Origin of the sequence: Streptomyces sp. NPDC002057 (assembly GCF_040296665.1) — a bacterium.
In the GTDB taxonomy this organism is placed as follows: domain Bacteria; phylum Actinomycetota; class Actinomycetes; order Streptomycetales; family Streptomycetaceae; genus Streptomyces.
In genome coordinates this window covers 1-57,671 of the sequence record NZ_JBEOXR010000054.1, presented here as the reverse complement: position 1 = coordinate 57,671, position 57,671 = coordinate 1, and the positions used below count along the sequence as shown (strand labels likewise).

Here is a 57,671-nt window from a genome sequence, read left to right as displayed (position 1 = left end):
CGGGTGGGGCGCCCCGGGACCGAGGTCGGCGGCCCGACGGGACCACGGCCGAGGCCGCCTCCGCCGGTCGGCGGCCCGACGGGACCACGGACGAGGCCGCCTCTTCCGGTCGGCGGCCCGACGGGACCGGGGACGAGCCGCCTCCGCCGGTCGGCGGGCCGATGGCACCGGGGACGAGCCGTCCCCCGCCGGTCAGTGGGCGACGGCCGCCCTGGCCGCCGTGCGGAGCGCGTCCAGCACGGCGGCGATCTCCGGGGAGGTCTGGCTGCCCTCGCGTACGGCCGCGAAGACCGTGCGCGAGGGAGCCCGCTCGCTGAACGCGCGGATCGTCACCTCGGGCCGCGGGACCGGCTTGGCCAGTCGGGGCACCAGCGCGACCCCGAGGCCGAGCCGCACCGCCGCGAGCGTGGCGTCCCAGTCGCCGATGGCGTGGGAGGCCTGCGGGGTGAAACCGGCCGCCGTACACGCGGCGACGCCGATGTCATGACAGAGGCCCGTGGTGGCGAAGATCCAGGTCTCGTCGGCGAGGTCGCCGAGGAGCAGCCGCTCGCTGCCGAGGAGCCGGTGCCCGGCCGGCAGGGCGATGTCGAAGGGGTCGTCGCAGAGGACGACCCGGTGGAAACGGCCGTCGGAGCGGCCGTCCTCGCCCCCCGTGCCCGGGGCGCGCGTGGTGTCCGCGGAGATGACGACGTCCGTCTCGCCGCGCTGGAGCAGGGAGAAGCTCTCCGGCGGGTCGACCTCGGCGAGGGAGGTCCGCAGCAGCGGCCGCGTCTCCCGCAGCCGCGCCACGGCGGGCAGGATCAGCGCGGAGAGGGTCGTGGAGAAGCCGGCGACGGCCACCTCGCCGCGCTCGCCGCTCTGGTGGGCGGCGAGCTCCGCGCGCATCTGCTCGACCTGGGTGAAGACGGCGTCGGCGTGCCGGAGCACGATCCGCGCCGCCCCCGTGAGCCGCAGCCGGCGCCCGGAGGGTTCGGTGAGCGGGACGCCCAACTCCCGCCCCAGGGCGCTGATCTGCTGCGAGACGGCCTGCGGGGTGAGGTGGAGCGCCTGGGCGGCCGCGCTGACGGTGCCGCGTTCGCTGAGTTCCCTCAGCACCCGCAGTTTCCGCAGGTCCAGATCGGACACGTCCCGCACCCCCTCCCGCTGCCGCCGCTCGGTCATCGTACGCAGCCGGCGTCCACGTCGATGACCTCCTTGACCAGTGTCTCCAGGACGTCGAGGTCCCGCGCGGTGCGGCCGGGTTCGCGCCGGTCGCCCGGGTAGGTGGGGTCGAGGACGACGGCGTGGGCGCCCAGGTCCTGGAGGAGTCCGAGGTCGTCGGCGATCTGGGCCTGCGTGCCCTCGCCGAGGAGCCGGCCGGGACCGAGCGGCCGGGGGGTGACGCGGAGTTTGATCCGGGGGCAGACCTCGGGCACGGGCCGCTCGTGTTCCTCGGCGACCTGGCGGAGCGTGGGCAGTCCGACGCCGAGGAGCCAGTCGCCGGAGACGGAGGTGGGGTGCCAGGCGTCGCCGAGGCGGACGGCCCGGCGGAGCGCTCCGTAGCTGTGTCCGCCGACCCACACGGGCGGTCCGGGCCGCTGCACGGGGAGCGGCCCGGTGTGCACCTCGCGGAAGGAGACGTGGGCGCCGTCGAAGGAGGCGACCTCGTTCGCCCAGCAGGCCTTGATGGCGGCGAGGTACTCGTCGCTGATGGCGCCGCGCTTGCGGTACGGCACGTCGAGGACGGCGAACTCCCGGGCGGCCCAGCCGGCGGCCGCGCCGAAGACGAACCGGCCGTTGCTGAACCGGTCGATGTTGGCGGCGACGCGCGCGGTGTGCACGGGATGCCGGTACGGGAGGATCGTCACCGTCGTGCCGAGCCCCACGGTCCTGGTGACGCCGGCGAGCCAGGCGAGGGTCGCGAAGGGGTCGTAGAACGGGGCGGGGAAGAGGTGCTGCACGTCCGGGGTGAGCGCCACGTGGTCGGAGACCATCGCGTAGTCGTAGCCCATCGACTCGACCCGCAGCGCCCAGTCGGCGAGGGCGTCGGGGGTGGCCTCGGGCCCGTAGTTGGGCAGATTGACGCCGAACTTCATGGGGCGTTCCTTTCCAGGGCCTCGGCCGCGGTCGCGTCCGCGGCTCCGGTCCCGTGGGCGTGGTCCGTGGTGGCGCGGCCGGCCCGGGCGTCGCTCCGGGCGAGCGCGCGCACCGCGGTGAGGTGGAAGAGGACTCCCGCGAGCGCGACCCCTGCGGCGGGGAGCGGGAGCCAGCGGGCGTCGAGCCCGTGGGCGAGGGCGAGGCCGCCGAGCGCGGAGCCGACGGCGCCGCCGAGGTAGGTGGCGGAGCTGTTGAGCCCGACGGCGGCCGCTCCCCCCTCGCCGCCCCGCGCGAGCAGCCGGTGCTGCTGCGGGACGACGAAGGCCCAGCCGACCGCGCCCCAGACGACGAGGGGCAGCAGGACGAGGCCGGGCACGGAGCCGGTCCAGGGCAGCAGGGCCAGGGCGCCGCCGAGGGTGCCGAGGAGGGCGACGGCGAGGAGGGCGGGCCTTCCGGTGCGGTCGACGAGGGTGCCGGCGAGGAGGCTGCCGCAGACGCCGCCGATGCCCCAGACCCAGAGGTACGGCACGGCGCTGCCGACGTCGGCGACCCGGTGGAGGACCGGTTCGAGGTAGGTGTAGAGGCCGAGGCTGGCGACGGTCTGGGTGAAGGTGACGGTGACGACGACGGCGACCCTGGGCTTGGCGAGGGCGCCGAGCCGGGCGCGCAGGGAGGGCGCGGCGGCCCCTCGGACGTCGGGGAGCCCGGTGGCGACGCCGGCGAGGGCGAGCACACCGAGTCCGGTGATCAGCCAGAGGGCCGTGCGCCAGCCGGAGTGGGCGGCGACGAGCAGCCCGAGCGGCACGCCGAGGACGGTGCCCGCGCTCATTCCGCCGAGGACCAGGCCGAGGGCGCGTCCGCGCCGCTCGGGTGGCACGAGGGCGACGGCGGCGGTGGCCGCGGCCGGGACGAAGAGCCCCGCTCCCGCGCCGGCGAGGGCCCGGGTGCCGAGGAGCCCGGCGTACGAACCGGTCAGTGCCGTACCGGTGTTGGCGAGGACGAAGACGACGAGGGCGGTCACCAGGACGGTGCGGGTGCCCCAGCGGGCCAGGACGGCCGAGAACAGCGGCGCGGCCACGGCGTAACAGAGGGTGAAGGCCGTGACGGACTGGCCCGCGAGGGAGACGGAGACGTCCAGGTCGGCCCCGATGCCGGGGAGCAGTCCCGCCATCGCGTAGGCGTCGGTCCCGATGGCGAAGGAGCCGAGTGCGAGCAGGGCCACCGCGCGAGTGCCGCCCATCACACCCCCTTGTTTCTCGTGTGCGTACGTCGTGCCGAACAGCCCTGCGGACGCTACTGACCGTGCGTGGCGCTCGCAGCACACAACGCCGAAGAGGGTTCGGAGTTCCGCAGCCTCGCGCCCCCGCTCCTCTGGAATCGGCCGGTCACGGGCCTACGGTGGACCGATCGAGGAACCCCAGGAGGGAGTCCACCGTGCTCGACCTGTCCGTCATCAACGCGATGTTCCCGCCAGATCTCCCGGAACCGGCCGACTGGGAGCGGCGGTTCGGGCCGCGCGCCCTGCCGGAGGGTGCCGAGGTGACGCGCTTCGCCCCGAGCCCCACCGGACATCTGCACATCGGCGGCCTGTACACGGCCGCCGTGGCGCGTGCCCTGGCCCACCAGTCGGGCGGCGTGCACGTGCTGCGCGTCGAGGACACCGACCGCTCCCGCCAAGTGGCGGGCGCGGCCGAGGAGTTCTCCCGGCTGCTCGGCGCCTTCGGGCTCGCCCCCGACGAGGGCGGGGTCGCCGGGGACGGCGACTGGGGCCCATACCTGCAGTCGGAGCGCCGGGACGTCTATCTCAGCCATGTCCGGGAGCTGCTGCGGCGGGACCGGGCGTACCCCTGCTTCTGTGGCAAGGAGCGGCTGGCCCGGAGCGCCGAGGAGCAGCGCGCGGGCCGCTCCCCGATCGGCTACTACGGCCGGTGGGCGCCCTGCCGGACGCTGGCCCCGGAGGAGGCGGCGCGGCGGCTCGCGGCGGGCGAGCCGTACGTGGTGCGCTTCCGCTGCCCGTACGAGTTCCCCGGCCGGGTCCGGTTCACGGACCGGATCCGCGCCTCGGTCACCATGCAGGACAACGGCAACGACATCGTGCTGCTCAAGTCCTCGCAGGAGGAACTCCCGCTGCCGACCTACCACTTAGCGCATGTCGTGGACGACCACCTGATGCGGGTGTCGCTCGTGGTGCGCGGCGAGGAGTGGCTCTCCTCGACCCCGGTCCACCTGCAGCTGCACACGGCGCTCGGCTTCGAGCCGCCGTCGTACGCGCACCTCGCGCCGCTGATGAAGGCCGAGGGGCCCTCGCGCCGCAAGCTCAGCAAGCGCAAGGACCCCGAGGCGTCGGTGGACTACTACCTGGCCGCCGGGTATCCGCCGGCCGCCGTCCAGCACTATCTGCGCGGTCTCGCCAACATCCGGCTCATGGACGTCCCCACCGCCGAGGCGCTCGCCGCCCCCGTCCGGCTCGACGGCATGCGTCCCTCGGGGCCCCTGCTCGATCTGCCCAAACTCCATTCCTTGAGCCGGGAGTTCATCGCCTCGCTCACGCCCGACGAGCTGTACGGGCAGCTGCTCGCCTGGGCGGAGGACCACGACCCGGAGCTCGCTTCCGTCCTCGCCCGCCACCGGGGCCTCGCCCTGGCCGCCGTGGCCGCGGGCCGGCCGGAGGGCGCGCCCGCCCGGAAGGACCTGGACCGCTGGTCCTGCTTCCGCGACCGCTACGGCTTCTTCTTCGCGGAGCTCTTCGTGTCGCCGGCCGCCGACGACGACCGGTACGGCGGTCTCGACCCGGAGTCCGTCCGCCGGATCGCCGCCGGGTTCGCGGGCGAGGCGCTCGGGGCCGCCACGCCCGAGGAGTGGTACGCGGCGCTCCGCGCCCTCGCCGAGCGGCACGGCCACGCCCCGGACACGGCCGCCTGGCGCCGGAACCCGGAGGGCTGGGCGGGACCGCCGAGCAGGGTCGCGAACGTGGTGCGGGTGGCGCTCACCGGTGCCACCCGCAGCCCCGACCTGTTCGCGGTGGCGCGCGCCCTGGGCGCGGACGAGGTGCTGCGCCGCCTCACCGCCGTGGCGGGGTGAGACGGCGCGGCACCGGAGGGGCGAGGGGCGTCCGGCACCCGGTACCCGCCCCCGGCACCCGCGAGGGCGCCCGGGTCAGTCCAGCGGCAGGCTCCGGTCCGCGGACCGGACGCCCGGGGCCGTCGGCGCCGGGATCTTGAGCAGGCCCTTGTCGCTGGAGCTCGCGGGCGCGTCCGCGCCGACGGGCGTCGTGGTCATGGGCCGGGCGGCGGCGCACCGCTGCTTCTCGGCCTCGGACATGGGCCCGGTCCGCTGGAGCAGCCGGTCGGGCACCGCCCGGGAGGGCCCGTCGACGACGGCGTGCAGCCGGTAGTCGTCCTTCTTGCTGACGAACCAGCCCTCGACCCGCTCGCGGCTCGGCTGCATCTCGACCCAGCTCACCTCGCCGGGCTGGATCCTCTCCACGACGGTCCGCTGGTCGCTGCTGAACCACTGCCAGGGCCGCTGCCAGCCCTTCTCGTAGGCGAGGGCGAACTGGGTGGCCATGGGCCGCTCCTTGACCCGCTTCTCGTCCTCCTCGCGTACGCCGGACGTGGGCAGCCTGGCGACCTCGTTGAGCGGCAGGTTCGCGTCGGCGTAGGTCTGGGAGACGCTGTCGTGCCCGCGCTCGGCGTACGAGAGCAGCCGGGAGTGCTCCAGGGCGTTGCGGGTGCAGTTGACGAAGGCCTCGCCGACGACCCGCGCCCGGTCGTAGTAGCGGAAGGAGGCGCGGGTGTCGGGCCGGAAGGTACAGGCGTTCTCGCCGTTGCAGGCGGCGGCCGCGTTGTGGAGGGTGCTCTCGCGTTCGTTGCCCTTGTACGCCTCCGAGGTGCCGAGCGCCGTCTTGTTCACGGTCTTGTCGACCTCGGTCGGCACCTCGACCGCGCGGACGCGGGCGATCATCGGCGAACACGTCACATGGGTACGGGAGTCGGTGACCCGGGAGGTGAAGACGAGCAGCGGCTCGTTCTCACCGGCGGTGAAGACGTAGCCGCGGGCGGTCCAGCGTCCGGGCCCGGGGGTGCCCTTCGTACGGCCGGGGTCCCCGGCGGTGGTGACCTCGCGGACGGCGCCGCCGGAGCCGGCGACGGTGTACGGCTGACCGTCGACGACCTGTTCGCCGGTGCACTCCTTGGAGACGGCGGGGCTGTCCTCGTAGCTCACGGTGACCCTGGCTCCGGCCCGGACCCCGCGCAGCCGCTGCTGGAGGGTGTTGCCGTCCTTCTGGAGGGCGACGCCGTGGGAGCTGTCGGAGCGGCCCGAAGCGGTGGGCGAGTAGCGCTGGTTGAGGCCGGTCCAGAAGTCGATGCCGACGGTGGTGGGGCCGTCGCCCCGCATGACGGGGTCGGCGAAGTCGCCGTTGAGGACGGGGACGGGCTGGGCGACCGCGGCCGCGGAGGCGGAGGCGGGGGCGGCGGCGGGGAGGACGGAAAGCAGCAGTCCGGCGGAGCCGAGGACGGCGAGCGCGGCCAGGGAGCGGTTCATGACGGGGTCTCCTCCGGGTTCAGGAACCGTCGGCGGGCAGGACGACTTCGCGCTTGGGTTCGGCGCCCGGCGGCACCGCGCGCACGGCCGGCACCTCCCGCACGGCGACGCTCCGCAGGCCGCCGGGGGGACTGTTGTCGGCGTCGGGGGCGGTGTCGGTGGCGGGGCGCTTACGGCCGCAGAGCCGGTCGGGGACGGCGTACGTCTGGGCGACGAAGGTGCTGGTGTTGACCATGGAGGGGCTGTCCACGCTCACGTTGAGGATCTTCTGCCCGGTGTCCGTGACGAGGTCGCCGACCACGCGCCGCATCGCGGCGCTCGCGCCGAAGACGAGCATGTCGTAGGGCTTCACGGTGGTCTTGTAGACGGTCGCCTCGGTGTTCTCGATCGTCCAGGACTTGGAGTACGTGGCCTTGAAGGCGGCCTCGAAGGCGAGTTTGGCGCTCAGCGAACCGGCCACCTTCGCGCCGCCCGCGACATTGGTCTTGGTGCCGATCTCGGAGGTGGGCCCGTCCTTCAGGTTGGGCATCTTGTGGTTGCTGTTGATCTCGTTGCTGAGGTTGGTGGTGACCTCGCCGGAGGCGGTGACCGTGCCCTCGGCGGTGATCTTCCCGGAGATCTCGCCACCGATGTTGTCGGTGCTGCCGGTCCTCAGGGTGACGCTCCGGTCGACTCCCATGTCGCTGGTGGTGCAGTTGACGACCGCGTTGCCGAGGGACTTGACGGCGGTGGTGTACTCGCGGCCGTTCCTGGGGTCGATCGTGAACGAACAGGCGGTGCGCTTGGTACCGCAGTACTCCAGGACGTCCGCGACCCTCGCGGCGCGGCCGTCCGCGGTGACGGCACGGGCGACCGGGACCTCGCCGGGACCCTCCTCGACGGCGACGGCGGGCGGGGCGAGCAGCGCGAGGGGCGCGGTGAGCCCGAGGGCGAGGGTGAGGGTGAGCGGGCGGGCCAGGGGCGGGACGGCGCGGGGACGGCGCGGAGGCATGACGAGGGATCCCTTCGGGACGGGAGGGAGAAGCGGGGACGGGGTGGTTCAGGAGGACCGGGGGCAGGTCGGGAGACCCCGAGGCCAGGCCGGGGCGGCCGAAGACCGGTGAGGGGCCGGGGGCGGGGAGGACCGGGTCAGGAGCCGAGCAGCGAGCAGAGCTGGGAGGCCGGGAAGGGGGACTGTCCCGGGTCGGTCGACCCCTGCGGAAGGGAGGCGGGGAAGGCTGTGCAGGTGGACTCGACGGCCTGGGCGGCGTTGTCGGCGGGCTCCGGCGCGTACGTGGAGAGGGTGGTGCCCATCTCCTTGAAGCCGCCCTCCTCACGGCCTCCCTTGCCGGCCAGCTTCTCCATGCAGGAGCTGGAGCCGGGCGGGCACTCCGCCAGCTTCTCGCCCGCCGCCTCGATGTCCTTGCCGGCCTTGCCGGCCGCCTCCTGGGTCTTCTTCTGGTCCGCCTCGATCTTCTTGGCCGCCTCGGCGTTGCCCTCCTTGTCCTGACAGGCCTGGTCGTCCGGCTGGCACTCGGCGCCGTACGCGGCGGGAGCGAGGGGCAGGGCGAGGAGGGCGGCGAGGACGGCGGCGCTCAGCATCCGCCGCGAGGACAGCTTCAGTACGGGCATGGGCATGGGAACTCCCTTGGGACAGGGGTGAGTTGACGTGCTCGGCTGGGGACGCCAGGGGCGGACAGGGGACTGTCCTCAAGATCACCGAGCGCGGTCCGACGCTAACCGCCGGGGCCCCGGCGCCCCGGCAGGACACACGGTGCGGCGCCCACCCCGGAGGCCGCTCACCACTTCGGCGGAGCGCACTCGGCGCCCCCGGTCCCGGCCGGGGCCGGGGCAGCCCGGGGCGGGCCGCACGGTCCTCCCGTACACCCGTGGGCATGGAATCCGGGCCGGGCGGGAGAGGGCGGGCGGCCGGTCCGGGCGGGGTCCCTCACTCCCCCGGCCGCCGCCGTTCGGCGGCCCTCGGTGCGGGCCGCCCGCCGGCTCCCCGGGAGTCCGCGGCGGAGGTGAGTGCGCCCCCGGAACGCCACCCCGAACGGACGTCCGACAAACGGGTGTTTCAGCGATTCCGGCTCGCCCCGGTGATCGTTCTCGGACAGTCTGCTGGTGTGCCCGGCGGCCCGTCCCGGCCGCCGCACCCGGCCGTGGACGCCCCATGCCCACGGGCCCGGCACACCGTGTTCGCATGACCCGCGACCGGCCCGAGCGCCCCTCCGCACCCCCGCGGACGGCACCGGCCGGCCGCCGCGCTCCCCCATGTCCCCGTCGAAGGTCGTCCCCCCGTCGAAGGAGAACAGAGCCATGTCCCGTTCACGACCCGTCCCCCCGCGCCCGAGACCGCGCGTCCGGCCGTTCGCCGCCGCCGTCCTCACGGCAGCCGCGCTCACCGCCCTGCCGGCCCTCGCCCCCGCCGCACAGGCCAACGAGGGCAACCCGACCGTGCTCAGCTGGGGCGCGGGCCGCACCGGCCAGCTCGGCAACGGCACCCTAGGCGACAGCCTCAGCCCCTCCTCGGTCACCAGCCTCTTCCGCGGCGACGTCGACCAGATGTCGGCCGGCGGCACCTCGTCGGCCGACTCCTTCGCCCTCGCCCGTACCGACAGGACGGTCAAGTCCTGGGGCCACAACGCCTCCGGACAGCTCGGCAACGGCGGCAACACCAACCAGACCGTGCCCACCACCGTCCCCCGCCTGAACAACATCAAGGACATCGCGGCCGGCGGACAGCACGCACTCGCCCTCGACACCGGCGGCCAGGTCTACTCCTGGGGCGACAACGCCTACGGCCAGCTCGGCAACAACCGCACCGGCGACAGCCGTACCGTCCCCGACCGCGTCCAGGGCATGCCCAAGGTCAAGCAGATCTCGGCCGGCTGCGACTTCAGCCTCGCGCTCCTGGAGAACGGCAAGGTGTACGCCTGGGGCCGCGGCATCCACGGCCAGCTCGGCAACGGCGGCCGGGCCACCAGCTCCGTCCCCCGGCAGGTCACCGGCCTGGAGAACATCGTCGAGATCGACGCCGGCTGCCACCACGCCCTCGCCCTGACCTCGGACGACACCGTCAGGTCCTGGGGCTACAACCTCTACGGGCAGCTCGGCAACTCCAGCACCAAGTCCTCCACCGTGCCGGTCGACGTCGACTGGGTGGAGGGCGTCTCCGACATCGAGGCGGGTGCCCACCACAACTACGTCAAGACCAGCGACAGCCACGTCTGGGGCTGGGGCAACAACCAGTACGGCCAGCTCCTGGAATCCGACGAGGCCTTCGACTCCAACGTCTCCCGCACCAACCGCACCGCCCCCGTCGAGATCCCGCGCCTCGAAGGCGTCCAGCACCTCGCGGCAGGGGCCCGGCACGGGGTCGCCGTCACCGCGGACGACGTCTTCACCTGGGGCCACAACGGCGAGGGCCAGCTCGGCAACGGCACCACGGTCTCGCGGTACGAGTCCGTGCGGATCCTCAGCGAGGGCTCGGCGATCAAGGACGTGGCCACCTCCCTGGGCGGCAACACGACGTACGCGTACTGAGGCCGGACCGTCCCCCACCCCGGTCACGGCCCGCCGCGCGAGCGGCGGCCGCGCCGCCGCCCCGGTCGCGAACAACTCCGGGCACGCCTCCTGACCCCCACGATTCGAAAGGCACGCAGATGACCCCACCCCTGCGTCTCACCCTCCTCGCCGCGCTGTCCCTCGCGGCCCTCACCACCCCCGCCGCCGCCGGCACCGACCCCTGGGTCCGCGGCTGGGGCCTCAACACCCTCGGCCAGCTCGGCAACAGCTCCACCGTCAACCAGCAGACCCCCGCGGCCGTCCAGGGCATCACCCGCGACGACGTCCGCGAGATGTCCGGCGGGGGCGGCGACGGCACCGCGGCGGCGGCCACCGCCTTCGCCGTGGCCCTCCTCAAGGACGGCACCGTCAAGAGCTGGGGCGCCAACGCGCTCGGCCAGCTCGGCAACGGCACCCTCGTCGGCCAGACCTTCCCCGGCACGGTGGCCGGGCTCTCCGGCATCGCCGAGATCTCCGCCGGCGCCGACCACGTCCTCGCCGTCAAGGGCGGCCGGGTCCTCAGCTGGGGCAGCAACGCCACCAAGCAGCTCGGCACCGGCACCGACCCCACCAACCCCCAGAAGACCCCCGTCCCGGTCCAGAGCCTCGACAAGGTCAGGGACGTCGGCGCGGGCTGTGGCTTCAGCGTCGCCCTGCGCCAGGACGGCACCGTCTGGACCTGGGGCAACGGCGTCAACGGGCGGCTCGGCACCGGCAACAACACCACCCGCGACACCCCGCAGAAGGTGCCCGACCTCGTCGACGTCGAATCCCTCTCCGTCGGCTGCGACCACGTCCTCGCGCTCACCGCCGACGGGACGGTCAAGGCCTGGGGCAGGAACACCGAGGGCCAGCTCGGCAACGACGGCGTCACCGACAGCAACGTGCCCGTGGACGTCGCCCACCTCGACGCCGTCGCGAAGGTCTTCGCCACCTCCACCTCCAGCTTCGCCGTCCTCGACGACGGCAGCCTGGTCGGCTGGGGCAAGAACGACGCCAAACAGCTGGGCGACGGCACCACGGCGAACCGGACCACCCCGGTGCCGCTCGACGACATCCGGGGCGTGCAGGACATCGCGGGCGGCGCGGACTTCACCCTCGCCGCCCTCGACGACGGCTCGGTGATCGGCTGGGGGGCCAACGCGAGCGCCCAGCTCGGCGACGGCTCCACCACCGTGCCGGCGAAGACCACGGCGGCGCTCCCGCCGGGCAGCGCCGTCACCCACGTCACGACGACGAAGACGGGCAAGTCCGGCTTCGCCTACTGACCCCGTACGACCCCACGGGCACGGGGGCCCCGCACCGGCCCCCGCACGGACGGGCCCAGCACGGGCCCCGCCCCGCACGGACCTCTCGCCGGGTCCGCGCGGGGCGCCGCCCCGGCACCGGCCCGCCGGGACGACACCCCCGGCGCCGAGCCACCCGCCCCGGGCCCGTCACTCGACCGAGCCTGGCCAGACACGCCGGCGACCTGGCAGGATCGCGTGCATGTTCGCCTCGCTCTCCCGTGCCGCCCGCCGCCGCGCCCTCACGGCCGCGGCCGCGCTGCTCACGGTGTGCGGGGTGCTGGTGTGGTGGCTCGCCCCCTTCGGCCCGACCGTCCCCAGCGGTGCGGTCACCTTCAGTACGGGTGTCCCCACCGGCGTCTACCAGCGCTACGGAGAGCTGCTCAAGCAGGCCCTCGCCCGGGACCTGCCCGAGGTCTCGATAACGCTCAAGGACAGCGAGGGCTCGCAGCAGAACCTGGCGCGGGTGGCCTCCGGCGAGGCCGACTTCACCGTCGCCACGGCCGACGCGGTGGCCCAGTACCAGCGGGAGCGCAGGCCCGGTTTCGAGCGGCTGCGCGGCTGCGCCCGGCTGTACGACGACTACGTGCAGCTGGTGGTCCGCAAGCGTTCCTCCTTGCAGACGGTGCAGGACCTGCGCGGCCTCCGGGTCGGCGTGGGCCAGAACGGCTCCGGCGTACGCCTGATCGCCGACCGGGTCCTCGCGGCGGCGGGCCTCACCCCCACCCGGGACGTCAAGGCGGTCTCGGCGGGCATCGACACCATGCCCGGGCTCCTGGAGGAAGGCCGGCTCGACGCCTTCTTCTGGTCGGGCGGACTGCCCACCCAGGCGGTGCAGGCGCTGTCCGAGCGGTTCCAGATCCGGTTGATCCCGCTGGACGCGGAGCTGGTCGACCGGCTGCACGACGTCGGCGAGTCGACCCGCCACTACCGGTCGGCCGTGATCCCCGCCGACGCGTACGCCCGCGCGCAGGACGGCCGGCCGATAGAGACCCTCGCCGTGGCGAACCTGCTGGTCACCACCGTGGAGGCCGACACGGACCTGGTGGAGGGCTTCACCCGTACGGTGATCGGCAGCCGGGACCGGATCGGCGGCCAGGTCCACCCGGCCCAGCTCGTGGACCTGCGGACCGCCGTCTACACGGAGCCCCTGACCCTCCACGACGGCGCCCGCCGCTACTACCGCTCGGTGAAACCGTGACCGACCGGGCCTGACCGGCCCTGAAGCCCCTGGTCCTGGTTCCTGGGCCCCCGGCCGTGCCAAGGCCGTCCCCCAGACCACCCCAGGCCGCCCCCGGCCCGTCCCTTCCCTAGACCGTCTCCACCGGAGCGTGCCGGGGGACGGTGACCGTCACCTTCAGCCCGTGCGGGTCGTTCGGCGCGAAGGCCACGCCGCCGCCGCCCGCCGTCAGCAGCACGCGGGCGATGGAGAGGCCGAGGCCCGAACCCTTGACGTTCTGGTGCCGCCCCGCGCGCCAGAAGCGGTCCCCGACGCGGCTGAGCTCGTCCTCCGTGAGGCCGGGCCCGTGGTCGGCCACGACGACGGAGACGTTCGCCCCCTCCGGGACGACCGTGACCGTGACCTCCTCCCCGGCCGGGGTGAACTTCAGCGCGTTGTCGATCACCGCGTCCAGCGCGCTGGAGAGGGCCACCGGATCCGCCCACGCCGTGACCGCGGCCCACTCCCCGTCGAGCAGGACGCCCTTGTCGTCGGCGACCGGCCGCCAGGACGCGACCCGCTCGGCGGTGAGCGCGCCGACGTCGGTGAGCCGCAGCTCGGCCGCCGCGTGCTCGGCGAGGGCCAGGTCGAGCAGGTCGTCGAGGACCTGGGCGAGACGCTTGCCCTCGGTCCGTACGGACGCGATCTCCTCGTTGCCCTCGGGCAGCTCTAGGGCGAGGAGCTCGATCCGCAGGAGCAGCGCGGCCAGCGGGTTGCGCAGCTGGTGGGAGGCGTCGGCGACGAACGCCCGCTGCTGTTCGAGCGCCTCCTCGACGTTGTCGGCCATCTCGTTGAACGAGAGCGCGAGGCGGCGCAGTTCGGGCGGACCGCCGGTCGCGGCGACGCGGGAGTTCATCCGCCCGGTGGCGATGTCGTGGGTGACGGAGTCGAGGACGCGGACGGGGCGCAGGACCCAGCCGGTGAGCCGGAAGGCGGCGCCCACGGCGACCAGCATGGCGGCGGACTCGCCGGCGAAGATCAGCAGCCAGCCCCGCAGGATGCGGGAGCGGAGCTGCCCGGTGGGCGAGTCGGTGACGACGACGGCGACGACGTCCCCGTCGCGGACGACCGGGGAGGCGATGGTGAGCCGCGCGTGCGGCTGCCAGGGCCAGACCTGGGGCGGGTCGTGGCTGCGGCGGCCGAGGAGCGCCTCGCGGAAGGCGCGGCGGCCCTCTCCCTCGTACGGGACGGTCCAGTCCTCGGGTGCGGCGGCCATGGCGCGGTCGTCGCGGTAGAAGATCCCGGCGCGGATGCCGTACACGTCGTGGTAGCTGGCGAGTTCGCCGCCGAGGGTGGCCTGCCGCTCGTCCGTGCCCGGGCTGCTCTCGTTGACGAACTGGGCGAGGGCGGCGAAGCGCGCGGAGTCGTCGAGCCGGTCGACGACGACCCGCTGCTGTTCGGAGGCGGCGAGGCTGGCGGCGAGCGGGAAGCCGAGGGCGAGCAGGACGCCGGCCATCAGGACGATGAGCAGCGGAAGGAGGCGAGTGCGCACGGAAGGGCCGTCCGGCGGTCAGGCGGCGGGGGCGACCAGGCGGTAGCCGACGCCCCGCACGGTCTCGATCAGGGCGGGCATCCGCAGCTTGGAGCGCAGGGAGGCGACGTGCACCTCCAGGGTGCGGCCGGTCCCCTCCCAACTGGTGCGCCAGACCTCGCTGATGATCTGTTCGCGCCGGAAGACGACTCCGGGGCGCTGGGCGAGGAGGGCGAGGAGGTCGAACTCCTTGCGGGTGAGGGGGACGCTCTCGCCGTCGACGCTGACGCGCCGGGTGGGCAGCTCGATGGTGACGGAGCCGAGCCGCAGCTGGGTGCCGTCGGCGGGGCCGCCCGTTCCGGCCGTCTCCTCGGTGCCGGCGTTGCGGCGGCTGACGGCGTGGATCCGGGCGAGGAGCTCGCCGGGGTCGTAGGGCTTGACGACGTAGTCGTCGGCGCCGAGGTTGAGCCCGTGGATGCGGGAGCGTACGTCGCCGCGCGCGGTGACCATGATCACCGGGGTGGCGGTGAGCTTCCGGATGCGGCCGCAGACCTGGTAGCCGTCCTGGTCGGGGAGGCCGAGGTCGAGCAGGATCACCCCGAAGGAGGGGCGCTCGCCCTGCGCGGTGGGCAGGACGGCCTGCAGCGCCTCCTCGCCGTTGCGGGCGTGGGTGACCGTGAAGCCGTGCTTGGCGAGGATCGCGGAGAGGGCGGCGGCGACATGATCGTCGTCCTCGACGAGCAGCAGTCGCATACGTACCTCCTCCGTGGTGATGTGCTGATGGGCGGCTCTCTGTGTACCAGGTGGTACCAGGGCATGAACACCGAACATCGGTGCCACAGTCAAGTGTCCCCCTGTGACAGCGGCGTTTCTGTTATGCACCCGGTACGGCCCGGGGCGCCCCCTTCACCCACTGTGTCCGGTTGCGGCCGGATCGTTATCCTCAATTTCCGCTCAGATGTGATGACGGTCATCACATCGGGTCTCTAGTGTCCTCCCCAACCGAGGAGGACGGAGCAAGAGGCCGATGAGCGGAGAGTCAGTGTCCAAGTCCGTGCCCAGGGGGCCCGAGGACACCCCGCGCCCCACGGACGACCTGGTCGTACTGTCCGGCGTGAACAAGCACTTCGGCGCACTGCATGTCCTCCAGGACATCGATCTGACGATCACCCGCGGCGAGGTCGTGGTCGTCATCGGACCCTCCGGGTCCGGCAAGTCGACGCTGTGCCGCACGATCAACCGGCTGGAGAGCGTCGACTCCGGCACCATCACCATCGACGGCAAGCCGCTGCCGGCGGAGGGCAGGGAGCTCGCCCGACTGCGTTCCGACGTGGGCATGGTCTTCCAGTCGTTCAACCTCTTCGCACACAAGACGGTGCTGGAGAACGTGATGCTGGGCCAGATCAAGGTCCGCAGGACGGAGAAGAAGGCCGCCGAGACGAAGGCCCGCGCCCTGCTCGACCGGGTGGGCGTCGGCACGCAGGCGGACAAGTACCCGGCGCAGCTCTCCGGTGGCCAGCAGCAGCGTGTGGCGATCGCCCGCGCGCTGGCGATGGGCCCGAAGGTCATGCTCTTCGACGAGCCGACCTCCGCGCTCGACCCCGAGATGATCAACGAGGTCCTGGAGGTCATGCAGCAGCTGGCCCGGGACGGCATGACGATGGTGGTCGTGACCCACGAGATGGGCTTCGCCCGCTCCGCCGCCAACCGGGTCGTCTTCATGGCCGACGGGAAGATCGTCGAGCAGGCGACGCCCGAGGAGTTCTTCAGCAACCCGCGGAGCGACCGGGCCAAGGACTTCCTTTCCAAGATCCTTCACCACTGAGCGAGTTCGGGCCTATCCTTCCCAACTCACTTCTATCCAAGGGACATTCCTCGATGAAGCTTCGTCGCACCCCCGCCGCCGCGGCGGCCGCCGTCGTCCTCGCGCTGACCGCCACCGCCTGTGGCGGCGGCTCCGACTCGGGCAGCAACGGTGACAAGATCACCATCGGCATCAAGTTCGACCAGCCCGGTCTCGGCCTGAAGACCCCGGACGGCACGTACGCCGGCTTCGACGTGGACGTGGCCCGCTACGTCGCCAAGGAGCTCGGCTACGCCGAGGACAAGATCAACTTCAAGCAGGCGCCGAGCGCCGAGCGCGAGAACCTGATCAAGGGCGGTGACGTGAAGTTCGTCGTCGCCAGCTACTCGATCAACGACAAGCGCAAGAAGGAGGTCGACTTCGCCGGTCCGTACTTCCTGGCCCACCAGGACCTGCTCGTGCGCGCCGACGACAGCTCGATCACCAAGGTCGAGGACCTCAACTCCAAGAAGCTCTGCTCGGTCACCGGCTCGACCTCCGCGCAGAACGTCAAGGAGAAGCTGGCCCCCAAGGCCGACCTCCAGCAGCTCGGTGGCTACTCCGAGTGCCTGACCGGCCTGGAGAACAAGGCCGTCGACGCCCTGACCACGGACGACTCCATCCTCGCGGGCTACGCCTCGCGGAAGGAGCACCAGGGCAAGTTCAAGCTCGCCGGCCTCCGGATGAGCGACGAGAAGTACGGCATCGGCGTCAAGAAGGGCGACGACGAGCTGCGCGGCAAGATCAACAAGGCGCTGGAGAAGATGGTCTCCGACGGCACCTGGGAGAAGCTCGTCAAGGAGCACTTCGGCCCCTCCGGCTACAAGTACGAGCCCGCGCCGAAGGTCGAGAACTGACCCACCCCGCCTCTGCTGTGACGGCCGCCCCGCGAGGGTGCGGCCGTCGCACCGGCCGCCGCCCACCCGGCGGCCTCCACACCGACCGACCACCAGGGGAGAGCGCGGGGCATCGTGTTCGACTTTCTTGATTCCGGGCAGTACGACCTGCTCGGCGCCTTCTGGGTGACGGCGAAACTCGCCCTCTACTCGGCGATCGGCTCGCTGATCTGGGGCACCGCCCTGGTCGGCATGCGGGTCAGCCCGGTCCCGGTGATGCGCGCCTTCGGCACCACCTACGTCAACCTCGTCCGCAACACCCCGCTGACCGTGGTCCTCGTGGCGTGCTCGTTCGGCCTGAACCAGACCCTCGGCTTCGCCCTCGGCGGCGACCGCTCCGACGACATCGGCTTCCGGCTCGCGGTGCTCGGACTCGTCGCGTACACCGGCACGTTCGTCTGCGAGGCGCTGCGCTCGGGCATCAACACCGTCCCGCCGGGCCAGGCGGAGGCCGCGCGCGCCCTGGGCCTGAGCTTCACCCAGGTCCTCACGCTCGTGGTGTTCCCGCAGGCCTTCCGCGCGGTCGTGACGCCGCTCGCCAACGTCCTGATCGCCCTCACCAAGAACACCACGGTGGCCTCGGCCATCAGCGCCGCCGAGGCGGCTCTCCTGATGAAGGAGATGATCGAGAACGAGGCCGACGCGCTCTTCGCCGTCTTCGCCGTCTTCGCCTTCGGCTTCATCCTCCTCACCCTCCCCACCGGCCTGTTCCTGGGCTGGGCGGCCAAGCGTCTGGCGGTGAAGCGATGAGTTCCGTCCTGTACGACACTCCCGGCCCCCGCGCCAAGCGGCGGAACGTGCTCTACACGGTCGTCTTCCTGGCCGTCCTCGGCCTGCTGGCCTGGTGGATCCTGGCCGTGATGGCCGAGAAGAACCAGCTGGCGGCCGACAAGTGGACGCCGTTCGTCACCGACTCCCGGATCTGGACGACGTACCTGCTGCCCGGTCTCATGGAGACCCTCAAGGCCGCCGCGCTCTCCATCCTGATCGCGCTGCCGCTCGGTGCCCTCCTCGGCATCGGCCGCCTCTCCGACCACCGCTGGGTACGGGTGCCCGCCGGCACCGTCGTGGAGTTCTTCCGCGCCATCCCGGTGCTGCTCCTGATGATGTTCGCGAACGAGGCCTACCGGCAGTTCACGACCGTCAGCTCCGACTTCCGCCCGCTGTACGCGGTCGTCACCGGCCTGGTGCTCTACAACGCCTCGGTCATCGCCGAGGTCGTCCGCGCCGGCGTCCTCTCGCTGCCCCGGGGCCAGAGCGACGCCGCCGAGGCGCTCGGCATGCGCAAGGGCCAGACGATGATGTACGTCCTGCTGCCGCAGGCCGTGACCGTCATGCTCCCGGCCCTGGTCAGCCAGCTCGTCGTGATCGTCAAGGACACGGCGCTGGGCGGCGCCATGCTCGGCTTCGCGGAACTGCTCAGCCAGAACCGGCAGATCACGGCCAACTACGGCGCCAACACGATCGCCGCCTTCACGGTCATCGCGCTGATCTACATCGTCATCAACGCGATCCTCACCCACTTCGCCGGACGCCTGGAGCGGCGCCTGCGCCAGGGCAAGAAGGCCGTCACGGTGACCCTCCCGGCCCAGGCCGGAGCCACCGATCCGAAGACGAAGGCCGTCAGCGACGCCTGACCCCCACGGGGTCCGCGGGACAACAGGGGTGGGCCGGAGCGGCACCGACTTGAGGTCGGCCGCACCGCGCCCACCCTGTCGCTTGACGCGGCCATCTTCAGTGGGTTGCATACGGTCTGTGATCAACCACCGGGCTCGTGCCACACTCAGCTGTGCTGCCCTCATGACCGTCCGGCCTTCAGGAGCCGCGCCGTGGACCCGGTGATCATCGTGGGCGCGGGGCCGGTCGGCCTCGCGCTCTCCCTCGCGCTCGCCGCGCAGGGCGTGCCCAGCGTCGTCCTCGACGAGGGCGACGGCAAGGAGGAGACCCGGCCCGCCCGGAGCGTCGTCCTGCGCGCCGACATGGCCGCGATGGTCGAGCGCCTCGGCTGCACCACCCTCCGTGACGAGGGCGTCCGCTGGGTCGGCTGGCGCGGCATGCGCCGCCGCCAGACGGTCCGCCACCTCGCCCTCGACCTGGGACTCGGCGGTACGGAGGAGTGGTCCGAGGACCCCGACGCGCCCTCCGCCCCCGCCGCGCCGCTCCACATCCCCCAGCACCACCTCGCCCGCGGACTGCGCGACGCCATCGCCCACCAGAAGCTCGTCCGGCTCGTCACCGAGGCGCGGCTCGACACCATCGAGCAGGACCGCGACGGGGTCGTCGCCCACACCCGGGGCCCGGAGGGCACCTGGTGGCGCGGCAGCCACCTCGTCGGCTGCGACGGCGCCCGTTCGACCGTCCGCAAGCTGCTCGGCATCCGCTTCCCCGGCCGGACGGCGGTGGAACGGCACGCGGTCGCCGCGCTGCGCACCGAACTGCCCTGGCCCGGCGAGTCCCTGTTGCACCGTCAGCCGCCCTGGCGCGGGGCCGCCGACGAGATCACCGCCCGCCCCCTGCCCGACGGGGTGTGGCGGATCGACTGGCTGCTGCCGCCCCGGGGCGACCTCGTCACCCCGGACGCGCTGATCGCCCGGATCCGCGAGACCCTCGCCGGCTGGTGCGACGGCGTGACACCCCCGTACGAACTCATCGACACCGGCGTCCACACCCTGCACCACCGGCTCGCGCGCCGCTGGCGGGTCGACCGGGTCCTCCTCGCCGGGGACGCCGCCCACCTGCTCGGCGCGGTCGGCACCCAGGGCCTCGACGAGGGGCTCAGGGACATCGACAACCTCGCCTGGAAACTCGCCCACACCTGGCACCACAACGCCCCCGAGCGCCTGCTCGACAGCTACCAGAGCGAGCGGCGGGCGGCCGTCGCCTCCCGGCTGCGCGCGGCGGACCAGTCGCTGCCGGTCCTGCGCGGCGGCGGTGGCCTGCGGACGTACCTCCCCGGCGCCACGCGCGGCCACGACGCCCTGCTCACCGACGGCCACGTGGGGCGCGGCCCGCTCGGCGCGCCCCCCGCGTACCCGCACTCCCCCCTCGCGGCCCCGTACACCGAGGGCCGGATCCCCGTGGGCACCCCGGTGGGCGCCCCCGTCGAGGACGTCCGCGTGACGGCCCCCGACGGCACGACCGTACGGCTCAGGGACCGGCTCGGTCAGGGCCGCCTCCTGGTCCTCCTGGTCGCGCCCGGCACCGGGGTGTGGGACCCGCGTCACTGGCGCGGCGCGGGCGTGATGCCCCGGCTCGAAGAGGCGGTCGACGCCCTCCCGGCGAGGGCCGAGATCCTGGTGACCGAGGCCTACCCGGGCGCCCCGGCCCACGCCGTCCTGCTCGTCCGGCCCGACGGGCACCTCGTCGCCGCCTTCTCCGGCGTCCGCCCCGAGGAGCTGTACGCGGCGGCGGACGCGGCCCGGGGCGGCTCCGCGACCACCGGGACGGACGAGGCCCACGAGTCCGCCGGGACCGCCAGGGCGGGCGCCGGAGTGTCCGCGGGGAGTGACCGCACAGCGGACATGCATTGATTCCCACAGGCGCACATGGTGTACTCCGGAGCGTGACCGACACCGATGTGCGCCTGTGGCGGAGGGTCCATATGGACCTCGTCCGCTACGCGGGCTGCGTGTGTCGCCCGTCCTGCTGATCTCGCCCCTTCCCCGCGCGCGCCCCGCCACCGACGTACGTCCGTGTGCCGTGCTGCCGCCGCGCGCTCTCAGCGAACCCAGGACGGTCACCCGTGTCTCCACGCACCCCCGCACCCACCGTGAACACCGCCACCGGCTCCCCCACCGCCCCCGCCGGCGCCCCGACGGCGGCGGACCTGCTCGACTTCGTCCGGCGCACGGCGGGCGACCGTGAACTGGTCGACTCCCTGCCGCTCGACCCCGAGGGCCGCACCTGGGTACGCCTCGAAGGCCCCGGCGGCAGCGAGGCCTGGCTCATCGGCTGGCCGCCCGGCACGGGCACGGGCTGGCACGACCACGCCGAGTCGCTGGGCGCCTTCGCCACCGCGCGCGGCACGCTGACCGAGAACGCGCTGGCGGTCCGGCTGCCCGCGAGCGGCTGGAAGACCCTGGAGCTGGCCGACGGCCTCGACCGCTCCCGTCGCCTCTCGGAGGGCGGGGGCCGCGCCTTCGGCCGCCATCACGTGCACGAGGTGCTCAACGAGTCCCCGGACACCCACGCGGTGTCGGTGCACGCCTACTACCCGCCGCTCCCCCTGATCCGGCGGTTCAGCCGGACGGGCGCGGTACTCCGTCTGGAGCAGGTCGAGCGCCCGGAGGACTGGCAGTGAGCGACACACGGACGGGCGCGGTGAACCGGGCCGGGGCGGACACGGTGCACGAGACGGAGGTGAGCGGCGTGAGCGAGGCCCAGGTGGGCGGCGTGAGCGAGGCCCAGGTGGGCGGCGAGCGGGTCGGGATCGACGAGCTCCTGGAGCGGGTCAGGGCCGGCCTCGACCGGTTCGAACCCCGTGCCGCCTACGAGGCGTACGAGGCGGGTGACGCGCTCCTGGTGGACACGCGCTACGCGGCCCTGCGCGAACGGGACGGGCTGATCCCGGGCGCGCTGGTGGTGGAGCGCAACGAACTGGAGTGGCGGCTCGACCCGCTGGGCAGCCACCGCGCGCCGGAGGCGGACAGCCACGACCTGCTGGTGGTGGTCCTCTGCAACGAGGGCTACGCCTCCTCCCTCGCGGCCGAGTCCCTGCGCCGCCTGGGCCTGCACCGGGCGACCGACCTGATCGGCGGCTTCCAGGCCTGGAAGGCGGCGGGCCTCCCGGTCCTCCTCCCGGCGACCACGCGCGGCTGACCGCCCGGACCGAAGGACGCCTGACCGCCCGGACCGACGGACACGGCTGACCGCCCGGACCGACGGGCAGGGCTGACCGCCCCGACCGACAGACGCGATCGGCCGTCCGGACCGACGGACCCTTCTGATCTCCCCCGGGGATCAGAAGGGCTCGTCGAGCCCGTCGGTGTCCTCGCCCTCGGCCTCCAGGGCCTGGCGGACGACGCGGAGGGCCATGCCCTCGGGGTATCCCTTGCGGGCGAGCATCCCCGCGAGCCGGCGCAGCCGCCGGTCGCGCTCCAGACCGCGGGTGGCGCGCAGCTTGCGGGCGACGAGCTCGCGCGCCGTGGCCTCCTCCTGGTCGGAGTCGAGCTGCTCCACCGCCTCCTGGATGAGGGTCGGCTCGACGCCCTTGGTCCGCAGTTCGCGGGCGAGGGCGCGGCGGGCGAGGCCCCGGCCGTGGTGGCGGGACTCCACCCACGCCCCCGCGAAGGCGGCGTCGTCGATCAGTCCGACGTCCTCGAAGCGGGAGAGGACCTCTTCCGCCACCTCGTCGGGGATCTCCCGCTTGCGCAGCGCGTCGGCGAGCTGCTTGCGCGTGCGGGGGGTCCCGGTGAGCAGGCGCAGGCAGATCGCCCGCGCCCGCTCAGCCGGATCCTGGGGTGACAGCTCCTTCTCGGCCCTCGACGAGTCGGGGCTGTCACCCGGCCATTCGGTGCGACCGGTCACCGGTTCAGCTCTTGACCGCGGTGGCCTTGGTCGCCTTCGCGGTCTTGCTCGCGGGTGCCGGGACGCTCTTGGCGGCGTCGTCCGTCGCGGCCGTGTCCGCGGCGCCCGCCGCCACGTCCGTCGCCGCCTCGGGCTTCGCGGCCTCGGGCCGGACGCCGACGCCCAGCTTCTCCTTGATCTTCTTCTCGATCTCGTCGGCGAGGTCGGGGTTGTCCTTCAGGAAGTTGCGGGCGTTCTCCTTGCCCTGGCCGAGCTGGTCGCCCTCGTACGTGTACCAGGCGCCGGCCTTGCGCACGAAGCCGTGCTCCACGCCCATGTCGATCAGGCCGCCCTCGCGGCTGATGCCCTGGCCGTAGAGGATGTCGAACTCGGCCTGCTTGAAGGGCGGCGCGACCTTGTTCTTGACGACCTTGACGCGGGTGCGGTTGCCGACCGCGTCCGTGCCGTCCTTGAGGGTCTCGATACGGCGGATGTCGAGGCGCACCGAGGCGTAGAACTTCAGGGCGCGGCCACCGGTCGTGGTCTCCGGCGAGCCGAACATCACGCCGATCTTCTCGCGGAGCTGGTTGATGAAGATCGCGGTGGTCTTGGACTGGTTGAGCGCGCTGGTGATCTTCCGGAGCGCCTGGCTCATCAGTCGGGCCTGGAGACCGACGTGCGAGTCGCCCATCTCGCCCTCGATCTCCGCGCGCGGCACGAGCGCGGCGACGGAGTCGATGACGATCAGGTCGAGCGCGCCGGAACGGACCAGCATGTCGACGATCTCGAGGGCCTGCTCACCGTTGTCCGGCTGGGACAGGATGAGGTTGTCGATGTCGACGCCGAGCTTCTTGGCGTACTCGGGGTCGAGGGCGTGCTCGGCGTCCACGAACGCCACCTGGCCGCCGGCCTTCTGCGCGTTGGCCACCGCGTGCAGGGTCAGGGTCGTCTTACCGGAGGACTCCGGACCGTAGACCTCCACGACGCGGCCGCGCGGCAGTCCGCCGACACCGAGCGCGATGTCGAGCGCGGTCGATCCGGTGGAGATCACCTCGATCGGCTCCTGGACGCGGTCACCCATGCGCATCACGGCGCCCTTGCCGAATTGGCGTTCAATCTGTGCGAGCGCGGCGTCGAGCGCCTTCTCGCGGTCGGTTCCTGCCATGGGTTCCACCCGATTTGCTTGAGTCGATCGCTTCATGTGAAAGACGCTAACCCCTGCCACTGACAATGGGCCCCGACGTCCGCTCCGACCTGTGGACAACTCGCCGACAAGCCCGCGATTCCAGGGGCCGGACTTCCATGAGAATGGATGTTCGATTTCAGTGTCAAGCGTGCCACACGGACGGGCGACCCCGATCGGGACGCGACCCAGCGTCCCCGTCCGCACACGCAGCGTCAGCCCTTCGCAGCGTCAGCCCTTGCCTTGGCCCTTGCCCTGGTCCCTGCCCCGGCCCTCGTCCGGGTTTTCGTCCGCACTTTCGTCAGCGCCCTCGTCCGGACTCTCGGCAGCGCCTGCGTCCGGACCGTCGTCAGCGCCCCCGTCCGAGTTCTCGCCAGGGCCTTCGTCCGGACCCTGACCCCGCTCCCGCCCCCGCCCCCGCTCCCGCTCCTTCTGGCCGTCCGCCGCCCGAGCCGCGCGTACGGCGCGCACCGCCCCCACCGCCCGTACCGCCCGCGTGATGCCGTACCCCAGCAGCCAGGGCAGCACCGTGATGCCCATGACGTACACGAGGAAGTAGCCCAGGAGGTCCTCGCCGCGGCCGGGCTCGTCCCAGGTGTCCGTGGGCAGGATCATGGCGGTCGCCGAGACCGCGACCGGCACCAGCGGCAGCAGCACGGACCACAGCCGCGGCCACCACCGACCGGGCCGCCGGGCGCACCACACCCCCGTGGCCCCCATGACGAAGGGCCCGAACGGCACCCACAGCACCACCGGCACGAACAGCAACGCCCACCACTCGTCCGCGTACCCGAACATCATGCGAAGCCCCCCCGACCCCGTCCGTTCCCCCGCGCACCGGCCGTGAGCCGACCCGCCACCTATTCTTCGACGCATGCCCCTCCCCCTCCGTTCCCCCGGCGGCGGACCCCTGTCGTCGCGGACGGCCGACGCCCTCGTGGCGGGCGTCGTCCTGCTCGTTGTCGCCGCCTGGACGCTGCTCTCCGCGCGGTACGCGGGCGAGCCCGCCGTCCGTACGCTGCTCGGCTGGGCGCTCATCCTGGTCGGGTGCGGGGCCCTGTACTTCCGCCGGCGACAGCCGGTCGCGGTCGCCGTCGTCACGCTGCTCGCCTGCGTCGTCTACTACCCGCTGTCCGCGCAGGACGGGCCGCTGATGATCGCTTTCGCCCTCGCGCTGTACACGACCGCCGCCGAGGGCCGGTTCGCCGCCGCCGTCGCGCTCGCCGCCGTCACCCTGCTCGCGGTGGGGGTCGGGGAGGTCCGGCAGCAGCCGGGGCACCGGCAGATCGACGACACGTCGCTGGCGATGCTGGCCGGCTGGCTGATCAGCCTCGTCGCCGTGGGCCGCGCCCAGCGCACCCGGATCGCCTACCTCCACGAGGTGGAGCAGCGGGCGCTCGCCGCCGAGCGGGAGCAGGAGGCACGGGCCCGGCAGAGCGCCACGGAGGAGCGGCTGCGGATCGCCCGCGAGGTGCACGACGTGCTCGGCCACAGCATCTCGCTGATCAACGTCCAGTCCGGCGCGGCGCTGCACCGCCTCGGCAAGGGGCCCGCCCCGGAGGCCGGGCTCGTCACCGCGACCGAGGCGCTCCGGGCGGTGAAGGCGACCAGCAAGGACGCGCTGCGGGAGCTGCGCGCGACCCTGGGGGTGCTGCGCCGCGCCGACGAGCCCACTCCCACCGCCCCGTCCTCCTCCGGTCTCGCGCTCCTCGGCGACCTCGCCGGGCGTGCCCGGAGCGCCGGTCTCGACGTCCGTACGGACGTCACGGGTACCCCGGTGCCCCTTCCGCCGCCCGTCGACCTCGCCGCGTACCGGATCGTGCAGGAGTCGCTGACGAACGTGACCCGCCACGCGGGCGCGAGGAGCGTCCGTATCTCCCTGGACTGGGGTGCGGACGCGGTGCGGCTGCGGATCGAGGACGACGGGGAGGGCGCGCCGGAGGGGCGGCCCCTGGGCAGCGGCATCCGGGGCATGGCCGAGCGGGCCCGTGCGTTCGGCGGCGAGCTGACCGCCCAGAATGGGGCCGACGGCGGTTTCCTGGTGGACGCCCGGCTGCCGCTCTCCGTACCCACCGTGTCCGAGGGGGACCCCCGATGATCCGTGTCGTGCTGGCCGACGACCAGACCCTGGTCAGGGCCGGGTTCCGGTCGATCCTCTCCGACGAGGAGGACATCGAGGTCGTCGGCGAGGCCGGGGACGGCGAGCAGGCGATCGGGCTGGCGCGTGAACTGCGCCCGGACGTGGTCCTGATGGACATCCGCATGCCGGTGCTCGACGGGCTCGAAGCCACCCGCCGGATCACCGCGGACGAGCGTCTCGAAGGGGTGCGGGTGGTCATCCTGACCACCTTCGACGCGGACGACCACGTGTACGGGGCGCTGCGCGCGGGCGCGTCGGGCTTCCTCGTGAAGGACACCGAGCCGATGGAACTGCTGCACGCGGTACGGGTCGTGGCGCGCGGTGACGCCCTGATCGCACCGGCCGTGACGCGCCGTCTGATCGCCGAGTTCGCGGGCCGGGCCGATCGGCAGCCCGATCCGAGTCCCCGGCTCAACGCTCTCACCGAGCGGGAGCGCGAGGTCCTCGGCCTGGTGGGCGCCGGTCTCTCCAACGACGAGATCGCCGGCCGCCTCGTCCTCTCCCCCGCGACCGCGAAGACCCATGTCAGCCGGATCATGACCAAGCTGGCCGTCCGGGACCGGGCGCAGTTGGTGATCCTGGCGTACGAGTCCGGAATGATCACCCCGGGCTGGCTGGCCTGACCCGGGGCCGCAGGTCGGTCTGGACCCAGGGCCCGGGCCGGGCTGCCTCCCCGGGCCCCTAAGGGTGGCGCGCGCGGGGGCGCAACCCAGGGGGTACGCGCGCGTGCCACGGCACAACCGCTGGGGTACGGCGGGTGTCCACCACGGGGTGACGCCGGCCCCCTGACCGTACGCCGACGCTGAACGAGTGAATCAGGACGTACTCGATCTCGCGCGGCTGCAGTTCGCCCTCACCGCCGGCGGCCACTTCCTCTTCGTCGCCCTCACCCTGGGGCTCGCGACCGTCGTGGCCGTGCTCCAGACGAAGGCCACGCTCGGCCGGAAGCCGCTGGACGCGCGCATGGTCCGGTTCTGGGGCCAGCTGTACGTGATCAACTACGCGGTCGGAATCGTCACCGGTCTGGTGATGGAGTTCCAGTTCGGCATGGCCTGGAGCGGTCTGACCCACGAGGCGGGCAACATCCTGGGCGCCTCGCTCGCCGTCGAGACGATCGTGGCCTTCTTCGTCGAGTCGACCTTCCTCGGCCTGTGGATCTTCGGCTGGAACCGGCTCAACCGCTGGGCCCACCTGGCCGCGATCTGGATCGTCGTCCTGACCGCCTATCTGTCGGCGTACTGGATCCTCGTCTCGAACGGCTTCCTCAACCACCCCGTGGGGTACGGCTCCGAGAACGGCGAGCTCGTCCTCGACGACCCGGTCGCGGTCCTCACCAACCCCTCCGCGCTGCTCGCCTTCGGACACGTCCTGGCGGGGGCGCTGCTCACGGCCGGCTTCTTCATGGCCGGGGTGAGCGCGTACCACCTCTTCCGGCGCACCCCCGAGTGGGAGTTCTTCGGCCGGAGCCTGCGGATCGGGGTGTTCCTGTCGGCGCCCGCGCTGATGGCGGCGGCGGTGTTCGGCGGGCTCCAGTTCGCCGTCCTCGCCACGTTCCAGCCGATGAAGTCGGCCGTCTTCGGCGCGAAGACCGCCGAGATCGCGCGCCTCCAGGCGGAGATGACGGAACGGTTCGGGCCCGGCGACTACGTGCCCTCGGAGGCCTGGACCCGGGGCGGCGCGCTGCTGATGCTCATCAGCTTCGCCCTGATGATGTACCTGTGTTTCGCCGGGGTGATCCTGGCCGCCTTCAAGAAGGTCGTCTTCCGGTTCCGCCTCTGGCACCTGGTCCTGATGGCGGCGGTGCCACTGCCGTACATCGCGATGATCAGCGGCTGGGTCTTCCGGGAGTCCGGGCGGCAGCCCTGGGTGGTCCACGGGCTGCTGAAGACCGAGGACGCGGTCTCGAACCTCTCCCCGGGCACCATGCGCCTCTCCCTCACCGTCTTCACCACGGTCTTCGTCCTGCTCGCGGTCCTCAACGCCTGGCTCCTGACCCGGCACGCCCGCCGGGGCCCGGCGGAGGCGGGCCTCGGCCACGACGAACGCCCCTCGCAGGAGGAAGAAGGGCAGGACGGATCCCCCGACCCCGCCGACGCCCTCCCGGCCCCCCGCTACTGAGCCTGCCGAGAACCGCCCGAGAACCACGAACCGCGAACCACTAAAGAACCACGAACCGCGAACCACGAACCACCCGAGAACCGCCCCAGAAACGCCCGAGACCCCAGAACCGTCCGAGGAGCCCTCGTGGAGACCCTGGCCATCGCCCTGCTCGCCTTCTTCGCCGCGGGCTGGTTCGTGCTCGCCGGGGCGGACGTCGGCACCGGCATGCTCACCCCCTGGCTCGGCCGGGACGACCGCGAGCGACGGCTCGTCCTCACCTCCTTCGCCCCCTTCTTCCTGGGCAACGAGGTCTGGCTGGTGGCGACCGTCGGCGTCCTCGTCGGCTGCTTCCCCGCCCTCGAAGGGGAGCTCCTGAGCGGCCAGTTCCCGGTCCTCGTGGCCCTGCTGGTGGGCTGGATCGTCCGTGACGCGGGACTCTGGTCGCGCGGCCGGGGCCCGGGTCCGCGCTGGCGCGCGGGCTGCGACGCTGCCGTGACGTGCGGCAGCTGGGCCCTCGCGCTCTCCTGGGGGTGGCTGCTCACGGCCCTCCTCACCGGGCGCCCGTACGCGCCGGCGACCGGCCCCACGGCCGTCCTCACCGCGGCGGCCGTGGCCGCGCTGTTCGCCGCGCACGGGCTCGGTTTCGCCACGCTCCGGCTCACCGGACCGCCGTACGAGCGGGCCCGCCGGCTCGTCGGCCGCGCCGGGCGCCCGTGGCAGTCCTTCGCGCTGACCGGGGCCCTGATGGCCGGGCTGCCGCTCTGGGCGGGAAGCTCGCTCCCGCTGGCCGAACGGGCGGCCGCTCCCACGACGCTCGGTCTGCTCGTGCCCGCCCTGCTGTTCGTGACCCCGCTGCTGGTCGCCGTGCAGGCGTGGATCTGGCACACCTTCCGGCACCGGGTCACCAGGCCCTCGTACCTGTGAACCCCGGGTTGGAGGCCCCGAGCCCCCGTCCCGGACGCCCCGGAGCCGGCCTCCCCCGGGCCGGTTTCACGACTCGCCGCGCCGCGACTCCTCCACAGCGGTGTCCTTCTTGTGGTGCAGGGCCTTCTGCAACCGCGCCACCACCGCCTCGCCGTACCGCCGGTGGCCATGGACGCGCGGGTCGTCCGTCACGTCGTACCGCTTCACATAGGCGCCGAGGAAGGCCTGGAGGGTCGCGATGGCGGGGATGGCGATCAGCGCGCCGACGGCACCGAGCAGCGCCGTTCCCGCGATGACCGAGCCGAAGGCGACCGCCGGGTGGATGTCCACCGTCTTCGAGGTGAGCTTCGGCTGGAGCACGTAGTTCTCGAACTGCTGGTAGACCACGACGAAGCAGAGCACCCACAGCGCGTACCAGGGGTTCACGGTGAAGGCGATCAGCATCGGCAGCGCGCCGGCCAGATAGGTGCCGATGGTGGGGATGAACTGCGAGACCAGGCCGACCCACACCGCGAGCGCGGGAGCGTACGGCACGTCCAGGATCTCGAAGAGCACGAAGTGCGCGACGCCCGAGATGAGGGCCATGAGGCCGCGCGAGTAGAGGTAGCCGCCGGTCTTGTCGACCGCGATCTCCCAGGCCCGCAGCACCTCGGTCTGCCGGGCGGGCGGCAGGACGGAGCAGAGCGCGCGCCGGAGCCGGGGGCCGTCGGCCGCGAAGTAGAACGAGAAGAGGAAGATCGTCAGGAGCCGGAACAGGCCGCCGAGGACGGTGGCGGAGACGTCGAGGACACCGGACGCGCTGTTCTGCACGTACTTCTGCAGCCAGTCGGAACTGAGGACGCTGTCCTGGACCTCGACCCGGGACAATTCCGTGTGGAAGGTCTGGTTGATCCAGTTGATCACCGAGTCGAGGTACTGGGGGAAGTTCTCGACCATGTCCACGATCTGCCCGGCGAGCATCGAGCCCAGGAGCACGACGAAGCCGACGCTGAAGATCAGGACGGCGAAGAAGACGAGGAAGGTGGCGAGACCGCGCCGCATCCCGCGCGCCGCCATGCGCCCGACCGCCGGTTCGATGGCGAGGGCGAGGAAGAACGCGAGGAGGATGTTGACGAGGAGGCCGATGAGCTGGTGGAACGCCCAGTTGCCCAGCAGGAAGCAGGAGTAGAGCGCGAGGGCCAGGACGAACGCGCGGGGCAGCCAGCGTGGCATCCGGGCGGCCGGGGCACCGGCGGGCCCGGCGCCGGGGGTCCCCGGCACCGGGCCGCCGCCGCCTCTGCCGGCCGACGGGACGGCAGCGGCCGGAGCGGTGGGCGCGCCCGGCGCGGTCGGCACCGCCGACCCGGTCGACCTGCCGGGGTCCGCCGCCGTGTCGACGGCGGGCGACGCGGTCAGGCCGGTCCTGTCACTCTCGATCTCGTCGATCTCGTCGATCTCGTCGATCTCGTCGATCTCGTCGATCTCGTCGGGCTTGCTGGTGTCGTCGGTCTTGCCGGTGTCGTCAGTCGGGGCCACCCCGCCAGTCTCGCGCACCGTACGGACATTCCCGTCCGGACCCCTCGCTTCCCCTTCGGGAACCCGCCCCGGACCTCGCGGCCCGCGACCGCCGGCTCCGGGGCGGCAGGGGGCTCGTCAGCTCCGTCGCGGACCGGTCACCGCTTGTCGGCCGGTACGTCGACGGCCGCGCAGACGGCCCGCCACACGTCCTTCGCCTCCCAGCCGGCGTCCAGCGCCTCGCGCACCGTCCGCCCTCCGAGTTCGGCCATCACATGGTCACGAGCGAAGGATTCGGCGTAGGAGGCACCGAAGTGGTCCGCCATCCGCTCCCAGAAAATCGTCAACCGCATGACCCCAGTATCCCGCTCCCAAGAGTGCAGCCCGCTCCGAAGCCCTTGTCACCGCGACTTTCCGCCCTACGGTCGGAGCATGGCCGAAAAACCACTCTCCTCCCCGCCCGAGACCCCCCTGGCCCGCGCCGAGCGATTCGTCTGGCTGACGGCCCGTGTCCTCGAACAGCGCCGGTTCGCCTACCACTTCCTGCGCGGCGGCGCGGATCAGGTGGAGACGGCCCTCGCCGCGTACCTCAACGAGGACGGCGGCTACGGGCACGCGCTCGAACCCGATCTCCGCGGGCCGGTCAGCCAGCCCCTGCACACCGCGCACGCGCTGCGGGTCCTGAACTCCATCGGGCGCTGCGGCGGGCTGCGCGTGGAGCGGATCTGCCGCTACCTCACGGACGTCTCCACCCACGACGGCGCCCTCCCGGCGATCCACCCGTCCCAGCGCGGCTTCCCCGTCGCGCCGTTCGTCCCGGTCGTCGACTCCCCGCCGAGCGCCTTGCTCACGACCGGCCCGGTGGTCGGACTGCTGCACCGCAACCAGGTGTGGCACGCGTGGCTGTTCCGGGCCACCGAGTTCTGCTGGTCGGCCGTGGAGTCCCTGGAGAAGTCCCATCCGTACGAGGTCCAGGCCGCGATCGCCTTCCTGAACGGGGTCCCGGACCGCCCGCGCGCGGAGGTGGCCGCCGACCGGCTCGGGCGGCTGGTCCGCGAGCAGCGGCTCGCCGTCCTGGACCCGGACCGGGAGGAGGAGTACGCCGTGGCGGACGGGTACGCGCCCGGGGAGCTCCACTTCCCGCACGACTACGCGCGCGTGCCGGACTCGCTGGCCGCGCGCTGGTTCACGGACGAGGAGATGAACCGTTCGCTCGACCGGCTCGCGGCCGACCAGGCGGAGGACGGCGGCTGGCCGATCCGCTGGCGCGCCTGGGCCCCCGGCTCGGCCCTGGAGTGGCGGCCCATCGTCACGGTCGAGGCCCTGCGCACGCTGCGCGCCCACGGCCGTTCCGTCGACTGACCCCGGGTCCCGGCCGCCGCCGGGCCCGGGGACGGCGGTCACCAGCCCAGGGCCCGTACCCCCGCCGTGACGGCGACGGCCGCACCCACGACGACCAGGAACGGTGCCCGCAGGACGAGCGCGACGGCCGCCGCGGCGAGCCCGGCGGCGCGGGCGTCCACGACGACGGCGCCGCCCGCGCTGAAGGTCTGCTGCGCGGTGAGCGCGGCGAGCAGCGCGACGGGGAGCAGGGCGGCGAGCCGCTGGACGAGCGGTCGCTCCAGCGCTCCGGCGGGGACGAGCAGGCCGACCAGTTTGACCAGGTAGCACCCGGCGGCGGTCAGGCCGATGGCGATCCAGACGTTCATCGGGAGCCCTTCTCTCGCTCTCCTCGGGAGTTCTTCTCGCGCCGGGAGTCCCGCTCTGCTCCGGCGTGCTTCTCTCCTCCGCCGATGGCCGCGCGGCGGCCCTGGAACCAGAGCACCAGGGGCGCGGCCAGGGCTGCCGCGAGGACCGGTACCCCGGCGGGCAGGACGGGCAGCAGCCCCAGGCCGAGCAGGACGGCGATGCCCGCGGTGGCCCGCTCGGTCGCGGACTTCAGCATGGGGGCGAGCAGGGCGAGGAAGACGGCGGGGCCGGCCGCGTCGAGCCCCCAGGCCGCGGTGTCGCCGATCGCCTCGGCGCCGAGCGCCCCGAGGAGCGTGGTCGCGTTCCACAGGACGTACAGCGTGAGTCCGGTGACGGTGAAGCCGATGCGGGCGGCCCGGCGGGAGGGCTGGGCGAGCGCGACGGCGGTGGTCTCGTCGATCACCCAGTGGGCGGCGAACGGCCGGACGGCCTTCGGTACGGCGAGGAGCTGGGAGAGCCGCAGCCCGTAGAAGGCGTTGCGGGTGCCCAGGAAGAAGGCGCCGGCGGCGGCCGTGAAGGGGTTGCCGCCCGCGGCGAGCGCTCCGACGAGGGCGAACTGCGAGGCGCCCGTGAAGACGAACAGGCTGAGGACGCAGGTCTGGAGGAGGGTCAGGCCGGCTCCGGCCGAGGTCACGCCGAAGGCGAAGCCGGAGAGCCCGACGGCGACGCCGACGCCGAGGGCGTCGCGGACGACGGCCGCGTCGGGTTTGGCCGGTGTGTCGTCGCGTATGACGGGGGGTGCTGTCTGTTCTGCCACGTCAGGGACGTTACGGCAGCTCCGGCAGCCCGGTCTTGTACGTTCTTGCGGCGGATCCGGGGGAGCCCGGGCGACCGCCACGCGCGCGCTGGTACGCCCCCGGCGGCACCCCCACACTGCGGGTGAAGTGCCGGTTCAGGTGCGACTGGTCGGTGAAGCCGACGGCGGCGGCCGCCCCCGCGGGCGGCGTCCCCACGTCGAGCAGCTGCCTGGCCCGCCGCACGCGCGCGTCGGTCAGCCAGGTGTGCGGAGGCATCCCGTACGCGTCCCTGAAGGCCCGCAGGAGCGCGAAGGGACTGGTACCGAGGTCGGCCGCGAGCCGCTCCAGGGTCGGCGGTTCGACCATGCGGTCCTCCAGGACGGCACGCGCGCGTGCCGCGTTCCGGGCGCCCGCCGAGCGCGGCGGGAGGGGGGTGACCAGGCCGCCGTGACTGCGCAGCATCCGGGCGGTGACCAGCCGGAGCAGGCTGTCCGCCGCGAGCGCGTCGCCCTCCTCGGCGGCCCGGTGGACACCGACGATCAGCCGGGCCGCGTACGGGTCGTCGACCACGGGTGAGGTGAAGCCGACGGAGCCGCGCAGGGCGAGGGTGTCGGCGGCGATGGCGTGGACGATCTCCGCGTCGGGGTAGATCGTGCGGTACGTCCACCCCTCGGGCACGCCCGCGTGTCCCGTGTGCGGGGTGTCGGGGTTCACCAGGGCGATCTGGCCGGGGCCCGCGTGGACGAGGTCGTCGCGGTAGTGGAAGGCCTCGACGCCCTCGGTGATCGCGGCGAAGACGAAGGTCTCGTGGGTGTGCCGGGCGAAGGCCTTGCGGATGTAGTGGGCGTGCAGCAGATCGACCCCGGGCAGCTCGGCGTACTGCCAGTACCGTGCCCGCTCCCCGCTCGCCGCGCCTCCGTCCGTCATCCCTCCATTCTGCGACAGGCCCCGGACCAGCGAGAACCGCTCAGACCCCGGCCCCACGGTTCCGCGCCCCCCGCCCCGCCCCGAGTGGTTTTCCACAGGTCCGGGCGGTTGTCAGTGGCCGGGTGCACGATGGGGGGCATGGTCAGGTCCGCGCTCGACTCGTTCTCCCCCGCCACCCGCGGCTGGTTCACGGGTGCCTTCACCGCGCCCACGGCGGCGCAGGAAGGCGCCTGGAAGGCCATCGGCGCGGGCTCCGACGTCCTCGTCGTCGCTCCGACGGGCTCGGGCAAGACGCTGGCCGCCTTCCTCGCCTCCCTGGACCGGCTGGCCTCCTCGCCCCCGCCGGCCGAGCCGAAGAAGCGCTGCCGGGTGCTGTACGTGTCCCCGCTGAAGGCCCTCGCCGTGGACGTCGAGCGGAACCTGCGCTCGCCGCTGACCGGCATCCGGCAGGAGTCGGTGCGGCTCGGCCTGCCCGAGCCCGACATCCGGGTCGGCATCCGGTCCGGCGACACCCCGCCGGCCGAGCGCCGCTCGCTGGCGACCAGACCGCCGGACATCCTGATCACCACCCCCGAGTCGCTGTTCCTGATGCTGACCTCCGCCGCCCGCGAGGCCCTCGCGGGCGTGGAGACGGTCATCCTGGACGAGGTGCACGCGGTCGCGGGCACCAAGCGGGGCGCGCACCTGGCCCTCTCCCTGGAGCGGCTCGACGAGCTGCTGCCCCGCCCCGCGCGCCGGATCGGCCTGTCGGCCACGGTCCGCCCGGTGGACGAGGTGGCCCGCTACCTGTCGCCGGGGCGTGCCGTGGAGATCGTCCAGCCGCCCTCGGGGAAGGAGTTCGACCTCTCCGTCGTCGTCCCCGTCGAGGACATGGGCGAGCTGGGCGGCTCCCCCGCCTCCGAGGGCAAGGACGGCGGCGACAAGCCGTCGATCTGGCCGCACGTCGAGGAGCGGATCGCCGACCTCGTCCAGTCCCACCGCTCCACGATCGTCTTCGCCAACTCCCGCCGTCTCGCCGAGCGCCTCTGCAACCGGCTCAACGAGATCGCGTACGAGCGGGCGACCGGCGAACCCCTCCCCGAGGGGGCTCCCCCGGCCGAGATCATGGCCCAGTCGGGGGCGGCGCAGGGCGTCCCGGCGCTGCTCGCCCGCGCCCACCACGGCTCGGTGTCGAAGGAGCAGCGCGCCCAGGTGGAGGAGGACCTGAAGGCGGGCCGGCTGCCCGCCGTGGTGGCCACCTCCAGCCTGGAGCTGGGCATCGACATGGGCGCGGTCGACCTGGTCGTGCAGGTCGAGTCACCCCCCTCGGTGGCCTCCGGGCTGCAGCGCGTGGGCCGCGCCGGACACCAGGTCGGCGCGGTCTCGACGGGCGTGGTCTTCCCCAAGTACCGGGGCGACCTGGTGCAGGCCGCCGTGGTCACCGAGCGGATGCGTTCGGGTGCGATCGAGTCGATGCGGATCCCCTCGAACCCGCTGGACGTGCTGGCCCAGCAGCTGGTCGCCGTGGTCGCGCTCGACACCTGGCAGGTGGACGACCTCCTCGCCCTGGTGCGCCGGGCGGCGCCCTTCGCCTCGCTGCCCGAGTCGGCGTTCACGGGCGTGCTCGACATGCTCGCCGGCCGCTACCCGTCGGACGCCTTCGCCGAGCTGCGCCCCCGCGTGGTCTGGGACCGGGTCGCCGGGACGGTCACGGGGCGGCCGGGTGCCCAGCGGCTCGCGGTCACCTCGGGCGGCACGATCCCCGACCGGGGCCTGTTCGGGGTGTTCCTCGCGGGCTCGGACCCCAAGAAGGGCGGGGGCAGGGTCGGAGAGCTCGACGAGGAGATGGTGTACGAGTCGCGGGTCGGCGACGTGTTCACCCTCGGCACCACCTCCTGGCGGATCCAGGACATCACCCGGGACCGGGTCCTCGTCACCCCCGCGCCCGGCGTGCCGGGCAGGCTGCCGTTCTGGAAGGGCGACCAGCTGGGCCGCCCGCTCGAACTGGGCCGGGCGGTCGGCGCCTTCCTCCGTGAAATCGGCGCCCTCTCCGACGAGGACGCCCGGCTGCGGCTGCTCGCCGCGGGCCTGGACGCCTGGGCCGCCGAGAACGTCCTGGCGTACCTCAAGGAGCAGCGCGAGGCCTGCGGCCACGTGCCGGACGACCGGACGATCCTGGTCGAGCGTTTCCGGGACGAGCTCGGGGACTGGCGGGTCGTCATCCACTCCCCGTTCGGGGCGCAGGTGCACGCCCCGTGGGCGCTCGCGCTCGGTGCGCGGCTCGCCGAGCGGTACGGCATGGACGCGCAGGTGATGCACGCGGACGACGGCATCGTGCTGCGGCTGCCGGACGCCGACCTGATGGGCCTGGACATGGGCCTGGACCTCCTCGACCACGAACCGGTCGACCCCGGCCGGCACCTCGACACGACGTTCGACGCCGACAAGGCGCCCGTCGGCGCGGCCGACGCCCTCTTCGACAAGGGTGAGATCGGGCAGATCGTCACCGACCAGGTGGGCGGCTCCGCGCTGTTCGCGTCCCGCTTCCGCGAGTGCGCCGCGCGCGCCCTGCTGCTGCCCAAGCGCAACCCCGGCAAGCGCACCCCGCTCTGGCAGCAGCGGCAGCGGGCGGCCCAGCTCCTCCAGGTGGCGAGCGAGTTCGGCTCGTTCCCGATCGTCCTGGAAGCCGTCCGCGAATGCCTCCAGGACGTCTTCGACCTCCCCGGTCTGACCGAGCTGATGGGGGACATCGAGGCCCGCCGGGTCCGCCTGGTCGAGGTCACCACCGCCGAGCCCTCCCCGTTCGCCCGCTCCCTGCTCTTCGGCTACGTGGCGCAGTTCCTGTACGAGGGCGACTCCCCGCTCGCCGAGCGGCGGGCGGCCGCGCTCTCCCTGGACTCCCGGCTGCTCGCCGAGCTGCTGGGCCAGGCGGAGCTGCGCGAGCTGCTCGACGCGGACGTCCTGACGGAGCTGGAGCGGGAGCTCCAGTGGCTGACGGACGACCGACGGATCAAGGACATGGAAGGCGTCGCCGACCTGCTGCGGGTCCTGGGCCCGCTCACCGACGCCGAGCTGGCGGAGCGCGGTGCCGAGGCGGTGTGGGCGTCCGAGCTCGGGGCCGCCCGCCGCGCGATCCGGGTGCGCGTCGGCGGCCGGGAGCACTGGGCGGTGATCGAGGACGCCGGCCGGCTCCGGGACGCCCTGGGCACGGCCCTGCCCGTCGGGGTGCCGGAGGCCTTCACCGAACCGGTCAAGGACCCGCTGGGCGACCTGCTCGCGCGGTACGCGCGCACCCACGGCCCGTTCACCTCCTCCCAGGCCGCCGGCCGCTTCGGCCTGGGCGCGGCCGTCACCGACGGCGCCCTCCAGCGGCTCGCCGCCTCGGGCCGGGTCGTCCAGGGCGAGTTCCACCCCTCCGGCATCGGCCAGGAGTGGTGCGACGCGACCGTCCTGCGCCGGCTGCGCCGCCGCTCGCTCGCCGCCCTCCGGCACGAGCTGGAGCCGGTGCCCCCGGCGGCCCTCGCCACCTTCCTGCCGCAGTGGCAGCACCTGGGGAGCAACAGCCTGCGCGGAATCGACGGCCTCGCCCGCGCGATCGAGCAGCTCCAGGGCGCCCCCGTCCCCGCGTCCGCCCTGGAGAAGCTGATCCTGCCGTCCCGGGTCCGGGACTACTCCCCGGCCCTCCTCGACGAGCTGACGACCACCGGCGAGGTGGTCTGGGCGGGGGCCGGGTCGCTGCCCGGCAAGGACGGCTGGGTCTCGCTGTACCTCGCGGACGCGGCGCCGCTGCTCCTCCCGCCGCCGCACCCGCTGGAGCTGTCCGCCCTGCACGAGTCGGTCCTCACGACCCTCTCCGGCGGGTACGGCCTGTTCTTCCGCCAGATCGCCGACCAGGTCCGGGCCACCACCCATCCGGACGCCACCGACCCGCAGCTCGCCGACGCCCTCTGGGACCTGGCCTGGTCGGGGCGGCTCACCAACGACACCCTGGCGCCGCTGCGCTCGCTCCTCGGCTCGGGACGCACGGCCGGGTCCACCGCCCACCGCGCGCGCCGCACGGTCCCGCGCGGCCGGTACGGGACGCTGACCGCCGCCGCCCGCCCCGCCTCCCGCACGGGCCCGCCCACGGTCTCCGGCCGCTGGTCGCTGCTGCCCGCGCTCGAACCGGAGCCGACCCACCGGGCGCACGCCCTCGCCCGCACGCTCCTGGACCGCCACGGCGTGGTGACCCGGGGCGCGGTGGCCGCCGAGGGCGTGGAGGGCGGTTTCTCCGCGACGTACCGGATTCTGGCCGCCTTCGAGGACAGCGGGCAGGCCCGCCGCGGCTATGTGGTGGAAGGTCTCGGCGCGGCCCAGTTCGCGATGGACGGGGCCGTGGACCGGCTGCGGGCCGCGGCGACCGCCCGTGACCGGGGCGCGGAGGCTGCGGCCGGCCCGCGCGCGCTGGTCCTGGCGGCGGCGGACCCGGCGAACGCGTACGGGGCGGCCCTGTCCTGGCCCGAACCCCCGACCGGCGCGGGGCACAAGCCGGGGCGCAAGGCGGGCTCGCTCGTGGTCCTGGTCGACGGCGAACTCACGCTCTACATGGAGCGGGGCGGCAAGACGCTCCTGTCCTGGCCGTCGGAACCGGACGATCCGGCCCTGAAGGCGGCGGCGGAGGCCCTGGCCGCATCGGCCCGGGCGGGCACGCTGGGCACGGTGACGGTGGAGCGCGTCAACGGCACCACGTCCCTCACCTCCCCCCTCTCCGCCTCCCTGGAGTCAGCGGGCTTCGTCGCCACCCCGCGAGGCCTCCGCCTCCGCCCCTGAACCGCACCGGCCGACAGCCGCCCACCCTCCCGACACGGCACCCACCCCACCCCCACTCCACGACGGGGTGGGCAGACACCCCACCCGGCACGAGCGGGCACCCCGCACCCCCACCCGTCACAATGACCCCGTGCCCGAAGGAGACACGATCTGGCAGGCCGCCCACCGCCTGCACACCGCGCTCGCCGGGCGGGTCCTGACCCGCTCGGACCTCCGCGTGCCCCGTTTCGCCACCGCCGACCTCACCGGCCGCACCCTCCTCGACGTCACCCCACGGGGCAAGCACCTGCTGGCAAGGATCGAGGGCGGTCTCACCCTCCACTCCCACCTGCGGATGGACGGCGCCTGGCGGGTGTACGCCACCGGTGAGCGCCCGCGCGGTGGCCCGGACCACCAGATCCGGGCGATCCTCGGAAACACGGAGTCCACCGCGTACGGCTACCGGCTCCCGGTCCTGGAGCTGATCCGTACCGCCGACGAGTCCGACGCGGTGGGCCATCTCGGCCCGGACCTGCTCGGCCCCGGCTGGGATCCCGACGAGGCCGTGCGCCGGCTCACGGCCGACCCGGCCAGACCGCTCGGCGAGGCCCTGCTGGACCAGCGCAACCTGGCCGGCATCGGCAACGTGTACAAGTCGGAGCTGGCCTTCCTCGCCGGCGTCACCCCCTGGCTCCCGGTGGGCGACCTCGGCCCCGACGTCCCGGCCCGCCTGGTGGCGACCGCCCGCCGCCTCCTGGACGCGAACAAGGAACGGCCCGACCGGCGCACCACCACCACGCGCCGCCCCGGCACCCCGCTCCATGTCTACGGCCGGGCCGGCCACCCGTGCCTCCGCTGCGGCGCCCCGATCCGCAAGGCGGAGCTCGGCGACCGGGTCACGTACTGGTGCCCGGGCTGCCAGCGGGGCCCCGACGACCGGAACAGCGGCACCCTTCCCGGCCCCCACAATTGACGACCCGTCAGATCCGCCCGTACCGTCCGGACATGACGACAATCCCCGCGTACGACCTCACCGGCCGCACCGCGTTCGTCACCGGCGCCGCGAGCGGCATCGGGCGCGCGACGGCGGTCCTCCTCGCCCAGGCCGGCGCCACCGTGCACTGCGCGGACCGGGACGAGCCCGGACTCCGCGAGACCGTCTCCCTGGTAGAGGCGATGGGCGGCGCCGCCCACCCGCACCCCTTGGACGTCACCGACCGCGCCGCCCTCGCCGAGGCCGTGCGCGCGGCGGGCCCCCTCCACGTGATGGCGGCGGTCGCCGGGATCATGCACACGAGCTCGGTCCTGGAGACCCGCGAGGAGGACCTCGACCGCGTCCTCGCGGTCAACTTCAAAGGGGTGCTCTACGCCTGCCAGGAGGCGGCCCGCTCGATGATCGAAGCCGGCGTCCCCGGCTCGATCGTCACGATGGCCTCGGGCGCGATGGACACCGCGAGCCCGGGCCTGCTCTGCTACAGCGTCACCAAGGCCGCCGTGGTCCAGCTGACGAAGACCCTGGCGACGGAGGCCGGCCGGCACGGCATCCGGGTCAACGCGGTCGCCCCCGGGTGGATCCGCACCCCCATGACGGACCGCCACGAGCCGGCCGCGCAGCAACAGGCGGAGGCCGCGATGATCCGTCACTCACCACTGGGCCGGGTCGGCGAGGCCCAGGACATCGCGCACGCGGTCCTGCACCTCGCGTCCGACGCCTCCGCCTTCACGACGGGCCAGATCCTCCGCCCCAACGGCGGCGTCGCGATGCCCTGGTGACCCGCCGCACCAGCCCCCCCGACCATCCGGATCCCGCGGCGAGCGCCCCGCGCCGCCCCGACGAGGCCGCCACGTGCACCGGCAGCAGGCTCAGCCCCCAGCCGCCCGCGGCCACCGCGCCCTCGACGAGCCCGGTCTCCCCCGGCGCCAGCAGCAGGCGCAGCACGGCCCACCACCAGAACCCACCGGCCGCCAGCCCGATCGCGACCAGCGCGAGCGTCGCCGGCGGCACCCCTCGCCGTACCATGGCCGCCTCCTGCCGTCGACGCTAGACCGGCAGGATCACCCCGCGGGAGGGCGCACCGGAGGCAAACCCGGCGCACTCGGCCCAGTCGTACGTCCCCCCACCATGGCACGGCACACCGGAACCCGGCATCTCAGACAAATCGCCCCGACCGTCGTGGGCACCCTGCGCCGCGAACACGGCGGAGAAAGGAGAAGCCCCGGTCGGCGCCCCACGAGGGGGCACCGACCGGGGCTTCTCCCCGCTTCGGTTCAGGCAGCGACGACGTCCACCGCTTCCGCGGGTGCCTTGATGGTCACCCGCCCGGTGGGCACACCTGCCACCGACGTCACCGACACCGAGTTGAGCATCGGGCGTACCGGCGTCGGGACCGGTTCGCTCGCCGCTGCCGACTCGGCCAGTTCGGCCAGTGACAGCTCGTCGCTCACTTCACGCATGAGCTCGGACATCCGTACGTCCAGCGCGTCGCAGATCGCGGAGAGCAGTTCGGAGGATGCCTCCTTCTGCCCCCGCTCCACCTCGGAGAGATAGCCGAGCGAGACTCGGGCGGACGAGGAGACTTCGCGCAGAGTACGGCCTTGGCGCTGGCGCTGCCGACGCAGCACGTCACCCAACAGGCGACGGAGCAGAATCATCGGTGGCTCCCTCCTCGGACCGCGTAGCCGCATCCTTCACGCCCCACCGTACCGCCTCGCGCTGCGGCCGTGCGGGGAGCGATGTCGTGTTCACTCAGGGCTGCAAACATCAATTCCCCCCGTTGTGTTCCGTATCCTGTGCCCGCGCATTTCCCGAGAGTTCCTCGAGGAGCAGTTCCAGCACGCTCCGTACACTCTCTCTACGGATTTCCGCGCGGTCGCCGTTCAACCTCAACGAGACCACTTTCCCGGCGCGGGCGCCCGTCGTGGCCGGCCCGGCGACCGCCACGTAGACGGTTCCGACGGGCTGTCCGTCCTGCGGTTCGGGACCCGCGACCCCGGTCGTCGAGATCCCCCAGTCGGCGCCGAGCCGGTCCCGCGCACCGGCCGCCATCTGCAGCGCGACCTCGGGATCCACCGCACCGCGCTCCGCGAGCAGGGCCCTGTCGACGCCGAGCAGCTCGCGCTTGAGGGCCGTGGCGTAGGCCGTGACGGACCCCCGGAAGGCGGCCGAGGCGCCGGGCACGCCGGTGAGCTCTGCGGCCACCAGACCACCCGTGAGCGACTCCGCGGCGGCCACCGTGTGACCACGCTCCGCGAGCAGCGCCAGCACCCGGGCGGCCTCTGTCATCGTGTCGCCGTCTCCGACCGTGCCGCCGCCCGCTCCGCGGCGATCCCCTGCCGGCGCAGGACGACGGCCTGGCGGACGTAGTCCAGACCGGTCACGACCGTCAGCACGACGGCCACCGTCATCACCCAGAAGCGCAGGGTGGCGAGCGGGCCTGTGAGCATCAGCACGTACATGCCGACGGCCGTGCCCTGGGCCAGCGTCTTCATCTTCCCGCCGCGGCTGGCGGGGATGACACCGTGCCTGATCACCCAGAACCGCATCAGGGTGATCCCCAGCTCACGGGCGAGGATGACCCCGGTGACCCACCAGGGCAGGTCCCCGAGCGAGGACAGCGAGACGAGTCCGGCCGCCATGATCGCCTTGTCGGCGATCGGGTCGGCAATCTTCCCGAAGTCCGTGACGAGGTTGTAGGCACGGGCGAGGTGCCCGTCGAAGACATCCGTGATCATCGCGACGGCGAACGCGGCCCACGCCCAGGCGCGCCAGACGGGGTCGTGGCCGCCGTCCTGGAGGAGCAGCAGCACGAAGCCGGGCACGAGTACGAGCCGGATCATGGTCAGGATGTTCGCGATGTTCCACAGGCTGGCCTGGTTGACGGCCGCCGAGCCCAGCTTGCCGCGGGGCGCCGGCCTACCGGTCCCGCCCGTCGCGGATGCCGGGACTCCGGTCATCTGGCTGCCTCCTCGAAAAGACACTCGGCCACCAGGTCGACGCCTTCCGTGCCGACGACCTTCGCCCTGACCATACGGCCCGGGGCCAGGTCGGGGATCCCGCCGTCGGCCGTGGTGAGGATGACCTGGCCGTCGGTCTCGGGCGCCTGGTGGGCGGCGCGGCCGATCACGCCGTCCTCGTCGTCCAGGGACTCGACCAGTACCTCAAGGGTCTCTCCGATCCGCTCCTCCGCGCGCTGCGCGGTGAGCTCCTCGGCGAGCCGGGAGAGGTGGGCGAGCCGCTTGTCGACGACCTCCTGGTCGAGCTTGTGCTCGTACGTGGCGGCCTCGGTGCCGTCCTCGTCGGAGTAGCCGAAGACGCCGATGGCGTCGAGGCGCGCGTGGGTGATGAAGCGTTCCAGCTCGGCGAAGTCCGCCTCGGTCTCGCCGGGGAAGCCGACGATGAAGTTGGAGCGGGCACCGGCCGTCGGGGCCTTGGAGCGGATGGTCTCCAGGAGCTCCAGGAAGCGGTCGGTGTCGCCGAAGCGGCGCATGGCCCGCAGCACGTCGGGGGCGCTGTGCTGGAAGGAGAGGTCGAAGTACGGCACGACCTTGTCGGTCGACGTGAGGACGTCGATCAGGCCGGGGCGCATCTCGGCGGGCTGGAGGTAGCTGACGCGGACGCGCTCGATGCCGTCGACCGCGGCGAGGTCGGGCAGCAGGCTCTCCAGGAGCCGGATGTCACCGAGGTCCTTGCCGTAGGAGGTGTTGTTCTCGGAGACCAGCATGATCTCCTTCACCCCCTGCTCGGCGAGCCAGCGCGTCTCGTTCAGCACGTCCGAGGGACGGCGCGAGACGAAGGAGCCGCGGAAGGAGGGGATGGCGCAGAAGGAGCAGCGGCGGTCGCAGCCGGAGGCCAGCTTCACGGAGGCGACGGGGCTGGTGTCCAGGCGGCGGCGGAGCGGCGCGCGGGGCCCGGAGGCGGGCGCGAGGCCCTCCGGCAGGTCGCTCGGCACGTTCTCGGGGGCGTCCACGACACCGTGTCCCGGGAGGGCCACGGCGGCGGCCGCCTCCTGGCGCTCCACGGGCGAGAGCGGCAGCAGTCTGCGCCGGTCACGCGGGGTGTGGGCCTCGACGCTGCCACCGCTGAGGATGGTCTGGAGGCGGTTGGAGATGTCGGAGTAGTCGTCGAAGCCGAGGACTCCGTCGGCTTCCGGGAGGGCTTCGGCGAGTTCCTTGCCGTACCGCTCCGCCATACAACCGACGGCGACCACGGCCTGGGTGCGGCCGTGGTCCTTCAGATCATTGGCTTCGAGCAGGGCGTCGACGGAGTCCTTCTTGGCGGCCTCGACGAATCCACAGGTGTTGACGACGGCGACATCCGCGTCCTCGGCGTTCTCGACGAGCTCCCAGCCGTCCGCTGCCAAGCGGCCTGCGAGCTCCTCCGAGTCCACCTCGTTACGGGCGCAGCCAAGAGTGACAAGGGCGACGGTACGGCGTTCGGGCATGGACTCAAGACTACTTCGTCCCGGCCGTTCCCCCGTCGCGCAGGGTTCACCTGCGCGACAGAGGTCACATCGGGGGCCGTCTCACGGGGCTCAGCCCGCCTCGGGGTCACCCTTGGTGTAGGTCAGCCGCTCGACCTGACCGGATTCGAACTTGTCCGCGAGCTTCTTGCCGTTCACGTAGAGCTCGATCGCTCCGGCGTTGCCGAGGACGAGGTCGATGCGCTCGTCGTCCTGGAAGGTCTTGGACTCACCTTCGAGGAGCAGGCCGTCGAAGAGCAGCTTGCCGTCGTGGCCCTTGGCCGAGATCCAGCTCTTGTCGTCGATCGCGGAGAGCTTGACCGTGACCTTGTCCTGCGGGACCGCGGCGATCACGCTCTCGCTGGGCTTCGGGGCGACGGGCTTGACCGGCTTCGGCTTGGCGGCGGAGGTGGCCTTCTCCGGCGCGGGCGCCGGACCGCCGTCGGCCGTGGTGGTGCCCTTCGGGGCTTCGTTCCCGTTGAACATCGTGAAGCCGACGAACCCGACGACGGCGACGATGGCCGCGACCATCGCGGCGGTCCAGTTGGGCCGGCGCGGCTCGGGGCGGATGCGTTCCGCCTCGAACAGCGGGGCGGCGGGGGTGGGTGCGGGGCGGCCGCCGTGGTCGGCGTCGTACTGCTCGATCAGCGGAGCCGGATCGAGACCGACGGCGCGCGCGAGGGTACGGATGTGGCCGCGGGCGTAGACGTCGCCGCCACAGCGCGAGAAGTCGTCCTCCTCGATCGCGTGCACGATCGGAATCCGGACACGGGTGGAGGCACTGACCTCTTCGACGGTGAGACCGGCGGCGATGCGGGTCTGCTGGAGAGCGCGACCGATCGAGTCCCGGTCGTCTGCCGGGAAGATCCGGTCGTCTTCGGGGGAGTTGCCGATGGACACGAGAGCGCCTTTCGAGCGTGTAGCCACCTGCTGGACGTTCAGTCTATGGGTGGTACGAAAGGGTGGGGCAACCGGGCGGGTGCTGTTTGTACGCCATGAGGCTGGGACATCCTTCTGTCCCACCGTCCAACTTGACGTACGGCCAGGGGAAACGGTTGCCCACTGTTCCCTTACGAGTGAGTCTCGGCCGGGTCTCGATCGGGTACCCCCGCTCCCCCGCCACTACTCCCACCGGGTCACGCCCGGCCCCGTCCACCGGGCGGCGCGGCGACCGCGCTACGCCTCCGACTCCCCCCGGATCACGGCGAGGACCCCGTCCAGCTCGTCCGGCTTGACCAGAACGTCCCGCGCCTTCGAACCCTCGCTCGGCCCCACGATGTTCCGCGACTCCATCAGGTCCATCAGTCGGCCGGCCTTGGCGAAGCCGACGCGCAGCTTCCTCTGGAGCATCGACGTGGAGCCGAACTGCGTGGAGACGACCAGTTCGGCGGCCTGGCACAGCAGGTCGAGGTCGTCACCGATGTCCTCGTCGATCTCCTTCTTCTGCCGGGTCGCGACGGTGACGTCCTCCCGGAAGACCGGGGTCATCTGGTCCTTGCAGTGCTGCACGACGGCCGCGACCTCGTGCTCGGTGACGAAGGCACCCTGCATGCGGACGGGCTTGTTGGCACCCATCGGCAGGAACAGTCCGTCACCCTTTCCGATGAGCTTCTCGGCACCCGGCTGGTCGAGGATGACCCGGCTGTCGGCGAGCGAGGAGGTCGCGAACGCGAGCCTGGACGGCACGTTCGCCTTGATCAGACCGGTGACGACGTCCACGGACGGCCGCTGGGTGGCGAGCACGAGGTGGATGCCGGCGGCGCGCGCGAGCTGGGTGATGCGCACGATCGAGTCCTCGACGTCCCGCGGCGCCACCATCATCAGGTCGGCGAGCTCGTCGACGATGACCAGCAGGTACGGATACGGGTTGAGCTCCCGCTCGCTGCCCTCGGGCAGCTTGATCTTCCCGTCCCGGATCGCCTGGTTGAAGTCGTCGATGTGCCGGTAGCCGAAGGCCGCCAGGTCGTCGTAGCGGAGGTCCATCTCCTTCACCACCCACTGGAGGGCCTCGGCGGCCCGCTTGGGGTTGGTGATGATCGGGGTGATCAGGTGCGGGATGCCCTCGTACGCGGTGAGCTCGACCCGCTTCGGGTCGACGAGGACCATCCGGACGTCCTCGGGAGTCGCTCTTATCATGATCGAAGTGATCAGGCAGTTGATGCACGAGGACTTGCCGGAGCCGGTGGCCCCGGCCACCAGGACGTGCGGCATCTTCGCCAGGTTGGCCATCTCGTAGCCGCCCTCGACGTTCTTGCCGAGCGCCACCAGCATCGGATGGTCGTCCTCGGCAGCGGCCGCGAGCCGCAGCACGTCACCGAGGTTGACCATCTCCCGGTCGCTGTTGGGGATCTCGATGCCGACCGCGGACTTGCCGGGGATCGGCGAGATGATCCGCACGTCCGGGGAGGCCACGGCGTACGCGATGTTCTTGGTCAGGGCCGTGATCTTCTCGACCTTCACGGCGGGGCCGAGCTCGACCTCGTACCGCGTGACCGTCGGCCCCCGGGTGAACCCGGTGACGGCCGCGTCGACCTTGAACTCGGTGAAGACGTTGGAGAGCGAGTCCACCACCGCGTCGTTGGCCGCGCTGCGCGTCTTGCCGGGCCCGCCCCGCTCCAACAGGTCGAGCGACGGCAGGGAGTAGGTGATGTCGCCGGAGAGCTGGAGCTGCTCGGCCCGGGTCGGCAGATCGGTCGGCTCGGGGGCGGGCTTCGTCAGATCCGGTACGCCTCCGCCGGGCCGCTGGTCCCCACCACGGGCCGGCGGCACGGGAGCGGCCGGCGCCACCGTTTCCGACCCCTTCCCGGCGGCCTTCGCGGCGGCGTCCACGGCGGCCTTGCGGTCGGCGGTGACGTCCCTGGTCAGGTCGGCGACGATCGGGGACGGCGGCATCCCGTTGAGCACCGCTCCGTCGAGCGCGGCGGCCGCGGCCGCCGCGACGTCCACCGGGTCCAGGCCCGGGTCGAAGGCGGCCCGCTCGGACGGACGGCGCGCCGAACGGCCGCGCCGCTCCAGCATCTCGGCCTCGGCCCGGTCCACGTCGTAGGGGTCCGCAGGACCGTTGGCGCGCCTCCGTACGGGCCGGGTGGTCCGGGGCTGCGGCCGGGCGTCCCGCCACTCCTCGTCGTACCCCTCGTGACCCTCCGGCCCCCCGTAGGCCTCCGCCTCCGCCGGGTCCTCCGCGGGCTCGACGATGCCGAGCCTGGCGCCGAGGGCGCGCAGCCGCTGCGGGATCGCGTTGACCGGGGTGGCGGTGACGACGAGCAGCCCGAAGACCGTGAGCAGGACCAGCATGGGTACGGCGAGGACCTCGCCCATCATGAAGACCAGGGGCTGGGACGCGGCCCAGCCGATCAGGCCGCCCGCGTCCTGCATGGCCTCGCTGCCGTCGCCGCGCCCGGGCGAACCGCAGGCGATGTGGACCTGGCCGAGGACGCCGATGACGAGCGCGGACAGGCCGATGCTGATCCGGCCGTTGGCCTCGGGCCTCTCCGGATAGAGGATCAGCCGCACGCCGATCGCGCCGACGAGCAGCGGGACGAGCAGGTCGAGCCGGCCGAAGGACCCGGTCACCAGCATCTCGACGAGGTCGCCGACCGGGCCGCGCAGGTTGGACCACGTGCCGGCGGCGACGATCAGCGCGACACCGAGCAGCAGCAGCGCGAGCCCGTCCTTGCGGTGGGCCGGATCGAGGCCCTTGGCACCACGCCCTATCCCCCGGAACATCGCCCCGACCGCGTGGGCGAGGCCCAGCCAGGCCCCGCGCGCGAGCCGGTAGACGCCGCCGGTCGGGGACGGGGCGGGCCGCGGAGCGGCCCTCTTCGCCGCCGGCTTCCGCGCGGGAGCGCGCTTGGCGGGCGCGGCCTTCTTGGCCGGTGCCTTCTTCGCGGGCGGCTTGGCGGGGGACTTCGCGGGTGCCGCTTTCTTCGCGGCGCCCGTGGTACGGCCGGCGCGCGGCTTTGCGGTGCCCGCCGTGGACTGGGAACCCTTGCCGGACGTACGTGAAGCCATGATGCCGAGGTTACCGGTGTGAAGACCGGCTGTCCGCCTCACCCGTTCGTGTCGCCCCTGCCGGGGCACGAAGCTGACGCCGCCTCACTCCGGAGCGGGACACGCCGGAACCGCCGGTGACGGCGCGTCAGCCCTGGGCGGGGAGGGTCGGCGCGGCGCCCGTGCCCGGCTCCAGCGCGTCCAGCGCCCGGCGCAAGCCGGTGAGCTTGCGCTCCAGATGCGCGGCGGTGGCGACGGCGGCCGCGTCGGCGGAGTCGTCGTCGAGCTGCTTCGACAGCGCCTCCGCCTGCTCCTCGACGGCCGCGAGCCGGGCGGAGAGCTCGGCCAGCAGACCGGCGGACTCCTTGCCGTGCCCCGCCTCGCCGCCGCCCTCCAACTGCAGCCGCAGCAGGGCGGCCTGCTCGCGCAGCTTGCAGTTCTTCATGTACAGCTCGACGAAGACGGAGACCTTGGCCCGCAGCACCCACGGGTCGAAGGGCTTCGAGATGTAGTCGACCGCCCCGGCCGCGTACCCACGGAAGGTGTGGTGGGGGCCGTGGTTGATGGCGGTCAGGAAGATGATCGGGATGTCCCGGGTCCGCTCCCGCCGCTTGATGTGCGCGGCGGTCTCGAAGCCGTCCATCCCCGGCATCTGGACGTCGAGCAGGATGACCGCGAAGTCGTCCGTCAACAGCGCCTTGAGCGCTTCCTCCCCGGACGATGCCCGCACCAGCGTCTGATCGAGCGCGGAGAGAATGGCCTCCAGCGCCAGCAGATTCTCCGGCCGGTCATCGACCAGGAGGATCTTGGCCTTCTGCACCATGCCCCGTCCTCCTCGCCCCGGCAACGGCTCTCCCCGGCTCCCCGAACCGGGGGAAGCACCGGGCGCCGCCCCTGAAGACGACTCCCTAACGCCGTCCGTCCTTGTGCCGGTCATCGTAGCCGCACCCCGCCCGTCGCCACACCCTGTCACCGCGATGTCACAGCGCACGTACCGGAAACGCGGTGGGAGACCAGAAGGTTCCCCGTATCCCGGCCTCTCACACCCCCGTGGCGACAGTCCGACGGCGAAGGCCCGGAGCGCGCGCGGGCCCGCGGTGCCAGGCGTTTCCCCCGCACCACGGGCCCCGCCGCGGACTCACTCCCCCCGCATCCACTGCTCCATGACGGACAGCAGGTGATCGGGGTCGACCGGCTTGGTCACATAGTCCGAGGCGCCCGACTCGATCGCCTTCTCCCGGTCGCCCTTCATCGCCTTCGCCGTCAGCGCGATGATCGGCAGCCCCGCGAACTGCGGCATGCGCCGGATCGCCGTCGTCGTCGCGTACCCGTCCATCTCGGGCATCATGATGTCCATCAGGACGATCGTCACGTCGTCGTGCTGCTCCAGGACCTCGATGCCCTCCCGGCCGTTCTCCGCGTAGAGCACCGCGAGCCCGTGCTGCTCCAGGACGCTGGTCAGCGCGAAGACGTTACGGATGTCGTCGTCGACGATGAGCACCTTCTCGCCCGAGAAGCCGAAGGTGCGGCGCGGCGCGGCCTCCGCCTCCTGCTCCACCCGGTCGGCCGCGAACTGCTGACCGGGCTGCCCCGGCACCGCCGTGCGCGCCCCGGTCGCCTCCGCCGCCGCCTTCCGCCGGTGCCGGAAGAGCGCCCCGGCCCCGGACCGCGCCTCCGTCCGCACCGGCGGCGGCGGGAAGTGCGGGAACGAGTGGACGGACCCGGCCGCCCCCTCCGCCATGTCCTGCCGCGGGTCGTCGGCGTCCTGCGCCCCCTGCCCGAAGGCACCCGGCGGCAGCTCCGTCGGGCTCAGCGGCAGGTAGAGCGTGAACGTCGAACCGCGGCCCGGCTCGCTCGCCGCGAAGATCTCGCCGCCGAGCAGCCGCGCGATCTCCCGGCTGATCGACAGGCCCAGACCCGTACCGCCGTACTTCCGGCTGGTCGTGCCGTCGGCCTGCTTGAACGCCTCGAAGATGACCCGCATCTTGCTCGCCGCGATCCCGATCCCGGTGTCGGTGACCGAGAACGCGATCAGGTCGGCCTCCGGGTCGCGCAGCGAACCCGCCTCCAGGAGCTGCTCCCGGATCGACTGCGGGACATCCGCCCCGGCCGGCCGGATCACCAGTTCCACCGCGCCCGTGTCGGTGAACTTCACCGCGTTGGACAGGAGGTTGCGGAGCACCTGGAGCAGGCGCTGTTCGTCGGTGTGGAGGGTGGCCGGCAGCTCGGGCGAGACCCGCACCGAGAAGTCGAGCCCCTTCTCCGCCGTGAGCGGCCGGAAGGTCGCCTCCACGTAGTCGACGAGCTGGACGAGGGCGATCCGGGTCGGCGAGACGTCCATCTTGCCCGCCTCGACCTTGGACAGGTCGAGGATGTCGTTGATCAGCTGGAGCAGGTCCGAACCGGCGCCGTGGATGGTCTCCGCGAACTCGACCTGCTTCGGCGTCAGATTGGTCTCGGCGTTGTCCGCGAGCAACTTGGCCAGGATCAGGAGGGAGTTGAGCGGGGTGCGCAGCTCGTGCGACATGTTGGCGAGGAACTCGGACTTGTAGCGCATGGAGACGGCGAGCTGTTCGGCCCGCTCCTCCAGGACCTGCCGGGCCTCCTCGATCTCGGTGTTCTTCACCTCGATGTCGCGGTTCTGCCGGGCGAGCAGCTCGGCCTTCTCCTCCAGCTCCAGGTTGGAGCCCTGGAGCTCCTTCTGCCGGTGCTCCAGCTCGGCCGAGCGCTCCTTGAGCTGCTCGGTGAGCTCCTGCGACTGCTGGAGCAGCACCTCGGTCTTGGTGTTGACGCTGATGGTGTTGACGGTGGTCGCGATCAACTCGGCGATCTGGTTGAGGAAGTCGCGCTGGATCTGCGTGAACGGCTGGAAGGAGGCCAGCTCGATCACGCCGAGGACCTTCCCCTCGAAGAGGACCGGAAGGACGATCACATGCGCGGGCGACGCCTCGCCGAGCCCGGAGGAGATCTTCAGGTAGCCGGGCGGCACGTGGAGCTGGATGGTCCGCTTCTCGTCGGCCGCCGTCCCGATGAGGGTCTCCCCGGGCCGGAAGGAGGTCGGCATGGACCCGGTGGAGTATCCGTAACTCCCCCGCATCCGCAGCTCGTAGGAGCCGTCGCCCTCACCGACGAGTTCGGCGTCGCTGTGGGCGGAGCCCGTCGGCATGGCCACGAAGAAGGCGCCGTGCTGGGCCGAGACCACCGGCGTCAGCTCGCTCATGATGAGCGAGGCCACGTCGTCGAGGTCCCGGCGGCCCTGCATGAGGCCGGAGATGCGGGCCAGGTTGCTCTTGAGCCAGTCCTGCTCGTCGTTGGCGAGGGTGGTGTCGCGCAGGTTGGCGATCATCGTGTTGATGTTGTCCTGGAGCGCCTGGATCTCGCCGGCCGCGTCCACACCGTCGATCTTGACGTTGAGGTCGCCGCGGGTCACCGCGGTGGCGACGGCCGCGATGGCCCGCACCTGGCGGGTGAGGTTCCCGGCCATCTCGTTCACGGACTCGGTGAGATCGCTCCAGGTGCCCTCGACGTCCCGGACCCGGGCCTGGCCGCCGAGCTGCCCGTCGGTGCCCACCTCGCGCGCCACGCGGGTGACCTCCTCGGCGAAGTTCGACAGCTGGTCGACCATCGTGTTGATGGTGTTCTTCAGCTCCTGGATCTCACCGCGCGCGTCGATGTCGATCTTCTTGGTGAGGTCGCCCTTGGCGATGGCGGTGGTGACGGCGGCGATCTGCCGCACCTGACCGGTGAGGTTGTCGGCCATCGAGTTCACCGACTCGGTCAGGTCCTTCCAGGTGCCGGAGACACCCGGAACCCGTGCCTGGCCGCCCAGTTCGCCCTCCGTACCCACCTCACGCGCCACGCGCGTGACCTCGTCCGCGAAGGACGACAGGGTCGTCACCATGGTGTTGACGGTCTCGGCGAGCTCGGCGACCTCGCCCCGCGCCTCGACCGTCACCTTCTTGGTCAGGTCGCCGTTGGCGACGGCCGCCGACACCCGGGAGATGTTCCGCACCTGACTGGTCAGGTTGTTGGCCATCAGGTTGACGTTGTCGCTGAGGTCCTTCCAGGTACCGGTGACGCCCCGCACCCGCGCCTGACCGCCCAGGATGCCCTCCGTGCCCACCTCGCGGGCCACGCGCGTGACCTCGTCCGCGAAGTTCGACAGCTGGTCGACCATCGTGTTGACGGTCGTCACCAGCTCCAGGATCTCGCCCCGGGCGTCGACGGTGATCTTCTTCGAGAGGTCGCCCTTGGCGACGGCCGTCGTGACCTCGGCGATGTTCCGCACCTGGATGGTGAGGTTGTTCGCCATGAAGTTCACCGACTGGGTGAGGTCCTTCCAGGTGCCGGAGACACCCTGCACCTCGGCCTGACCACCCAGGATGCCCTCGGTGCCCACCTCGCGGGCCACCCGGGTCACCTGCTCGGCGAAGTTCGAGAGCTGGTCCACCATCGTGTTGAGGGTGTTCTTCAGCTCCAGGATCTCGCCGCGCGCGTCCACGTCGATCTTCTGCGACAGGTCACCGCGCGCGACCGCCGTGGCGACCTGAGCGATGTTGCGCACCTGGGTGGTGAGGTTCCCGGCCATGCCGTTCACCGAGTCCGTCAGGTCACGCCACACACCGGCCACACCCGGCACCTGCGCCTGTCCACCCAGCCGGCCGTCGGTGCCCACCTCGCGGGCCACCCGGGTCACCTGCTCGGCGAACGCGGAGAGCTGGTCGACCATCGTGTTGATGGTGTTCTTCAGCTCCAGGATCTCGCCCCGCGCGTCCACGTCGATCTTCTGCGACAGGTCGCCGCGGGCCACGGCCGTCGTCACCTGCGCGATCTGCCGCACCTGCGAGGTCAGGTTGCCCGCCATGAAGTTCACCGAGTCGGTGAGCTCCCGCCACCGCCCGGAGACGCCGTCCACCCGCGCCTGACCGCCGAGCCGGCCCTCGGTGCCCACGTCCCGGGCCATCCGGGTCACCTGGTCCGCGAACGACGACAGCTGCGACACCATCGTGTTGACGGTGTTCTTCAGCTCCAGCATCTCGCCGGCCACGTCGACCGTGACCTTCTGCGACAGATCACCGTTGGCCACCGCCGTCGTCACCTGCGCGATGTCCCGCACCTGACCGGTCAGGTTGCGGAAGGCCGTGTTCACCGAGTCGGTGAGGTCCTTCCAGGTCCCCGCCGCGCCCTGCACCTCGGCCTGACCGCCGAGCAGACCCTCGACACCGACCTCCCGGGCCACCCGGGTCACCTCGGAACCGAAGGCCGACAGCTGGTCCACCATCGTGTTGACGGTGTTCTTCAGCTCCAGCATCTCACCGGCCACGTCGACCGTGACCTTCTGCGACAGGTCACCGTTGGCCACCGCCGTCGTCACCTGCGCGATGTCCCGCACCTGCGTGGTGATGTTCCGGAAGACGGTGTTGACGGAGTCCGTGAGGTCCTTCCACGTCCCCGCGGCCCCCGGCACCTGCGCCTGACCGCCGAGCAGACCCTCCGCGCCGACCTCGCCCGACACCCGGGTCACCTCGTCGGCGAAGATCCGCAGCGTCTTCGTCATCTGGTTGATGGTGTCCGCCAGCTGCGCGATCTCGCCGCGCGCCGACACCCGCACCTTCTGCGACAGATCGCCGTTGGCGACCGCCATCGTGACCTCGGCGATGCCACGCACCTGGTTGGTCAGGTTGCCCGCCATCGTGTTGACGGAGTCGGTGAGGTCCTTCCAGACACCCGCGACCCCGGCCACCTCGGCCTGCCCGCCGAGCTCGCCCTCCGTACCCACCTCGCGGGCGACACGGGTCACCTCGGAGGAGAACGAGGAGAGCTGGTCCACCATCCGGTTGACGGTGTTCTTCAGCTCCAGCATCTCGCCGGCGACGTTCGCCGTGACCTTCTGCGACAGATCGCCGTTGGCGACCGCCGTCGTCACCAGGGCGATGTCCCGCACCTGGGCCGTCAGCCGGTTCGCCATGGTGTTGACCGAGTCCGTGAGGTCCTTCCACGAACCGGACACCCCGCGCACCTGCGCCTGCCCGCCCAGCTTGCCGTCGGTACCCACCTCGACGGCGACCCTGGTCACCTCGGAGGCGAACACCGACAACTGGTCGACCAGGTTGTTGACCGTACGGGCGACCTTGAGGAACTCCCCGCGCAGCGGCCGTACCGTCCCGTCGGCACCCTCCGAACGCAGGTCCATCCGCTGTTCCAGATCACCCTCGGCCACCGCCGAGAGCACCCGTCCCACCTCGGACACCGGCCGGGCCAGATCGTCGACGAGCGCGTTCGCGGCCTCGATCGCCGCCGCCCACGCCCCCTCGCCGGCGCCCGCCTCCAGGCGCTCGGACAGCTTGCCCTCGCGCCCCACCACCCGGCGGACCCGCGTCAGCTCGCCCGTCACGTGCATCTGCCGGTCGGCGACCTCGTTGAACACGGCGGAGATCTCCGCCATGACCCCGTCGCCGGACACCGTGAGCCGCCTGCGGAGGTTCCCGTCCCGCATCGACACCAGCGCGGCCAGCAGCCGCTCCAGCGCCGCCGCGTCGACCTGAACCGTCCCCCCACGGGAACGCCCGCCCCTCGCGCGCGTACCGCTGCCTCCGCCGCGTCGCGCCGCCGTGCCAGGTTCCACCGTGTCCCTCCCGAAAGGGGTCGACCGTACCGCTCCGGCTCCCGCCGGTAGCCTGCCCAGTGTTTCACCGCCACCGAACCAGGCGATAACAGTTCGGCAGCTTCGTACAGCGTCCCTACCCCCTGGGGACGGAATCAGCGGTGACCGGCATCCGCTCGGACAGTGAAGGTAAGTAACCTGGCTTCCGGCTGTCCAACCGCCCCGGTCCGCCCGGCGGGGGCGGTGTGGTGCGGATACGACCACCGGGCAGCGGGAGGGACAGACCGAGCATGGCAGAGCCGGGCGTCGAGACGCGTACGAGGAGTGCTGTGATCACCGCGCGGGCGACTGCCAGCTTCGAGCCCGTCGGGCGGTCCGTCGCGGCCGCCCGCGCCTTCGTCAGGGACACCCTCCAGGGCTGGGGACACCCCGAACTCGTCGACGACGCCGTCGTCCTCACCAGCGAGCTCGTCACCAACGCCGTCATCCACGCCGGCACCTCCGCCGAAGTCCTCTGCCTCCGCGCCGACGACAGCATCCGCGTCGAGGTCTCCGACCGCTACCCCGAGCGCGAGATCCCCGTCCAGAGCGGCCGCACGCTCGGCAGCCCCGACCGCGAGAACGGCCGGGGACTGCTCCTCTGCGCCGCCCTCGCCCACCGCTGGGGCGTCGACTACACCCCCACCCGCAAGCACGTCTGGTTCCACCTCGACCTCCCCCGGCGCCCGGTCGGCACCCGCTCCGCGGGCCCCGTCCTCCCCGACGCCCTCCTCCCGGTCGCCGACAGCCGCGTCCGCGTCGCCGTCGCCCAGATCGACCGCGGCGGAGCCGTCACCGCCTGGAACGAGGACGCCGAGGAGCTCTTCGGATACGACTCCGAGCAGGTCACCGGCAAGCCCCTCGGCGACCTCGCGGCCTGGCCCCACACCCCCGGCATCGGCACCGGCCTCGCCGAGGCCCTGCGTCTCTCCCGCTGGGAGGGCAGCTACGGCATCCGCTGCGCCGACGGCCGCGTCGTCCCCGTGTACGCCTCGCACCTCCGGGTCCGCGACGCCCAGGGCGAACCGTCCACCGTCTGCCTCCTGGTACGCGAGCACGAGCGGGCCGTCCTCCAGACCCCGCAGCGCCCCGCCGTCGAGCCGGGCGCCGAGAGCCGCACCACGGACCCCTTCGAGGTCTTCATCGGCTCCCCGGCCCCCGACGACCTCGACGGCCTCCTCCAGCGCACGGTCGAACGCGCCCGCGACATGCTCGACGGCGACGCCGCCTTCCTGCTCCTGGCCACCGACGACGAGACGGAACTGGAGGTGAGGGCGACCACCGGCCTCCCGGCCGCCCGCCAGCGCTTCGCCCGCGTCCCCGTCGAGACCGGCGCCAGCCGCTACGGCTCCGCCCGGATGCCCGCCGTCCACGAGGACCTGGCCGCCGTCCCCGGCGCCGTCCCGCTCCTCGAAGGCACCGGCATGCGCTCGGTGGTCACCGTGCCCCTCAAGGTCGAGGGCCGGCTCACCGGCTCCCTCGGCGTCGCCGCCGAGGCCGCGAACCGCTACTCCAACGAGGAGGCCCTCCGCCTCCAGTTCGCCGCCGACCGCATCGCCCTGGCCGTGGAGTCCGCCCGCCTGGGCGAACTGGAGCGACTGCGCCGCGGCTCCCTCAGCTTCCTCGTCGAGGCCTCCGACCTCCTCGCGGGCACCCTCGACCGCGACCAGACCCTGGCCCTGATGGCCCAGATGACGGTCCCGACCCTCGCGACCTGGTGCGCCGTCTACACGATCGCCGACCAGTCCTCCGACCCGTACCTCTCGTACGTGCTCCACGAGGACGAGGACCGCATCGACGGCCTGAAGGAGCTGCTCTCCTCGATCGCCCCGCCCGACCCGGTGCCGACCCCCGGCGCCCGCGTCTGGACCGCGCCGGGAGACGCCGCCCACCGGGCCGCGCTCACGGCCTCGGTCCGCGCCCTCGACCACCCGACGAGCCCGCTGTCCTCCGGCATCGACACGACCCTGGCCACCGCGAGCACGGTCGCCGGCGAGACGGTCGTCCTGCCGCTGGTCGCCCGCAACCGGGTCATCGGCATGCTGACCCTCGGCAGGCCCTCGGAGGACCACTTCCGCCAGGAGATCCTGGAGCTCGCCGAGGACCTCTCGCGCCGGGCCGCCCTCGCCCTGGACAACGCCCGCCTGTACTCGGAGCGCGTGGCGATCAGCCAGTCCCTCCAGCGCAGCCTCCTCCCGCCCGGCCTCCCCGAGATCCCGGGCGTCGAGGTCGACGTCATCTACCGGGCCGCGGGCGAGGGCAACGAGGTCGGAGGCGACTTCTACGACCTGTTCCCGATCCGCGACGGCGCCTACGGCTTCGCCATCGGCGACGTCTGCGGTACGGGCCCGGAGGCGGCTGCCGTCACCGGCCTGGCCCGGCACGCCCTGCGTCTCCTGGCCCGCGAGGGCTTCGGCGGCCCGGCCGTCCTGGAGCGGCTCAACGCGGCGATCCTCGACGAGGGCGCCCGCAGCCGCTTCCTGACCCTGCTGTACGGCGAGATGCACCCGCAGGAGGACGGATCGGCGATCCTCAAGGTCGTCTGCGCCGGCCACCCGCTCCCGCTCCGCCTCCGCCCCGACGGCACGGTGAGCCCGGCCGCCGAGCCCCAGCCCCTCCTCGGCGTGATGGAGGACCTCGAACTGTACGAGGAGACCATCACGCTCGATCCGGGCGACGTCCTCCTGTGCGTCACGGACGGCGTGACGGAACGCCGCGAAGGCACTCGCATGCTGGGCGACGACGGCCTGGCGGAGGTCCTCAAGACCTGTACGGGCCTCACGGCCGGCGCTGTCGCCTCCCGCGTGCTCCGCGCGGTGGAGCGCTTCGCCCAGGCCCCCGCCTCCGACGACATGGCCATCCTGGCGCTCCGTCTCCGAGAGCCGGACGACCGCTGACGCCACCGCGGCGATCCCCGAAAGGGGGTCGCCGCCCCGCGTCCCCGTCTGTCCGGGGAACGCAAAAAGGCCCCCGCCACAAGGCGGGGGCCTTTTCACTTGGAGCCCTTTAACGGAATCGAACCGTTGACCTTCTCCTTACCATGGAGACGCTCTACCGACTGAGCTAAAAGGGCGGGTGTTCGGCGGCGTCCTACTCTCCCACAGGGTCCCCCCTGCAGTACCATCGGCGCTGAAAGGCTTAGCTTCCGGGTTCGGAATGTAACCGGGCGTT

Annotated in this window: 45 protein-coding genes, 1 tRNA gene, 1 rRNA gene and 1 pseudogene; 21 read left to right on the top strand and 27 right to left on the bottom strand. The window is 72.7% G+C overall.

Going from position 1 to position 57,671, the window contains the following annotated elements; translation table 11 throughout:
* Positions 1-192 precede the first annotated feature (192 nt).
* The 3 genes from ABT129_RS31080 to ABT129_RS31070 are packed head-to-tail and all read right to left on the bottom strand — an operon-like array spanning position 193 to position 3,316.
* A complete protein-coding gene (locus ABT129_RS31080; protein ID WP_351908251.1) occupies positions 193-1,161 on the bottom strand; it encodes a LysR family transcriptional regulator in 969 nt (322 codons plus the stop codon).
* Entirely contained in the window at positions 1,158-2,075 is a 918-nt protein-coding gene (locus ABT129_RS31075) for a TIGR03619 family F420-dependent LLM class oxidoreductase (RefSeq protein ID WP_351908249.1), read from the bottom strand. Before ABT129_RS31075 ends, ABT129_RS31080 begins: the two co-directional genes overlap by 4 nt.
* A complete protein-coding gene (locus ABT129_RS31070) occupies positions 2,072-3,316 on the bottom strand; it encodes an MFS transporter (protein WP_351908247.1) in 1,245 nt (414 codons plus the stop codon). Before ABT129_RS31070 ends, ABT129_RS31075 begins: the two co-directional genes overlap by 4 nt.
* Positions 3,317-3,510: 194 nt before the next feature.
* On the opposite strand from ABT129_RS31070, the gene ABT129_RS31065 reads away from it, so the two are divergent.
* Positions 3,511-5,157 carry a glutamate--tRNA ligase gene (locus tag ABT129_RS31065; protein WP_351908245.1) on the top strand — a complete coding sequence of 549 codons (1,647 nt, stop codon included), beginning with the start codon at positions 3,511-3,513 and terminating at the stop codon, positions 5,155-5,157.
* Between the two features lie 75 nt (positions 5,158-5,232).
* On the opposite strand, the gene ABT129_RS31060 is transcribed toward ABT129_RS31065, so the two are convergent.
* The 3 genes from ABT129_RS31060 to ABT129_RS31050 form a co-directional block, all read right to left on the bottom strand.
* Positions 5,233-6,621: a hypothetical protein gene (locus ABT129_RS31060; RefSeq protein WP_351908243.1), complete on the bottom strand. Its 1,389-nt coding sequence runs from the start codon at positions 6,619-6,621 to the stop codon at positions 5,233-5,235.
* Positions 6,622-6,640: 19 nt separating this feature from the next.
* Complete coding sequence (locus ABT129_RS31055; RefSeq protein ID WP_351908241.1) at positions 6,641-7,612, bottom strand: hypothetical protein; 972 nt, start codon at positions 7,610-7,612, stop codon at positions 6,641-6,643.
* Between the two features lie 137 nt (positions 7,613-7,749).
* Complete coding sequence (locus ABT129_RS31050) at positions 7,750-8,238, bottom strand: hypothetical protein (RefSeq protein ID WP_351908239.1); 489 nt, start codon at positions 8,236-8,238, stop codon at positions 7,750-7,752.
* Positions 8,239-8,919: 681 nt separating this feature from the next.
* On the opposite strand from ABT129_RS31050, the gene ABT129_RS31045 reads away from it, so the two are divergent.
* The 3 genes from ABT129_RS31045 (at position 8,920) to ABT129_RS31035 (ending at position 12,654) form a co-directional block, all read left to right on the top strand.
* Positions 8,920-10,146 (top strand): RCC1 domain-containing protein, encoded by a 1,227-nt coding sequence (locus ABT129_RS31045; protein WP_351908237.1) that lies wholly within the window; start codon positions 8,920-8,922, stop codon positions 10,144-10,146.
* A gap of 119 nt (positions 10,147-10,265) precedes the next feature.
* Positions 10,266-11,435 (top strand): RCC1 domain-containing protein, encoded by a 1,170-nt coding sequence (locus tag ABT129_RS31040; protein ID WP_351908235.1) that lies wholly within the window; start codon positions 10,266-10,268, stop codon positions 11,433-11,435.
* A 220-nt stretch (positions 11,436-11,655) separates the two neighbouring features.
* A complete protein-coding gene (locus ABT129_RS31035) occupies positions 11,656-12,654 on the top strand; it encodes a TAXI family TRAP transporter solute-binding subunit (protein ID WP_351908233.1) in 999 nt (332 codons plus the stop codon).
* Positions 12,655-12,763: 109 nt separating this feature from the next.
* On the opposite strand, the gene ABT129_RS31030 is transcribed toward ABT129_RS31035, so the two are convergent.
* Positions 12,764-14,164 (bottom strand): sensor histidine kinase, encoded by a 1,401-nt coding sequence (locus tag ABT129_RS31030; protein WP_351908231.1) that lies wholly within the window; start codon positions 14,162-14,164, stop codon positions 12,764-12,766.
* 18 nt (positions 14,165-14,182) lie between these two features.
* Entirely contained in the window at positions 14,183-14,896 is a 714-nt protein-coding gene (locus ABT129_RS31025) for a response regulator transcription factor (RefSeq protein ID WP_351908229.1), read from the bottom strand.
* A 274-nt stretch (positions 14,897-15,170) separates the two neighbouring features.
* Between ABT129_RS31025 and ABT129_RS31020 the strand changes: the two genes are divergently transcribed.
* The 8 genes from ABT129_RS31020 to ABT129_RS30985 all read left to right on the top strand — a co-directional run bounded on the left by ABT129_RS31020 (position 15,171) and on the right by ABT129_RS30985 (position 21,700).
* Complete coding sequence (locus tag ABT129_RS31020) at positions 15,171-15,968, top strand: amino acid ABC transporter ATP-binding protein (RefSeq protein ID WP_351908227.1); 798 nt, start codon at positions 15,171-15,173, stop codon at positions 15,966-15,968.
* 53 nt (positions 15,969-16,021) lie between these two features.
* Positions 16,022-16,843 (top strand): glutamate ABC transporter substrate-binding protein, encoded by an 822-nt coding sequence (locus tag ABT129_RS31015; RefSeq protein ID WP_351908225.1) that lies wholly within the window; start codon positions 16,022-16,024, stop codon positions 16,841-16,843.
* A 114-nt stretch (positions 16,844-16,957) separates the two neighbouring features.
* A complete protein-coding gene (locus tag ABT129_RS31010; RefSeq protein ID WP_351908223.1) occupies positions 16,958-17,632 on the top strand; it encodes an amino acid ABC transporter permease in 675 nt (224 codons plus the stop codon).
* Positions 17,629-18,519 (top strand): amino acid ABC transporter permease, encoded by an 891-nt coding sequence (locus ABT129_RS31005; protein ID WP_351908221.1) that lies wholly within the window; start codon positions 17,629-17,631, stop codon positions 18,517-18,519. Before ABT129_RS31010 ends, ABT129_RS31005 begins: the two co-directional genes overlap by 4 nt.
* A gap of 192 nt (positions 18,520-18,711) precedes the next feature.
* Entirely contained in the window at positions 18,712-20,412 is a 1,701-nt protein-coding gene (locus ABT129_RS31000) for an FAD-dependent monooxygenase (protein ID WP_351908219.1), read from the top strand.
* A 32-nt stretch (positions 20,413-20,444) separates the two neighbouring features.
* Complete coding sequence (locus tag ABT129_RS30995) at positions 20,445-20,531, top strand: putative leader peptide (protein ID WP_311605579.1); 87 nt, start codon at positions 20,445-20,447, stop codon at positions 20,529-20,531.
* Between the two features lie 93 nt (positions 20,532-20,624).
* A complete protein-coding gene (locus ABT129_RS30990; RefSeq protein ID WP_502981966.1) occupies positions 20,625-21,182 on the top strand; it encodes a cupin domain-containing protein in 558 nt (185 codons plus the stop codon).
* Between the two features lie 68 nt (positions 21,183-21,250).
* Positions 21,251-21,700 carry a rhodanese-like domain-containing protein gene (locus tag ABT129_RS30985; RefSeq protein ID WP_351908258.1) on the top strand — a complete coding sequence of 150 codons (450 nt, stop codon included), beginning with the start codon at positions 21,251-21,253 and terminating at the stop codon, positions 21,698-21,700.
* Positions 21,701-21,841: 141 nt separating this feature from the next.
* Here the strand turns inward: ABT129_RS30985 and recX are convergent.
* From recX to ABT129_RS30970, 3 genes and pseudogenes are all read right to left on the bottom strand, one after another.
* Positions 21,842-22,444 (bottom strand): annotated as a pseudogene (recX, locus tag ABT129_RS30980) (recombination regulator RecX); the annotation flags it as partial.
* Positions 22,413-23,552, bottom strand: a complete 1,140-nt coding sequence (gene recA, locus ABT129_RS30975) for a recombinase RecA (RefSeq protein WP_351908218.1) — start codon at positions 23,550-23,552, stop codon at positions 22,413-22,415. The pseudogene recX and the gene recA, both read right to left, overlap by 32 nt.
* A 249-nt stretch (positions 23,553-23,801) precedes the next feature.
* Positions 23,802-24,371: a hypothetical protein gene (locus tag ABT129_RS30970; RefSeq protein ID WP_351908217.1), complete on the bottom strand. Its 570-nt coding sequence runs from the start codon at positions 24,369-24,371 to the stop codon at positions 23,802-23,804.
* 73 nt (positions 24,372-24,444) lie between these two features.
* Between ABT129_RS30970 and ABT129_RS30965 the strand changes: the two genes are divergently transcribed.
* From ABT129_RS30965 to ABT129_RS30950, 4 genes are all read left to right on the top strand, one after another.
* A complete protein-coding gene (locus ABT129_RS30965) occupies positions 24,445-25,668 on the top strand; it encodes a sensor histidine kinase (protein WP_351908215.1) in 1,224 nt (407 codons plus the stop codon).
* Positions 25,665-26,333, top strand: coding sequence for a response regulator (locus ABT129_RS30960; RefSeq protein ID WP_351908213.1), 669 nt, complete (start codon positions 25,665-25,667; stop codon positions 26,331-26,333). The genes ABT129_RS30965 and ABT129_RS30960 overlap by 4 nt, the downstream gene beginning before the upstream one ends.
* A 187-nt stretch (positions 26,334-26,520) precedes the next feature.
* On the top strand, positions 26,521-27,828 hold the full coding sequence (locus ABT129_RS30955) for a cytochrome ubiquinol oxidase subunit I (protein WP_351908211.1): 1,308 nt from the start codon (positions 26,521-26,523) through the stop codon (positions 27,826-27,828).
* A gap of 126 nt (positions 27,829-27,954) precedes the next feature.
* Positions 27,955-28,734, top strand: coding sequence for a cytochrome d ubiquinol oxidase subunit II (locus ABT129_RS30950; protein ID WP_351908209.1), 780 nt, complete (start codon positions 27,955-27,957; stop codon positions 28,732-28,734).
* A 66-nt stretch (positions 28,735-28,800) separates the two neighbouring features.
* Here ABT129_RS30950 and ABT129_RS30945 read toward each other — a convergent pair whose 3' ends face one another.
* On the bottom strand, positions 28,801-29,946 hold the full coding sequence (locus ABT129_RS30945; RefSeq protein ID WP_502981967.1) for an AI-2E family transporter: 1,146 nt from the start codon (positions 29,944-29,946) through the stop codon (positions 28,801-28,803).
* 440 nt (positions 29,947-30,386) lie between these two features.
* Entirely contained in the window at positions 30,387-30,581 is a 195-nt protein-coding gene (locus ABT129_RS30940) for a DUF3046 domain-containing protein (RefSeq protein WP_041662943.1), read from the bottom strand.
* Between the two features lie 79 nt (positions 30,582-30,660).
* Here ABT129_RS30940 and ABT129_RS30935 point away from each other — a divergent pair, with 79 nt between their 5' ends.
* Complete coding sequence (locus ABT129_RS30935) at positions 30,661-31,590, top strand: hypothetical protein (RefSeq protein WP_351908207.1); 930 nt, start codon at positions 30,661-30,663, stop codon at positions 31,588-31,590.
* A gap of 38 nt (positions 31,591-31,628) precedes the next feature.
* On the opposite strand, the gene ABT129_RS30930 is transcribed toward ABT129_RS30935, so the two are convergent.
* From ABT129_RS30930 to ABT129_RS30920, 3 genes are read right to left on the bottom strand one after another with little or no spacing between them, the layout of a single operon-like run.
* Entirely contained in the window at positions 31,629-31,937 is a 309-nt protein-coding gene (locus ABT129_RS30930; protein ID WP_351908205.1) for an AzlD domain-containing protein, read from the bottom strand.
* The gene (locus ABT129_RS30925) at positions 31,934-32,734 is read right to left on the bottom strand and encodes an AzlC family ABC transporter permease (RefSeq protein WP_351908203.1); all 801 of its coding nucleotides are present in this window, start codon (positions 32,732-32,734) and stop codon (positions 31,934-31,936) included. Before ABT129_RS30925 ends, ABT129_RS30930 begins: the two co-directional genes overlap by 4 nt.
* 10 nt (positions 32,735-32,744) lie before the next feature.
* Positions 32,745-33,641 (bottom strand): AraC family transcriptional regulator, encoded by an 897-nt coding sequence (locus ABT129_RS30920; protein ID WP_351908201.1) that lies wholly within the window; start codon positions 33,639-33,641, stop codon positions 32,745-32,747.
* Positions 33,642-33,779: 138 nt separating this feature from the next.
* Between ABT129_RS30920 and ABT129_RS30915 the strand changes: the two genes are divergently transcribed.
* From ABT129_RS30915 to ABT129_RS30905, 3 genes are all read left to right on the top strand, one after another.
* The gene (locus tag ABT129_RS30915; RefSeq protein WP_351908199.1) at positions 33,780-38,429 is read left to right on the top strand and encodes an Lhr family ATP-dependent helicase; all 4,650 of its coding nucleotides are present in this window, start codon (positions 33,780-33,782) and stop codon (positions 38,427-38,429) included.
* A 130-nt stretch (positions 38,430-38,559) separates the two neighbouring features.
* Positions 38,560-39,381: a DNA-formamidopyrimidine glycosylase family protein gene (locus ABT129_RS30910; protein ID WP_351908197.1), complete on the top strand. Its 822-nt coding sequence runs from the start codon at positions 38,560-38,562 to the stop codon at positions 39,379-39,381.
* A gap of 32 nt (positions 39,382-39,413) precedes the next feature.
* Positions 39,414-40,181 (top strand): SDR family NAD(P)-dependent oxidoreductase, encoded by a 768-nt coding sequence (locus ABT129_RS30905; protein ID WP_351908195.1) that lies wholly within the window; start codon positions 39,414-39,416, stop codon positions 40,179-40,181.
* On the opposite strand, the gene ABT129_RS30900 is transcribed toward ABT129_RS30905, so the two are convergent.
* From ABT129_RS30900 to ABT129_RS30860, 9 genes are all read right to left on the bottom strand, one after another.
* On the bottom strand, positions 40,129-40,428 hold the full coding sequence (locus tag ABT129_RS30900) for a hypothetical protein (protein ID WP_351908193.1): 300 nt from the start codon (positions 40,426-40,428) through the stop codon (positions 40,129-40,131). The genes ABT129_RS30905 and ABT129_RS30900 overlap by 53 nt on opposite strands.
* Positions 40,429-40,676: 248 nt before the next feature.
* Positions 40,677-41,060: a helix-turn-helix domain-containing protein gene (locus ABT129_RS30895; RefSeq protein ID WP_024758922.1), complete on the bottom strand. Its 384-nt coding sequence runs from the start codon at positions 41,058-41,060 to the stop codon at positions 40,677-40,679.
* A gap of 109 nt (positions 41,061-41,169) precedes the next feature.
* Entirely contained in the window at positions 41,170-41,691 is a 522-nt protein-coding gene (locus ABT129_RS30890) for a CinA family protein (RefSeq protein WP_351908191.1), read from the bottom strand.
* A complete protein-coding gene (pgsA, locus tag ABT129_RS30885; protein WP_351908189.1) occupies positions 41,688-42,362 on the bottom strand; it encodes a CDP-diacylglycerol--glycerol-3-phosphate 3-phosphatidyltransferase in 675 nt (224 codons plus the stop codon). Before pgsA ends, ABT129_RS30890 begins: the two co-directional genes overlap by 4 nt.
* On the bottom strand, positions 42,359-43,849 hold the full coding sequence (rimO, locus tag ABT129_RS30880) for a 30S ribosomal protein S12 methylthiotransferase RimO (RefSeq protein ID WP_351908187.1): 1,491 nt from the start codon (positions 43,847-43,849) through the stop codon (positions 42,359-42,361). The genes pgsA and rimO overlap by 4 nt, the downstream gene beginning before the upstream one ends.
* A gap of 90 nt (positions 43,850-43,939) precedes the next feature.
* Positions 43,940-44,767, bottom strand: coding sequence for a helix-turn-helix domain-containing protein (locus ABT129_RS30875; protein ID WP_351908185.1), 828 nt, complete (start codon positions 44,765-44,767; stop codon positions 43,940-43,942).
* A 276-nt stretch (positions 44,768-45,043) separates the two neighbouring features.
* Complete coding sequence (locus ABT129_RS30870; protein WP_351908183.1) at positions 45,044-47,878, bottom strand: DNA translocase FtsK; 2,835 nt, start codon at positions 47,876-47,878, stop codon at positions 45,044-45,046.
* A gap of 127 nt (positions 47,879-48,005) precedes the next feature.
* On the bottom strand, positions 48,006-48,680 hold the full coding sequence (locus ABT129_RS30865) for a response regulator (RefSeq protein ID WP_351908181.1): 675 nt from the start codon (positions 48,678-48,680) through the stop codon (positions 48,006-48,008).
* Positions 48,681-48,995: 315 nt separating this feature from the next.
* Positions 48,996-54,482, bottom strand: a complete 5,487-nt coding sequence (locus ABT129_RS30860; protein WP_351908179.1) for a HAMP domain-containing protein — start codon at positions 54,480-54,482, stop codon at positions 48,996-48,998.
* 269 nt (positions 54,483-54,751) lie between these two features.
* On the opposite strand from ABT129_RS30860, the gene ABT129_RS30855 reads away from it, so the two are divergent.
* A complete protein-coding gene (locus ABT129_RS30855; protein WP_351908177.1) occupies positions 54,752-57,397 on the top strand; it encodes a SpoIIE family protein phosphatase in 2,646 nt (881 codons plus the stop codon).
* Positions 57,398-57,497: 100 nt separating this feature from the next.
* Here the strand turns inward: ABT129_RS30855 and ABT129_RS30850 are convergent.
* Positions 57,498-57,573, bottom strand: a tRNA-Thr gene (locus ABT129_RS30850).
* Positions 57,574-57,577: 4 nt separating this feature from the next.
* Positions 57,578-57,671: ribosomal RNA gene (gene rrf / locus ABT129_RS30845) — 5S ribosomal RNA — on the bottom strand; the annotation flags it as partial.

Bases quoted from the DNA above. Each gene is read 5' to 3' on its own strand.
- ABT129_RS31080 (WP_351908251.1), bottom strand. From the start codon at position 1,161: ATGACCGAGCGGCGGCAGCGGGAGGGGGTGCGGGACGTGTCCGATCTG.
- ABT129_RS31075 (WP_351908249.1), bottom strand. From the start codon at position 2,075: ATGAAGTTCGGCGTCAATCTGCCCAACTACGGGCCCGAGGCCACCCCC.
- ABT129_RS31070 (WP_351908247.1), bottom strand. From the start codon at position 3,316: ATGGGCGGCACTCGCGCGGTGGCCCTGCTCGCACTCGGCTCCTTCGCC.
- ABT129_RS31060 (WP_351908243.1), bottom strand. From the start codon at position 6,621: ATGAACCGCTCCCTGGCCGCGCTCGCCGTCCTCGGCTCCGCCGGACTG.
- ABT129_RS31055 (WP_351908241.1), bottom strand. From the start codon at position 7,612: ATGCCTCCGCGCCGTCCCCGCGCCGTCCCGCCCCTGGCCCGCCCGCTC.
- ABT129_RS31050 (WP_351908239.1), bottom strand. From the start codon at position 8,238: ATGCCCATGCCCGTACTGAAGCTGTCCTCGCGGCGGATGCTGAGCGCC.
- ABT129_RS31045 (WP_351908237.1), top strand. From the start codon at position 8,920: ATGTCCCGTTCACGACCCGTCCCCCCGCGCCCGAGACCGCGCGTCCGG.
- ABT129_RS31040 (WP_351908235.1), top strand. From the start codon at position 10,266: ATGACCCCACCCCTGCGTCTCACCCTCCTCGCCGCGCTGTCCCTCGCG.
- ABT129_RS31035 (WP_351908233.1), top strand. From the start codon at position 11,656: ATGTTCGCCTCGCTCTCCCGTGCCGCCCGCCGCCGCGCCCTCACGGCC.
- ABT129_RS31025 (WP_351908229.1), bottom strand. From the start codon at position 14,896: ATGCGACTGCTGCTCGTCGAGGACGACGATCATGTCGCCGCCGCCCTC.
- ABT129_RS31020 (WP_351908227.1), top strand. From the start codon at position 15,171: ATGAGCGGAGAGTCAGTGTCCAAGTCCGTGCCCAGGGGGCCCGAGGAC.
- ABT129_RS31015 (WP_351908225.1), top strand. From the start codon at position 16,022: ATGAAGCTTCGTCGCACCCCCGCCGCCGCGGCGGCCGCCGTCGTCCTC.
- ABT129_RS31005 (WP_351908221.1), top strand. From the start codon at position 17,629: ATGAGTTCCGTCCTGTACGACACTCCCGGCCCCCGCGCCAAGCGGCGG.
- recA (WP_351908218.1), bottom strand. From the start codon at position 23,552: ATGGCAGGAACCGACCGCGAGAAGGCGCTCGACGCCGCGCTCGCACAG.
- ABT129_RS30970 (WP_351908217.1), bottom strand. From the start codon at position 24,371: ATGATGTTCGGGTACGCGGACGAGTGGTGGGCGTTGCTGTTCGTGCCG.
- ABT129_RS30965 (WP_351908215.1), top strand. From the start codon at position 24,445: ATGCCCCTCCCCCTCCGTTCCCCCGGCGGCGGACCCCTGTCGTCGCGG.
- ABT129_RS30960 (WP_351908213.1), top strand. From the start codon at position 25,665: ATGATCCGTGTCGTGCTGGCCGACGACCAGACCCTGGTCAGGGCCGGG.
- ABT129_RS30945 (WP_502981967.1), bottom strand. From the start codon at position 29,946: ATGCCACGCTGGCTGCCCCGCGCGTTCGTCCTGGCCCTCGCGCTCTAC.
- ABT129_RS30940 (WP_041662943.1), bottom strand. From the start codon at position 30,581: ATGCGGTTGACGATTTTCTGGGAGCGGATGGCGGACCACTTCGGTGCC.
- ABT129_RS30935 (WP_351908207.1), top strand. From the start codon at position 30,661: ATGGCCGAAAAACCACTCTCCTCCCCGCCCGAGACCCCCCTGGCCCGC.
- ABT129_RS30930 (WP_351908205.1), bottom strand. From the start codon at position 31,937: ATGAACGTCTGGATCGCCATCGGCCTGACCGCCGCCGGGTGCTACCTG.
- ABT129_RS30920 (WP_351908201.1), bottom strand. From the start codon at position 33,641: ATGACGGACGGAGGCGCGGCGAGCGGGGAGCGGGCACGGTACTGGCAG.
- ABT129_RS30915 (WP_351908199.1), top strand. From the start codon at position 33,780: ATGGTCAGGTCCGCGCTCGACTCGTTCTCCCCCGCCACCCGCGGCTGG.
- ABT129_RS30905 (WP_351908195.1), top strand. From the start codon at position 39,414: ATGACGACAATCCCCGCGTACGACCTCACCGGCCGCACCGCGTTCGTC.
- ABT129_RS30900 (WP_351908193.1), bottom strand. From the start codon at position 40,428: ATGGTACGGCGAGGGGTGCCGCCGGCGACGCTCGCGCTGGTCGCGATC.
- ABT129_RS30895 (WP_024758922.1), bottom strand. From the start codon at position 41,060: ATGATTCTGCTCCGTCGCCTGTTGGGTGACGTGCTGCGTCGGCAGCGC.
- ABT129_RS30890 (WP_351908191.1), bottom strand. From the start codon at position 41,691: ATGACAGAGGCCGCCCGGGTGCTGGCGCTGCTCGCGGAGCGTGGTCAC.
- pgsA (WP_351908189.1), bottom strand. From the start codon at position 42,362: ATGACCGGAGTCCCGGCATCCGCGACGGGCGGGACCGGTAGGCCGGCG.
- rimO (WP_351908187.1), bottom strand. From the start codon at position 43,849: ATGCCCGAACGCCGTACCGTCGCCCTTGTCACTCTTGGCTGCGCCCGT.
- ABT129_RS30870 (WP_351908183.1), bottom strand. From the start codon at position 47,878: ATGGCTTCACGTACGTCCGGCAAGGGTTCCCAGTCCACGGCGGGCACC.
- ABT129_RS30865 (WP_351908181.1), bottom strand. From the start codon at position 48,680: ATGGTGCAGAAGGCCAAGATCCTCCTGGTCGATGACCGGCCGGAGAAT.
- ABT129_RS30855 (WP_351908177.1), top strand. From the start codon at position 54,752: ATGGCAGAGCCGGGCGTCGAGACGCGTACGAGGAGTGCTGTGATCACC.